The following is a 57,671-nucleotide window of genomic DNA, read 5'->3' as shown; positions in this document are numbered from 1 at the left end:
GAGTCCGTCCGGCTTGCACCGGGTGGACGCTATCTTGGCCACGAACTTGCTGGCCGCAATGCCGACGGACGCGGTGATGCCGAGTTCTTCCCGCACGCGCCGACGTATGATCCCGCCGATCTCGCGCGGACTCCCGAGCCTGCGGATGGCTCCGCCGACGTCAAGGAAGGCTTCGTCGACGCTCAGCGGCTCCACCAGGTCCGTGATCGAGCCGAAGATGGCCATTAGCTGCGCGGAAACCTCGTAGTAGAGCTTGTGCCTTGGCTCGATGATGATCGCCGACGGGCACATGCGCGCCGCTATGGCCATGGGCATCGCGGACTTGACGCCAAATTTCCGGGCCTCGTACGAAGCCGACAGCACCACCGAACGGTCCGCGGGATACCCGACGATGACCGGTTTTCCGACCAGTTCCGGGCGGCTCCGGAGTTCCACTGAGACGAAAAAAGCGTCCATGTCCACATGCATGATGCTGCTCCGACGGAGCTCCCGGAGGGTCGCTTCGAGCTGCTGTTTATCCTGTTCCGACCCCACGCCTTCAATCCTATGCCGTGGTACTGACTAAACTGGAGGCTGCATCCGGCAACAACACCAGGAGGACTGTCCCTGTGAAGGTAATTGGAAAGCTTAAGCCTGCGGGCCGCGCCGTGATTGTGGCTGGCGCGGTGCTTGCCCTGGCGGCGTGCACCCCCGCCGATCCCGGAGCCAAGGCCACCGGGACCGCCAGCGCTTCAGCTTCCGCCACCGGGCAGGTAACCACCACAGCCCCGGCCAGCCCTACCGCGTCGCCCGGGACCACCGCGGCCGTTGGCGCACTCGTCGCCGGCTTCCCGGAAAAGCTGCTGCCCGTGATGCCGGGCGCAAGGGTGGTCTCCAGCAGCTTTGACAAGACGTCTACTCCGGCCACCGCGGCCCTGGTGGGCAACATCGGCTCTCCCGCCGCCGCCGTCATGGCTTTCTATACAAAGGAGTTGGAGGCCCAGGGCTTCAAAGCGGTGCCGGGCGAGAACGTGGGCGCCGTCGCGTCAAAGGATTTCCTGCGCGGTGACAATGAAACAGTGAACATTGCGGTGGTGGAAACCGGCGGGGTCTCCACGTTCACCATCGGCGCCAACGTCGCAGCTGAGTCCGCGAAGTGACGGTCGCGGAGCAGCTGCGCCTTGAACAGACGGCCTTCGTAGCCGCCGTCGCCGGCAAGCTCAATGACTTCCTGGCCACACGCCAGTCTGTGATGTCCGCCATTTCGCAGGACATTGATCCGCTGATGGGCTCCATCTCCAACCTGGTCACCGGCGGCAAGCGGCTGCGTGCACTGATGTGCTACTGGGGTTGGCGCGGGGCCGGCGGAGAGCCCGCTGCCGCCGAGGTGGTCACCGCCGGATCCGCACTGGAGCTCTTCCAGGCGGCGGCGCTGATTCATGATGACATCATCGACCGTTCAGATACCCGGCGCGGCGGCCCCAGTGTGCACCGGCGGTTCAGCCAACTGCATGTGGACCAGGGCTGGGCCCTGGACAGCGAACGCTTTGGCCATGCCGCAGCCATACTGACCGGCGACCTCTGCCTTTCCTTCAGCGAGGAAACGTTCACGGACATTGGCCAGGCGGCGGCCTCGGGCAGCCAGGCCCGGCTGATCTTCAACCTGATGCGCGCCGAAGTAATGGCGGGCCAGTACCTTGACATCCTGGAAGAAGTCGCAGGCCCCATGCGCGACCGGGCGGGAGCCGTCAGCAGGGCCCAGTCCATCATCCGGTTCAAATCGGCGAAATACTCCACCGAGCACCCGCTCGCCCTCGGAGGTGCCCTGGCCGGCGCCTCCGATGAACTGCTTCGCGGTTATTCAGCGTTCGCCCTGCCGCTTGGTGAAGCCTTCCAGCTCCGGGACGACGTACTCGGCGTATTCGGTGATCCCGTTACCACCGGCAAGCCCGCCGGCGATGACCTCCGGGAAGGGAAACGCACGGTCCTCGTCGCCTTCGCCCTCGACCAGGCTTCCCCGGAGGAATCCCGTTTCCTCGATGCTAAACTCGGCAGCCCCGACCTGACCGACACTGATGTGGAGGAAATCCGCCGCATCATTGTGGACTGCGGCGCTCTCCAGGCCACTGAAGTGCTGATCGAGGAATTCGGCCGCGCCGCCTTTGCCGAACTTGACCTGCTGCCGCTGGAAGACCTCCCCAAGACCGCCTTGCGGAAACTCGCCGAGGCGACGGTCAGCCGCGCCGCCTGACGCCGGCGGCGCGGCCACGGCGCCCGCCATGCATCAACAGTGCTGCGGGACGCGGACTACCAGGCGAGGGACTGTGCCCGGCGGCGGATCTCGGTCTTCCGGCCTTCGCGCAGGGCATCAATCGGACGGCCCCGCAGTGATTCATCCGGAGTGAACAGCCACGTAATGAGTTCTTCATCGGAATAGCCCGCATCCGAGAGGACCACAATCGTCCCCTTCAGGCTCTCTACGGGATGGCCGTCCTGCATAAAGCCGGCGGGAACGCACCTGATCCGGCGTTCGCCGACCCTCAGGGCCACTAGCGCCTTTTCGTCCAGCAATCCGTGGACCTTAGTGATGGAAACGTTCATCATTTCTGCAACGTCGGGCAGCGGCAGCCATTCGCCTACAAGGCTTTCTACAGTACTCACGGATCAAGATTGCCACGGCGGGCGCTATTGCGCCTAGTCAGCGCGAAGCGGCGGCGTGATGGCCTAAATCGACACTCCGAAAAAAGGCATATATCCAATGCCAAGGATTTCTTGTGCTAACCGACAATTCGTGAGAGATTCACATAGATCACATTTGCATCAACACTAACTTTAGTAACACTAGTATCATTCGTAACAACGGCCTGACCGACAGCATTCGCCGCTGAGAAGAGGATCACTCCCATGACGACCCGATCGCCAAAGCAGCACCCCAGGCCGAGCCTGCCTATGATTGCGGCCACGACGGCCGCTCTCCCGGCAGTCGTCCTCTCCTCGCTGGCCATCGCCCAGCCGGCGGCGGCGGAAACCCGTCCGCGGACCGTGCCCGCAACGCTCGCTGCGGCAATCCAGGCCCAGGAAGCGGCACTGAAGTCCGGAGTCATTCCCGCAGCATCGGTCTCCACTGCCATCCCCGCATCCCTGCGCCCCGCCCAGCCCTCCGCGCCGGCCGAGTACACCATTGCGCGCGGTGACACCATCAGCGGGATAGCGGGTCGCTACGGCCTGGACACCAACGCCGTCCTGAAGCTCAACAACCTGCAGCCGAACACCATCATTTACCCGGGCCAGAAAATCAAGCTGACCGGTTCGGCTCCTGCCCCCTCCGCTCCCGCGTCCAAGCCGGCGGCTCCCGCCCTTGCCAGCACGGGCGGCAGCGTCTACACCGTCAAGTCCGGTGACACTTTGGGCGCCATCGCGGCACGGCACGGCGTCAAGTTGTCCGAGGTGCTGAGCTGGAACGGCCTCAACATGAGCTCCATCATCTACCCGGGCCAGAAGATCAAGATCGGCAGCGGCCAGGCCTCCGCACCGGCACCGGCCGCACCGGCTCCGGCACCGGCCGCACCGGCTCCGGCGGCTCCCGCTCCGGCACCGGCCCCCAGTTCCGGCTCCTACACCGTGAAGTCCGGCGATACGTTGTCCGCCATCGCCGCCAAGCACGGGGTCAAGCTCTCGGATATCCTGTCGGCGAACAAGCTGACCATGACCAGCGTTATCTACCCCGGCAACAAACTGGCCATCCCCGGCGGGTCGTCGATCCAGCCGGCCGGCAGCGTCACTCCCCTGGTGCCGGGTTCATTCCTGGGCTTCACGTACCCCGCTGCTGTGGTCTCGTCCGCAAACCAGAACAAGGCCCTGCTCAACGCTTCCCCCGTACCCACCCGGGAACAGATGAAGTCGATCGTCGCGGACACGGCACGCCGGATGGGCGTTGATCCCTCGCTTGCCCTGGCCTTCGCCTACCAGGAGTCCGGCTTCGACCAGCGCGCCGTCTCGCCCGCCAACGCCATCGGCACGATGCAGGTCATCCCGACATCGGGCCAATGGGCCTCCGACCTCGTGGGACGCAAGCTGAACCTGCTCGACCCGTACGACAACGCCACGGCAGGCGTGGCGATTATCCGCCAGCTGATCAACTCCAGCAAGGACCTGGACCACGCCATCGCAGGCTACTACCAGGGCCAGTACTCGGTCAGCAAGAACGGCATGTTCGACGACACGAAGGCATACGTGGCAGCGATCAAGGCGCACAAGAAGAACTTCGGCTAAACCGTGCCGGCACTGGTGAATCCGGTGCCGCGAGGGTAACGATACGGGTCCGGATCGCATGTCGATTCGGGCCCGTTTCCGTGTAGCACTTAGGATCGTAAGGTGCAGGATAAAGTGTCGGACCCCCTCGTTGGAACGCTGGTGGACAACCGTTACCGGGTGCAGTCCAGGCTGGCGCGAGGCGGAATGTCCACCGTTTACCTGGCAACGGACCAGCGACTGGAGCGCGATGTCGCACTGAAAGTCCTCCATCCGCACCTCGTTAACGACGGCAACTTCCTGGACAGGCTTGGCCGGGAAGCGAAGGCCGCCGCCAAGTTGTCGCACGCCCACGTGGTGGGCGTCCTTGACCAAGGCAGCGACGGGCACACCGCCTACCTGGTGATGGAGTACATCAAGGGCCACACGCTCAGGGACGTCATCAAGGAAAAAGGGGCGCTCTCACCGCGGCTTGCCCTGGCACTGATCGACCCCGTGGTTGAAGGGCTTGGCGCGGCACACGCGGCGGGGTTGATCCACCGGGATATCAAGCCCGAGAACGTCCTGATCGCGGACGACGGCCGAATCAAGGTGGGTGACTTCGGACTGGCCCGCGCGGTCACTGCTTCAACGAGCACCGGGGCGCTGATCGGCACCGTGGCGTACCTTTCACCGGAGCTCGTGCTCGGGCGGCAGGCGGATGCCCGCAGCGACATCTACTCGGTGGGCATCATGCTGTACGAAATGATCACCGGAAAGCAGCCTTTCGACGGTGAAGTCCCCATCCAGGTGGCCTATCAGCACGTGAATTCGACAGTGGAGGCCCCCTCTGCGGTGGTGCCGGGACTCGCTGCCGAAGTGGATGAGCTGGTGCAGTGGTGCACGGCAAGGGACCCTGAGCAGCGCCCGCTCGACGGCAATGCGCTCCTGTCGGAGCTCCGGCACATCCGGACCAACCTGACCGACGCGGAACTGGACCTCCAGCCCCCGGCCGCCATCGCCGCCGTCGCCCATTCGCCGGCGGGGCTCCGCCCGCCCGCGCACCCGCCGGGCAACCCGTCCGCGAATCCTCCCTCCGGGTCGCAGGCCCAGGTACGCCAGGACCACACGGAAATCCTCTCCGCCGGACAGCATCCAACGGAAATCATTTCCCGCCAGAGCAACCCCACCACGGTGCTGTCGGCGTCGCCCCGGCCGGGCCAGTTCGGCCCCCTGGCCGCCCCGGGCGGGCCGGAGCCCGCTTTCGGCGAGCCGGGTGATGATGAACCGGACACCGCGGTCCCCCTGAGTAAGCGGGCACAACGCAGGCAGGACCGCGACGCCGCCAAAGCACAGTCCAAAGCAGCCTCCACTCCGGTACGGTCCCTCCGCGAAGGCAACCCGCGTCGTCGCGGCCTTCTCTGGATCATCATCCTGGTAATCGCAGCACTGCTGGCAACGGGCGCCGGCTGGTTCTTCGGCATGGGACCCGGCTCCCCGGGGACCATTCCCAGGGTGGCCAACAAAACCGTAGCCGAGGCGCAGCAACTGCTTGGCACGGCGGGGTTCCAGTCCACCACCAAGGACGTTTTCGACGACGACATCCGGGCCGGGCTCGTCGTGGGCACCGAACCTGAGGCGGGGCGGGAGATCCGCAAGTTCCAGGTGGTTTCGTTGTTTGTTTCCAAGGGCCCCCAGCTTTTTCCAGTGCCCGGGATGAGCGGCAAATCGCTGGATGAGGCAAAGAATGAACTCAACGGCGCCGAAATGGCCCTGGGAACCGTCACGGAGACCTACAGCGAATCCGAGCCGGCTGGCACTGTCCTCGCCCAGGATCCGGCGGCGGGCACCCCGGCACGGCATGGTACGCCCGTCAGCCTCACTGTCTCCAAGGGGCCCGAACCCGTTCCGGTGCCGGACGTCCGCGGGCAGGAACAGGGAGCGGCAGTCAAGGCCCTTGAGGCCGCCGGTTTGAAGGCAGTGATTTCACCGCAAACGGTTAACGACAAGAAGGTCCCCAAGGGGGCCGTGGTGGCCCAGGACCCGTCCTCCGGCACGCTCACCCGGGGGCAAACGGTGACCCTCACGGTGTCCAAGGGGCCCAAACTCGTGGACGTGCCCAGTTATATCGGCAAGCAGGCAAATGATGCACGCAAGGCGTTGGAGAAACTCGGATTCGAAGTACGGGTCAACAATATCCTGGGCGGTTTCTTCGGCACCGTCCGTGACCAGGATCCGGTGAACACCCAGGTCCCTGAAGGCTCCGTCGTCACCCTCACCGTCGTCTGAGCACTGCCCGCAGGCCGCCCGGAGAAGGCTCCCGCAGAAAAAGCTCCGCCCGGCTGGTCCAGCCGGGCGGAGCTTTTGTTTAATCAGGGTGCGTTGGGTCAACCCCTGCAGCGGGTCAGCGCTTGGACAGCGCCCCTGCGACGAGGAAGGCCATTTCCAGGGACTGCATGTGGTTCAGGCGCGGATCGCAGACTGATTCGTACCGGTCCAGGAATGCCTCCTGGTCGATGGGGTCGGCGCCGCCGAGGCACTCCGCGACGTCGTCGCCGGTCATCTCGACATGCAGGCCGCCCGGAACGGTGCCCAGCGAGTGGTGCACCTCAAAGAAGCCGCGCACTTCGTCGATGACGTCATCGAAGTTACGGGTCTTGTAGCCGTTGGGTGACGTGACCGTGTTCCCGTGCATGGGATCGGTGACCCAGAGGACCTGCGCACCGGATGCCGTGACCTTTTCAACGATGGCGGGCAGCTTCTCGCGGATGTTGCCGGCGCCCATCCGGGTGATGAAGGTCAGGCGGCCGGGTTCGCGGTCCGGATCAAGCTTGTCGATGAGCCGCAGGGCATCGTCGCCGGAAGTGGAGGGGCCCAGCTTGACACCGATCGGGTTGCGGACGCGGGACAGGAAGTCCACGTGGGCGTGGTCCAGTTCGCGGGTGCGTTCGCCGATCCACAGGAAATGCGCCGAAGTGTCGTACGGCAGGCCGGTCCGCGAGTCGATGCGGGTCAGGGCGCGTTCGTAGTCCAGCAGCAGGGCCTCGTGGCTCGCGTAGAACTCCACGCGCTTGAGTGCCTCGAAGTCCGCCCCGCAGGAGGCCATGAACTTGATGGCCCGGTCGATGTCGCGCGCCAGCGACTCGTAGCGTGCGTGCGCCGGGTTCTCCGTGAAGCCCTTGTTCCACTGGTGGACGAGACGCAGGTCGGCGAAACCGCCCTGAGTGAAGGCACGGATCAGGTTCAAGGTGGACGCCGAGGTGTGGTAGGCCTTGAGCATCCGGCTGGCGTCATGGGCGCGGGACTCGGGCGTGAAGTCATAGCCGTTGACGATGTCGCCGCGGTAGGCCGGGAGCGTGAGGCCTTCGCGCGTTTCATCGTTGGAGGAGCGCGGCTTGGCGAACTGGCCCGCCATGCGGCCCATCTTGATCACGGGCATCGCCGCGCCGTAGGTCAGCACGACGGCCATCTGCAGGATCGTCTTGACCCTCGCACTGATCTTGTCCGCGGTTGCGGCTTCAAAGGTTTCGGCGCAGTCTCCGCCCTGGAGCAGGAACGCCTTGCCCTGTGCGGCAGCGGCGAGCCTCTCACGGAGGATGTCCACCTCACCGGCAAACACGAGCGGCGGAAGGACGGAAAGTTCCTTCACGGACGCGTCGAAGACCTCTTTGTTTTGCCAGCTGGGCTGCTGGGAAACCGGCAGCTCCCGCCAGTGGTCCAGTCCCGGATAGTTGGCGGCACCGCTCTGGGCGGTACTGGTCAGCAGGGAGGCAGGTTTTGCGGATAGCTCAGTCACACTCTAAGACTAGTTCCCGTATCCGGGTTTCCGCACCGCAACCGTCATTCGACCCAAACCGCCGTCACAGAACCGGCGTCAGGCCTGGCCCGGCCCTGCGGGACCGCTGCCGCCGCCGGAGCCGTTGGAGCCGTTGGAGCCGTTGGAGCCGTTGGAGCCGTTGGAGCCGTCCGCGGGCTTCCCAGCCAGGCGCAGTTTGACCACCGCCGCGTACTCGTCCACGTACTCCTGCCCGGACAGGCGCATGAGTTCGTACATGATTTCGTCGGTCACGGACCGCTGGATCAGCCGGTCCTCTTCCATGCCGTAGTAGCGGCTGAAGTCCAGCGGTTCACCGAAGATCATGCCGATGCGCCTGATGTTCGGCATCCGCTTTCCGATGGGCTGGACCTTGTCTGTTCCAATCATGGCAACCGGAATCACGGGAACCCTCGCCTGCAGGGCGAGTTTCGCGACACCGACTTTTCCGCGGTACAGCCGCGAATCGGGGCTGCGGGTCCCTTCGGGATAAATGCCCAGCAGCGAACCATGCGACAGGACGTCCATGCCGGCGTTCAGCGATGCCGCCGACGCCGCTCCCCCGGAACGGTCCATGGGCAGCTGGTTTGTCAGCCGAAAGAAGAGTGCAGTCAGCCTGCCTTTGAGGCCCGTGCCGGTGAAGTACTCCGATTTCGCCAGGAAGATCACGGGACGCGGCACCATCAGTGGCATAAAGATGGAGTCGGAGAACGACAAATGGTTGGACGCCAGGATGGCGGCGCCTTCCGCGGGGACGTTGTCGAGCCCCTTGACCCAGGGCCGGAACAGGAGCTTCAGCACCGGTCCCAGAACGAACGTCTTCATGAACCAATAAAACACGTGGTGTACCTCTCCGGAAGGCGTCCGGCCGGCCCTCCGTCGGCTCCGGCCAGCACTTCAATGCAACCCTACTCTAGTGAGATTTGCGGCGAATGGTGACACGATGGGCACATGAGAGAAAGCAGCAAACCGACTGTGCCTGCCGCTTTCAGCTACCCCGGCCATGGACCTAACGCGAGGATCGGCGTTGCCATTTGCCACGGCTTCACGGGCAGTCCGCTCAGCGTCATGCCGTGGGCACTGCACCTCGCCGAGCAGGGTTTCGCCGTCTCCGTCCCGCTCCTGCCCGGACACGGAACGGACTGGCGCGAACTGGCCCGTTCCGGCTGGCGCGAATGGGCCGGCGCGTTCGAGGCCGCCTACCTTGAGCTCGCGGGCCGGACGGACACCTGCTACGTCGCCGGCCTCTCCATGGGAGGCGCCGTCGCCCTGCGCACGGCGTCCCGCCATCCGGTTGCCGGCGTAGCCGTGGTCAATCCCGGGCTCAGCTTCTACGACCGCAGGGTGAGGATCATCGGCATCCTGAAGTACGTCCAGCGGACCACGGTACCGATCGTGGAAGCCAACCCCACCGCGGCCACGACGGAGGACGGCGACTATTCGCGGACGCCGCTCGCCGCTGTCCACCAGTTGAAGAAACTGTTTGCAGCTGCCAGCCGCGGACTGCCGCGGGTAACTGCGCCGGTTTTGGTTTTCAAGTCAGAGACCGACGAGGTGGTGCCGCCGTCGTCCCTTGAGCTGATCAGGCGACGGCTGGGGTCGGCGGAGCTTCGCGTGGTGCCGCTGCCCAGGAGCGGGCACGTGGCCACGCTGGACAACGATGCCCCTGCCATCTTCGAACATTCGGCCGCCTTCTTCCATGAGCACGCGCCCCACCACGTATCCTCGGAGACACCATGAGCATCGCCGCCGACCACAGCCCCTTGAGCAGTCCCTTTACCGGCGTCGGCCCCTCAATCGGCGTTGCCGTCTCACATGGCTTCACCGGAAGCCCGCACGGCGTGCGGGCTTGGGCGCAATCGCTGGCCGACGCCGGATTTGCCGTGCGCATGCCGCTCCTGCCGGGACACGGCACCAGCTGGCAGGAACTCGCCAGGACCCGTTGGCAGCAGTGGTATTCCGCCTACGACAAGGCCTACCTCGAGCTCGAGGCCGAATGCGACCACGTGTTCACGGCAGGACTGTCCATGGGAGGGGCCCTGGCCTTGAGGGTGGCGGCACTGCGTCCGGTGGCGGGCACGATTGTGGTCAATCCCGGCCTGGTCATCGATGATCCCCGCGCGCCGCTTGCCGGCATCCTGAAGCTGGTCCTGAAGAGCACTCCCGCCATTGCCAATGACATCCTCAAACCGGACACTGACGAGGGCGCGTACCCTCGGACACCGGTGGCGGCGGCCCACGAGCTCAACAAGATGTTCAAGGACACCCGGCGGCTGCTGCCCCGGATCACTGCACCCGTCCGCGTGTTCCGCTCCACAGTGGACCATGTGGTGTCCGACTCGAGCATCGTGGCGCTGCGCCGGGGCCTCACCAACGCCGGGCTCCACATGAGCGCCTTGGAAAACAGCTACCATGTAGCCACCTTGGACAACGACGCCGAGGAGATTTTCAGCGGGACCACGGACTTCATCCGCGCCGTGGTTTCGGGAAACGTGGACGCCTTCCCCGCTAGCCCTGAAGGACACGGCCGATGACCAGATCCGACTCCAATTCCTCGGACCAGAGCGCCAACCAGGACGACGCCGTCTGGCTCGACCTTGTCGCCCGCCTCGAGGGCACCGACACTCCGGCTCCCGGAGGGGACGGCATCGGGCCAAGCAAACGGCCGTTCCGTGACTTCGATCCCCTGGGCCTGGCGGGCACAGCTCCGACCGAGCCCCCGGCGTCCGAACGCGGGGCCGCCGTACACGGCCCGCAGCCCGGGACGGACCGCGCAGGCGTGGAAGGAACGGACGCCGGTAGCGGCCCGCGTGACTACGAGGCCGATGATGACGAGCCATTCGTTCCGGAGGAACCGCCGAGCCTGGCCGGTACGGATCCGCTGACCGTTCTGGCCTGGCTGGGAGCCGTGGGCGGGCCAGTCGCGCTGGTGCTGTCCGCAATGTTCTGGAGGTCCGCGCCGCTGATGGCGATTTTGGGTATCGTCGCCGCGTTCGTCGTGTCGGTGATCTACCTGATCATGCAGCTGCCGCAGGAAAAGGACGAGCACGACGACGGAGCCCGGGTTTAGCTTGTTGGGCCGAGGCCCGCTGAATCCGCTGTTAGCCGTGCATCCTGCTGCTGACACGCGACAGGTCTGCGGCCCCGATGAGCCCGGCGTTGGGCCCCAGCGCTGCCAGTGCGATCTCCGCCGCCGGCCGGAACCCGCGCCCGGTCAGGTTGCGGGCAAAGGCCTTCCGCGCCGGGGCAACCAGCAGTTCCCCCGCATCGCACAGGCCTCCGCCGATCACGAACTTTCCAGGGTCCAGCGCGGCAGCCAGGTTGGCCAGCCCCAGGCCCAGCCACTCCCCGACGTCCTCCAGCAGCTCCCGGGAGGTGGGGTCCCCCGCCTTGGCCAGTTCCGTCACAATGGCCCCGGTGATGCGGTCCACGTGACCGTCCACGGCCTTCAGGAGTTCCTGTGCCACGGGCGAATTGGCAGCGGCCAGTTCGCGGGCTTCGCGGCCCAGGGCGTTTCCGGACGCGTACTGTTCCCAGCAGCCGCGGTTTCCACATTCGCAGCGGTGGCCGCCGGGCATGATGATCTGGTGGCCGAATTCACCCGCGACGCCAAAGCGGCCGCGTTCCAGCCGGCCGTCCATCACCATGGCACCGCCGATCCCCGTACCGAGGGTGATGCAGACGAGCCTGCTCTGTCCCTGCCCGGCACCAAAGCGCCATTCCGCCCACGCGGCAGCATCGGCGTCGTTGGTCAGGAGCACCGGACGGCGGAGCAGGCGCTGGAGGTTGTCCCGGAGCGGCTCATTGCGCCAGGCGAGGTGCGGGCTGAACAGCACCGTCCCGCCGTCGAGGTCCATCCACCCGGCCGCGCCGATTCCCACCGACCAGATGCGGTGGCCGCGGCTCAACTCCTCCACGAGTTCCACAATCACCTGTTCGACCGCCCGCGGGTCGTTCCCGGGCGTGGAGCGCCTGGCCTGGCTGAGGATGCGGCCGTCGGCATCGACCACGCCGGCAGCAACCTTCGTGCCTCCGATGTCCACGCCGATCGCCAGCCCTTTGCGCCCCAGCCGGAGATGCTCACGGAAGCTCTGACTGGCGGCCAGCGCATCCTGCCCGGCGGGCTTCCTGCGGCGCCAGGCGGCGGTCCGTCGATAGGGTCTGGGCAGGTCGCCGGGCGAAGGTGTGTGCATGGTTCCCTAGTCTATTGCCCGGCCCCCGTTTTCCGACGGAGCCAGCCCTGCCAGGCAGGGCCCCGGAGACGCCACCGGGGACGGCTCCCGGCGGGCGGGAGTGGCGGGTTTCAGGCACTTAACCGTAAAGTTACTCGCCAGTAGGTGAAACAGGACACACCTCCGCAACGGGCGTACTAGTGTTATCAGTACCCCCTGCGGGTCTATGGATAACAAAGGAGCTATCGTGCGCGAATTCAGTGTTCCGCCCTTGGTGAACGTACCCCCGGAAACCAACATCACCGACCTGGTGTTGCGGCAGGCCGCCAAGGCCTCGAACCCTTCCCTGTTTTCGCGGCTCGATGCCGCCGGACAGTGGCAGGACATTTCTGCCACGGATTTCCTCGCCGACGTCCGCGTCCTGGCCAAGGGACTCATGGCAAGCGGCGTGGCCGCCGGAGACCGTGTCGGCATCATGTCCCGCACCCGCTACGAGTGGGCGCTGGTGGACTTTGCCATCTGGTTCGCGGGCGGCATCTCCGTTCCCATTTACGAAACGTCCTCCCCCAGCCAGGTTGCCTGGAACCTGGGCGACTCCGGTGCCGTCGCCGCCTTTGGCGAGTCGGCGCACCACGAGGACGTCATCCGGCAGGCAGCCACGTCCGAGGGACTTTCCTCCCTCGCCCACGTCTGGCAGCTTGAGGGTGCCGGGCTGGACGAGCTGCGCTCCGCGGGGACCGCGGTCAGCGACGAGGACTTGGAAGCCCGCCGGAGCCTGGCTTCCCTGGCCGACGTCGCGACGATCATCTACACCTCAGGCACCACCGGAAGGCCCAAGGGCTGCGAACTGACGCACGGCAACTTCGTGGAGCTGTCCGAGAACGCCCTCGCCACGTCGTTGTCAGGCATAGTCCACGAGCAGGCGCGGACCATCATGTTCCTGCCGCTGGCCCACGTGTTCGCACGGTTTATCTCCGTCCTGGCCGTGGCAGCCGGCGTCACCGTGGCGCACACCCCCGACATCAAGCACCTCCTGCCGGATCTGCAGAGCTACAAGCCCACGTTCATCCTCGCCGTGCCGCGCGTATTCGAAAAGGTCTACAACTCCGCGCTGACAAAGGCCGAGGACGGCGGCAAGGGTGCTATCTTCCACAAGGCCGCAGACACCGCCATCGCCTACTCGCGGGCCCGGCAGGCCGGTTCCATCGGGTTCGGCCTCAAAGTCCGCCACGCGCTGTTCGACAAGCTCGTCTACAGCAAGCTTCGCGCGGCCATGGGCGGCCAGGTGGCCCACGCAGTGTCCGGCGGCGGTCCGCTGGGAGAACGCCTGGGGCACTTCTTCCAGGGCATCGGCATGCAGATCCTCGAAGGCTACGGCCTGACCGAAACCACTGCGCCGATCACCGTCAATACTCCGTCGCTCATCAGGATCGGGACGGTGGGCGCTCCCCTGCCGGGAAATGCAGTGAAAATAGCAGACGACGGCGAGATCCTCGCCAAGGGCGTCTGCGTGATGCGCGGCTACTACAAGCGCGACGACCTCGCCGCCGACACCTTCGTGGACGGCTGGTTCCGCACAGGCGACATCGGTCAAATGGATGCAGACGGCTTCCTGACCATCACGGGCCGCAAGAAGGAAATCATCGTGACAGCCAGCGGCAAGAACGTGGTGCCCGCCCTGCTGGAAGACCAGATCCGTGCCGACGCCCTCGTCTCACAGGTCCTGGTGGTGGGAGACAACATGCCGTTCATCGGCGCCTTGGTCACCCTCGATGAGGAAGCCCTGCCGGGTTGGCTGCAGCGTCACGGCCTGCCGGCCGGCACCACCGTTGCGGAGGCGGCCGGCAATCCGGTGGTGAAGGCAGCCGTCCAGGACCTGATTACCCGCGCCAACCAGTCCGTGTCCCAGGCGGAGGCCATCAAGTCGTTCCGGATCGTGCCGTCCGATTTCACCGAGGCATCCGGTCACCTCACCCCGTCCATGAAGGTCAAGCGGGCCCAGGTGATGAAGGACTTCGAATCGGTCATCGGCGAAATGTATGCTGCACCGCGCCCGGCACGCACGGAGCCGTCCGGACAGCACTAGCGCTGGTCCGTCCCGGCGGTTGCCGGACTGGTTGATTTACGGCATTGATTGTTAAACGGAAGGGCCTCCCGGCGAATGCCGGGAGGCCCTTCCGTTGTGTCTGACTTGATGTGCGTGTTACTCGACGACGAGCAGCAGGTCTCCGCCCTGTACCTGTTCCACGGCGCCGACTGCGAGGCGCGAAACGGTGCCGGCCACCGGCGTCGTGATGGAGGCCTCCATCTTCATGGCCTCGATGGTGGCAACGGTGTCGCCTGCGTTGACGGCGTCGCCCACCTTGACCGTGAGGGTCACAGCACCGGCGAACGGTGCGGCAACGTGGCCCGGCTGGCTGGCATCCGCTTTTTCGGCTGCCTTGACATTGCTGACCACGGAGCGGTCGCGGACCACAACGGGCCTGGACTGTCCGTTGAGCGTGCACATGACGGTGCGCATGCCCTTCTCGTCCGGCTCCGATACGGCTTCGAGGGAGGCGATCAGCCGTACGCCCTTCTCGAGTTCGATCTCGTGCTCGGCTCCGCGCTGGAGGCCGAAGAGGTAGTCACGGGTGTCCAGGACGGAGAGGTTGCCGTAGGTCTCCACGCTCTTCTGGTAGTCCTTGGTGGGGCCCTCGAAAAGCAGGCGGTTGAGGGTCTGCTGGCGGGTCTTGGAGTCGCCCTTCAACGCTGCACTGTCCTCGGCGCTCAGCTCGGCGTCCCGTACCTTGATGCTGCGGCCCTGGAGGGCTTTGGTGCGGAACGGCTCCGGCCAGCCTCCGGGAGGGTCGCCCAGTTCGCCGGAGAGGAAGCCGATGACGGAGTCCGGAATGTCGTAATTCTGCGGGTTTTCGTTGAAGTCCGCAGGATCGGCATTGAGGCCAACGAGATGCAGGGCAAGGTCGCCCACCACCTTCGAGGACGGGGTGACTTTCACGAGCCGGCCCAGGATGCGGTCGGCTGCGGTGTACATGTCCTCGATGGCCTCGAACCGTTCGCCGAGGCCGAGGGCCATGGCCTGCTGCCGCAGGTTGGAGAGCTGGCCGCCCGGGATCTCGTGCTGGTAGACACGGCCGGTGGGGCCTGGCAGGCCTGACTCGAACGGAGCGTAGACGCGCCGCACGGCCTCCCAGTAGGGTTCCAGTGAGCTGACCTTGGCCAGGCCCAGGCCGGTGTCGCGCGGCGTGTGGGCCAGGGCGGCAACCAGGGCGGAGGCCGAGGGCTGGCTGGTGGTGCCGGCCAGCGAAGCCGACGCGACGTCCACTGCGTCCACTCCCGCGTCCACGGCTGCCAGGAGCGTGGCCAGCTGCCCGCCTGCGGTGTCGTGGGTGTGCAGGTGGACCGGGAGGTCAAAGCGTTCCCGCAAGGCCGCCACAAGCTTCGCAGCGGCGGCCGGACGCAGCAGCCCGGCCATGTCCTTGATGGCGAGGATGTGGGCGCCGGCGTCGACGATCTTCTGCGCCAGCTCGAGGTAGTAGTCCAGCGTGTAGAGCTTTTCGTCCGGATCGAGCATGTCGCCCGTGTAGCAGAGGGCAACTTCCGCGACGGCGGTGCCGGTGGCCCGGACAGCCCGGATGGCCGGAGCCATCTGGTTGACGTCGTTAAGGGCGTCGAAGATCCGGAAGATGTCGATGCCGGTTGCTGCGGCCTCGTTGACGAATGCCTCGGTGACTTCCTCGGGGTAAGGGGTGTAGCCCACGGTGTTGCGCCCGCGGAGCAGCATCTGCAGGCAGATGTTCGGCAGTGCTTTGCGCAGCGCGGCCAGCCTGTCCCACGGATCCTCGCCGAGGAACCTCAGGGCGACGTCGTACGTGGCACCGCCCCAGGCCTCCACGGACAGCAGTTCGGGAAGCAGTGAGGACACGGCAGGGCCGGCCGCCACGAGGTCGCGGGTACGGACCCGGGTGGCAAGCAGTGACTGGTGGGCGTCACGGAAGGTGGTGTCGGTGACGGCGACGGCCTGCTGCTCGCGCAGGGCCTTGGCAAATCCCTCGGGACCCAGCTCGACCAGGCGCTGGCGCGAACCCCTGGGGGCGGGGGTGTCCCCGACGGCGGGCAGCTTGGCTGCGGGGTCCGAGTGGACCGTGAGGTCGCCATTGGGCTTGTTGACGGTGACCTCTGCCAGCCAGGTCAGAAGCTTGGTGCCGCGGTCCGCGGAAACGCGGGCCTTGAGCAGCTCAGGGCGCTCATCGATGAAGCTGGTGGCCACATCGCCGGCAATGAAGTCCTTATCGTCCAGGACAGCCTGGAGGAAGGAGATGTTGGTGGATACGCCGCGGATGCGGAATTCAGCCAAGGCACGCCGCGCCCTGGCCACGGCTGCAGGGTAGTCGCGGCCGCGGCAGGTCAGCTTGACCAGCATGGAGTCGAAGTGCGGGCTGATCTCGGCACCCGAGTAGACGGTGCCGCCGTCGAGCCGTACGCCGGCACCGCCGGCGGAACGGTAACCGGTGATCTTCCCGACGTCGGGCCGGAAGCCGTTGGCCGGATCCTCGGTGGTGATGCGGCACTGCAGTGCGGCGCCCTTGAGCTGGACGGTGTCCTGCGACAGGCCAAGATCAGCGAGCGTCTCGCCGGACGCGATGCGCAGCTGGGCCTGGACCAGGTCCACGTCGGTGACTTCCTCGGTGACCGTGTGCTCCACCTGGATGCGCGGGTTCATCTCGATGAACACGTGCTGGCCGGCGCGTTCCCCGACGGTGTCCACGAGGAACTCCACGGTACCGGCGTTGACGTAATTGAGCGCCTTGGCGAACTTCACCGCATCGCGGTAGAGCGCCTGGCGGATCCCTTCATCCAGGTTCGGGGCCGGAGCGATCTCCACCACCTTCTGGTGGCGGCGCTGGATGGAGCAATCGCGTTCGAAGAGGTGCATGATGTTGCCCTCGGCATCGGCCAGGATCTGGACCTCAATGTGGCGGGGGCGGAGAACGGCCTGTTCCAGGAACATGGTGGGATCACCGAATGCGGCGTCGGCCTCGCGCATGGCAGCCTGCAGCGCCTCGGGAAGAGCCTCGCGGGTGTCCACGCGGCGCATGCCGCGACCTCCGCCGCCGGCTACGGCCTTGGCGAAAATGGGAAAGCCGATTTCATCCGCGGCCGCGATCAGCTCGTCCAGGTCCTTTGAAGGCTGGCTGGACTTAAGGACGGGAACGCCGGCGGCGCGCGCCGCTTCGAGGGCGGCGACCTTGTTTCCGGCCAGTTCAAGGACCTCCGCCGGCGGGCCGACAAAGGTGATACCGGCCTCTTTGGCAGCCCGGGCCAGCCGCGGGTTCTCGGAAAGGAAGCCATAGCCGGGGTAAATGGCGTCGGCGCCGGACTCCTTGGCCACGCGGACCACTTCGTCAACGTCCAGGTACGCGCGGACAGGGTGGCCCTCTTCACCGATCAGGTACGCTTCATCAGCCTTCTGGCGGTGGATGGAGTTACGGTCCTCGTTGGGGAACACGGCTACAGTCTTGGCGCCCAGCTCGTAGCCGGCACGGAAGGCGCGGATCGCGATTTCGCCGCGGTTAGCCACCAGAATTTTGGAAAACATACTTCTCCTGCATCATTGCGGGTGTATCGATAAGTGGTCACAGTGTGTAAGACGGGCGCGTGGAAACACAAATCATTGTGTCGACCATCACAAGATTATCCGTCATCTCAGCGGGATTAGGCAGGGCCAACCGGCGGGGACCCTGACGGCAGCGTGGGATGCGCCGCACACACGCCTGATGAAACGGGATCCGACACCGCGGCAACATATGATGGTTCGGGGGTGCTTACGCGCGCCCTCCGCTCCGGGGAGCCGGAGCCGGCACTACCCCACCACGGCAACCGGCGTTAGGTATTGGTTTTTCAAGTGCAAGTAGTCAGCATCAGCAGCCTCAAAGGCGGGGTCGGCAAAACTTCCGTCACCACCGGATTGGCATCTGCGGCCCTGGCCGCCGGCATCCCCACCCTCGTGGTGGACCTCGATCCGCATGCGGATGCCAGCACGGCACTCGGTGTCCAGCCGGACGACCAGCTGGACATCGGCCGGATGCTCAAGAGTCCGCGCCGCGCCAAGCTTGCGGAGAACGTGGTCACCAGCGGGTGGGTGGCCCGGGAAAACTACAACGGAGCCCGGCCCGCCGTGCTGGACGTTGCTGTGGGCTCCGCATATACCGGCATTTACGACCGACCGGACCTGGGCCGCAGGGATCTGCGCAGGCTCTCGACGGTTCTGGCCGGCACGGACAAGTACCAGCTGATCCTTGTTGACTGCCCGCCCTCGCTGAACGGGTTGACCCGGATGGCATGGTCCGCAAGCGACAAAGTGGCCCTCGTTGCCGAGCCCGGGTTGTTTTCAGTGGCCGGAACGGAGCGCACCATGCGCGCCATCCAGCTGTTCCGCCAGGAGTTCGCACCCAGCCTCTCCCCTGCAGGCATTATTGCCAACCGCGTACGCTCGGGTTCGTCCGAGCACGCCTTCCGCCTCGCCGAGATGCAGTCGATGTTCGGCGAACTGCTGCTGACCCCGCACATCCCGGAACAGGCAAACTGGCAGCAAATCCAGGGTGCGGCGCATTCCGTGCACCACTGGCCGGGCGATTCCGCCAAGAACGCGGCCAGCCTCTTCAACACGCTCCTCGACAACCTCCTGGCCTCCAACGGCGCGGATTCCGCCGGGGCCCTCCGCGAACGCAGCCTTCGGTAGCGGATACCCCAGGGACGCCGTCGAAGGCAGCACCCGGACTCACCCGGTACAAGAACTCAACAGAAAGGCCGCCTTCCATCCGGAAGGCGGCCTTTCTGTTGCTTGCGGGTCCGCTAAGGCACGGTGTCAGGCGCACTTGCGGTTTTAGCCGGTCTTGCGGGCGGCCCTGCGCTTGCTGAGCTCGTCATCCGGAAAGGACTGCTCGACGGCGTGCTCGCTGGGAAGCGCCGCGAGGCTCCCTTCCACTTCGCGCCATACCCGGCCGACTGCAATGCCGAAAACGCCCTGGCCGCCCTGGACCAGGTCAATGACCTCATCCGCAGACGTGCACTCGTAGACGCTCGCGCCGTCACTCATGAGGGTAATCTGCGCCAGGTCCTCGACGCCGCGTTCGCGCAAGTGCTCCACGGCGGACCGGATCTGCTGCAGTGAGACTCCTGTATCCAGCAGTCGCTTGACTACCTTCAGCACCAGGATGTCGCGGAAGCCGTAGAGACGCTGGGAACCGGAACCTGCAGCGCCCCGGACGGCGGGCTCAACCAGGCCGGTGCGTGCCCAGTAGTCCAGCTGGCGGTAGGTGATCCCTGCGGCCTTGCAGGCGGTCGGTCCGCGGTAACCCGCGTCTTCGTCCAGGACGGGGAGGTCTTCCGTGAAGAGGAGGCCCTGAGCACCGCTCGCGGGCAGGGCAACGCCTGTCGTTGAAGCCTGCTTTAGCTCGCCCGCTTCGCCTTTCGGACTCACGTGGACCCTCCTCGTCTTATGCTCCCCTAAGGAAGTCGCAGCAACAGCGATCGCGGATCTGAAATTCATCCGTGTAATTCAGCCGTGGCTGCACATTCCAGTGTGACTTGCGCGGCTGTTGTATGCAATGGGAACTTGATAACTTCGACGTTAGGCCCGCCACGCCCCAAGGTCAAAGACGTTGGCCCCATTTCAGGGGCGTGTCGAAACTTTCAGCCTCAACTTTAACCTTAACGTGATCTCAGCCGTCGAAGTCTTCCGGTTCCACGTCGTCCAGGAACTCCCTGAACCGCCGCAGTTCGCGCTCTTCGTCCACGGTGGGACCAGGCTCGGTGTCTTCACCCTCGTCATGCTCCGTGATCCTGACCCCGGCCTCATCCATGACGGAGTCGGCGCACCAGATGCGGCACTTGGCCCGCAACGCCAGGGCAAGGGCATCCGAGGCCCTGGAACTGACGGTGGTGCCGTTTTCGAACTGAAGCTGTCCGTAGAAGATATTGTCTTCGACGGCGACGATGTTCACACTGACAATGGAGTGGCCCAGCGACTCGACAACATCGATCAGGAGATCGTGCGTCATGGGCCGCGGTGGCACCACACCCTGCTGGGCCAACGCAATGGCGCTGGCTTCCGGGGTGCCAATCCAGATAGGCACGTGCCTTTCCCCGTGGATCTCCCGCAGCAGCACCAGCGGCTGGTTAGAAGGCAGTTCGATCCTCACACCCACGATCTCGACTTCAATCATCAGATATCCATTCGCGATATACGGTCCTGCACCAGGGCACGGTGCAGCGTCAGGCAGAGATCACTGATTTCCCGGGCTGCCTCGGCAGCACGGGCATGGGAAGCTGCGTCCTTGCGGGAGGTCAGCGGCGCAACGGCACGCTCCACCAGCCCGAACTCCCGCTCCGCGGCGGCCTGGAACGGCCGCAGGTGCCGGGGTTCGAGGCCGTGGCTTTCCAGCTGCACGCAGGCGCGGGCCACCTGCAGGGCGTGTTCATCGAACTTCCCGTTGACGTGGCCGATCAGGCCGAATTCGAGGAGGGACCGCAGCAGCGGCACGCTGGCGCCGGACTCGGCGCGCAGCTGGTCCTCGCTCAGCCTGCGTACTTTGTTCTGCAGCTCGGTGGCGAGTTCGTCAGACACGATCCGAGGAGACACTGTGACGCCGGGCGGCAGGTTCTCCGGGCGTTCACCACGGTCAATGGCGTCGAGGTAATCCTTGATGACCTTCAGCGGGAGATACTGGTCCCGCTGAAGGGCCAGCACAAACCGGAGCCGCTCAACGTCCGTGTCTGCATACTGCCGGTAGCCGGCGGGGGTGCGTTGCGGGTTGATCAGGCCTTTTTCTTCAAGGAACCTGATTTTGGACGCGGTCATGCCGGGAAAGTCGTCGCTCAGCTGCGCGAGTACTTCCCCGATGTTCAGGACCTGGGGTCCGCGCCGTTCCGGTTGTGCCAGTGCCACAGGCAACTACCCCGGGATCAGACGTTGCCTGCTGCGCGGGCAGGGCTGAGGTAGAAAGTGAGCCGGAACTTGCCGATCTGGACTTCATTTCCTGATTTGAGTTCCACGCTGTCCACGCGGTCATGGTTGACGTAGGTGCCGTTGAGGCTGCCCGTATCAACCACTTCGAAGCTTCGTGCCGTGCGGCGGAATTCGACGTGGCGGCGGGACACCGTGACGTCGTCAAGGAAGATGTCCGCGTCCGGGTGCCGCCCGGCAGTGGTGACGTCGGAGTCCAGCAGGAAGCGGGCACCGGTGTTGGGGCCGCTATGGGCGACCAGGAGCGCTGAGCCGTAAGGAAGGGCTTCCACTGCGACCCGCTCCTCCGGAGAGAGCTTGGGCGCGATGATCGGCTCGTCACGGATTGGCGTGAGGTGGATCGAGGTGGTCTCCGAAGCCTTCACTCCGCCCGTGCCGTAATCACCACCGCTGTGGCTATTTTCGTGACCAACCATGGATTCCTCCTCTTCCGTTGCAGATGTCCCCCTGCAAACAACGCGTGCCCTCCGGAAAAGCCTGGCAGATCCGGTCCTACGGCGTGTTGTCCGGCTGTTAATCCCTCAACAGCCGGACCTCCATGCCGGTTATCTTTAGCCTACCTGTTGTTCGTACTCCGATGCACTGAGCAGGGACTCCACCGCGTCGGCCTCAGCCAGCTTGACCTCAATCAGCCAGCCCTCGCCGTAAGGATCGCTGTTGATTAGCGCGGAGTCGGTGTCCAGGGCCTCGTTCCTGGCGACGACTTCCCCGCTCACGGGAGCATAGATGTCGCTGACGCTCTTGGTGGACTCAACCTCGCCCACAACTTCGTTGGCCGTCACTTTGGTGCCGACTTCGGGCATCTGCGCGTACACGACGTCACCCAGTGCGTCCTGGGCAAAATCAGTGATGCCCACCCGCACCACGCCGTCAGCGCTCGGGGCGGAAACCCACTCGTGTTCGGCAGTGTAGGACAGGTCTTCGGGAATGTTGCTCATCAGGGGCCTTTCATCGGGTCAACCAGGAATGTTGGTCAATCAGCAATGTCAACGGAGGTCTGCAGAACAAGCCGCCGCTGAAAGTATATGCATATCAACTGCCCCGGCAGGGAGGCCTCCGTCGGGCCCTTGTGGCACAGTAGTGGCATGCCAGAACTTCCCGAAGTGGCCGGGCTGAGCGCTTTCCTGGGCGCCCGGCTTCGTGGAGCCGTGCTGACGAAAATCCAGATCGTGTCCTTCGCCGCCCTCAAGACCGCGGACCCGCCGTATACAGCGCTGGAAGGCCGCACCATTTCCGATGTCCAGCGCCGGGGAAAGTTCATCATCCTGGATGCGGACGGAATCTATCTCGCCTTCCACCTGGCCAAGGCGGGGTGGCTGCGGTACACCGAATCGCCGTCGAACGCCGTCCTGGCGCGGGGCAAGGGGTATATTGCCGCGAGGCTGGAGTTTGCCAGGAGCGGACCCGAACCCGACGGCGGAGAATCCCATCTGGGGATCGACCTCACCGAGGCAGGTACCAGGAAAAGCCTGGCCCTCTACGTGGTCCGGGATCCGGAGCAGATCCCCGGCGTCGCGACGTTGGGCCCTGATCCGTTGAGCGACACGTTCGGACTTAATGAGTTCGCCGGAATTCTTTCCTCAAGCAGCCAGCAAATTAAGGGACTGTTACGGAACCAGGGGGTGATCGCCGGGATCGGCAACGCCTACAGCGACGAAATCCTCCACGCGGCCCGGATTTCACCCTTCGCCATCGCAAAGTCGTTGGACGCGGAGGCAGTCCGCGTCCTTTACGACTCTGTCCACGACATTCTAGGTGCCGCCGTGGCAGAGGCCGTGGGAAAGGCGCCGAATGAGCTGAAGGACGCGAAACGGAGCACCATGCGCGTCCACGGCCGGACCGGCCAGGCCTGCCCCGTCTGCGGAGACACGGTCCGGGAAGTGTCGTTTGCCGACAGGGCGCTGCAATACTGCCCGCGCTGCCAGACAGGCGGCAAGATCCTCGCGGACCGGAGGACGTCCAAGTTCCTCAAGTAGGGCGCAGGGAACAGTGCACCCGGCCGCGGCCCGAAGGAATGAAAAACAAAAAACCGCGCCGCTCCGGGATAACTCCCGGAGCGGCGCGGTTTTGTTGCTGGTCGGGCTGACAGGATTTGAACCTGCGACCCCTTGACCCCCAGTCAAGTGCGCTACCAAGCTGCGCTACAGCCCGTTAGTTCCGCCGTTCTCCGCCTCGGTTTTCCTCCTGGGTTGCCCCGGGATTTTTACCTCAGCAGTCCGGCCGAACCACCTCCAAAAGCTTACACGATTCCGGAGGGTGCCTGTGACACTTTGCGGGTGACACGGGCGAGGTGTGTCGTAATTAACGCTTCTTGCCACGCTTTTCGCGGACACGCATGTTGACCTCGATCGGCGTTCCCTCGAAACCGAAGGTCTCGCGAAGACGCCGGGTGATAAAGCGGCGGTATCCCGGATCCAGGAAACCGGTGGTGAACAGGACGAACTTCGGCGGACGGCTGGACGCCTGGGTGCCGAAAAGGATGCGGGGCTGCTTGCCGCCGCGGACCGGGTGCGGGTGCGCAGCCACCAGTTCGCCGAGGAAGGCGTTCAGGCGTCCGGTGGGGATTCGCTTGTCCCAGCTTTCCAGTGCAGTGTCCAGTGCAGGAACCAGTCGGTCCTTGTGCCAGCCGGTCAGGGCCGAAATGTTGACCCGCGGCGCCCAGGCGACGTGGGCCAGGTCCTGCTCGATTTCGCGCTCAAGGTAGGTGCGGCGTTCGTCGTCCAGCAGGTCCCATTTGTTGAACGCAAGGACAAGTGCCCGGCCGGATTCGATGGCCAGCTGCAGGATGCGGACATCCTGTTCACTGAGCACCTCGTCCACGGCGAGGAGCACGACGGCGACCTCCGCCTTTTCGAGGGCGCTCTGCGTACGCAGTGAGGCGTAGAAGTCTGCGCCCTGCGCCATGTGCTGGCGTCGGCGGATGCCGGCGGTATCGACGAAGCGCCACGTGCGTCCGCCGAGTTCGATGAACTCATCGACGGGGTCGCGCGTGGTGCCGGCGGTGTTGTCCACGACAACGCGTTCGGAACCGGCGAGCTTGTTCAGCAGCGAGGACTTGCCCACGTTGGGTCGCCCGATCAGGGCGATGCGGCGCGGGCCGCCGGAGCGCTCCAGTCCTTCGATGGTCGAGTACTCGGGCAGAGTGTCCATGACGTGGTCGAGGAGGTCGGCGACACCCCGGCCGTGCAGTGCCGATACCGGGTACGGTTCGCCGAAGCCGAGGCCCCAGAGCGTTGCCGAGTCGGCTTCCTGCGCAAAGTCATCCACTTTGTTGGCCACCATGATGACCGGCTTCTTGGATTTCCGGAGCATCTTCACGACGGCTTCGTCCGTGGCGGTCGCGCCTACGGCGGAGTCCACGACGAACAGCACGGCGTCGGCGAGTTCCACAGCCATCTCGGCCTGTTCGGCCACGCGGGCGTGGATGCCGCGGGCATCGTGCTCCCAGCCGCCGGTGTCGACAACCGTGAAGTTCCGGCCGTTCCAGGTGGCCGAGTACATCACACGGTCACGCGTGACACCCGGAGTGTCCTCCACCACGGCTTCGCGGCGGCCCAGGATACGGTTCACCAGCGTGGACTTGCCCACGTTCGGCCGGCCGATGATGGCCAGGACCGGATCGAGCTTGACCGGACCGTCGAAGTCCTGGTCGTCGTAATGACCGCTCAGGAGGGCGGCGTCTTCTTCGTCGAGTTCGTAATCGTCCAGGCCGGCCCGGAGGGAGGCGGCGCGAAGCTCGGCCTCGTCATCGTCCAGGGCAGCAAGATGCTCCGCCACCTGGTCCGTGCCGGTGGGCGTGTATTCGTCTTCGCCGGCGCCAAATTTGCCGGAGGTTTGAGTCGTATCGCTCATTGCACTTTCCTTAGTGGTGATCTGCCGGCGTCCCGGCTACTTCTTCATGACGTTCTTGCGGGGAATCCGCGCCGGGCAAAGGCTGCCCGCTGAGTTGAATCGCTTGCTGGACATGCCGTGCCAGTGCAGCGCGGATCTCGTTTCCCGCCCTGTCCATTGAAACACGCCCTGTGTCGCCGGGCCTGCGCCCTACAGCCAGGGGCTTGCCGAAGCTGACGTGCAGCCTCCGGCCCGGCCGCGGAACGGCGTCGACGTGTTCGCCGCCGATCCTGGTGCCCAGGATGGCGACGGGAACCACGGACGCGCCGGAGTTCAGCGCGAGCCAGGCCACCCCGTTATTTATGCTGGAGGCTTCGCCGCTCCCCCGGGTTCCTTCAGGAAGGATGCCCACGCACCTGCCTGCGTCGAGCGCGCTCTTGCTTAGCTGCAGCGCAGCACGGTCGCCTGAACGGTCCACCGGAAGCTGGCCCGAGGCCGTGAGGACGCGCCCGAGGAACCCCTTGAACATTTCCTTCTTGACGAGGATGTGCATGGGGCGCGGTGATGCGCCGAACATCACGGGCCCGTCCAGGAAACTGATGTGGTTGCCGGCGAAGATCACAGGCCCAACTGCCGGAACGTTGTCCCGTCCGTGGACTGTTGTCCGGTAGACGACGTGGTCCAGCATCCAGCCGACCGGGCGGCTCCAGGCCATGGTCCACGCACCGGGCAGGGCGCCGCCCGCTGCGGGCGGGCCCGGACGCCGGCCGCCGGCGTCAGTCACGGTTGAGGACCTTGTTGACGATGCCCAGGGCCGCGTCAACGGTGCCGTCGAAGTCCAGATCCGAGGAATCCAGGGTGACAACGCCGTCGGCCGCCGTGGTGAAATTGACCACCGTGGAGTCCTTGGCGTCGCGCTGGGTGACCTGGGCCGCCAGCTGTTCGGCACTCTGCGTGCCGCCCAGTTGGACGCCCCGGCGGCGAAGCCGGGCCTCCTCGCTGGCGGTCAGCAGCATGCGGACTTCGGCGCCGGGCGCCACAACGGTGGTGATGTCCCGTCCTTCCACCACGATGCGGCGGTGGTGGACCTCGATCAGCTCACGTTGCCGGCGGACCAGTTCCTTCCGTGCGCCGAGGGTGGTGGCGATGGCACTGACGGCCGAGGAGATGGCCGGTTCCCGGATGGCCTGGGTGACGTCGACGCCGCCGACCCGTACGTATTCTTCGTTCGGGGTGGTGCTGACGACCAGCGGCAGGTCCTCGGAGGCCTGCTCGATGGCGGCGGCGTCGCCCAGGTCGATACCCCTGTCCAGGCAGTACCAGGTGAGCGCCCGGTACATGGCGCCGGTGTCCAGGTAGGCCAGGCGGAGGCGTCGCGCCACTTCCCTGCTCACACTGGATTTTCCGGATCCCGAAGGGCCGTCGATGGCCACCACCAGCGGCCTGCCCTGGCGAAGCATGGGCACGGTTTCGATGAGTTCCTGTGTCATTACTGCAGTACCCGCCATCCACGGTCGTTGAGAGCTTCGATGAGCAGATCATGTTTGTTGGGCAAAACGGACAGTTCCACCATTCCTACATTCTGCCCGGAGGAGTGATCCAGCCGCAGGTCTTCAAGGTTGACCCCGATTTCGCCGATCTCCGTCAGGAGGCGGGCAATCTGGCCCGGCCGGTCGTCCACCAGGACGGTCAACCAGGAATAGGCCTGCGGAGGTCCGCCGTGCTTGCCCGGAATACGGGCCTGCCCGGCGTTGCCCTCGCTGATCAGCTGTGCCAGGTCGAGGCGGGCGCCGGGGGCCGTAGGATCTTCGAGGGTACCGATCAGCCGGTTGAGGTCCTCCCGGACCCCGTGCAGGATTTCGACCACTGGGCCGGCATTCGCGCCGAGGATCTGAACCCACAGCGTGGGGTCGCTGGCAGCAATGCGGGTGACGTCGCGCAGGCCGTTTCCGGCCAGGGACAGGGCGTGGAGGGGCGTGCCCTGCAGCCGGCTGGCCACCAGCGAAGACATCACCTGGGGAAGATGCGACACAAGCGCCACGGCGTGGTCATGTTCTTCGGCACCGAACTGCACCACCACTGCGCCGAGGTCGGTTGCCAGGGCACGGGCGGCCTGCAATGCACCGGGCGAGGTTTCCCCGGAAGGGCAAACCACCCACGGCATGGAGGTAAACAGCTCACCGCGGGCCGCCACCGGCCCGGACTTCTCCCGGCCGGCCATCGGATGCGTCCCCACGTAGCGGGATAGATCCACACCCCGCCCGCGGAGGTCGGCCAGGATGCCCGCCTTCACACTGGCGATGTCCACCACTGTTGCGCCGGGGTAATCAGCCAGTGAGCGTTCCACCACGTCCGCCGTGACATCCGGCGGCGCGGCCACCACAACGAGTTCGGGCTGCTCGTCGCCAAGGCGCGACAACGGAAGGCCTGCCCCGATATCGACAGCGACTGCCTGGTTGGTGGGCGACGGGTCGGACAGGAACACGGATACTCCGCGGCCACGGAGCCCCAGGCCGATGCTGGTTCCCAGCAGCCCCGTGCCAATAACCACCACAGGTCCGTTCAGGTGCCCGCGGCCGTGGGTGCGGAAGGCAGACATGCGCTACAGCCCTACGGATGCCAGCAGGTGGCCGACTTCCTGCTTGCCGAGGTTGCGGATACTGCCCTGGCGCTGGTCTCCCAGGCCAATGGGACCCACCTTGACGCGCACGAGCCGGAGCACGGGGAAGCCGACGGCGTCAAAGAGACGGCGCACGATGCGGTTCTTGCCGGAGTGCAGCACGACCTCGATCAGCACGTGGCCCGGAGTGGAGTCCACCAGCTTGAACGAGTCCACCGACGCGAACCCGTCCTCGAGTTCAACGCCGGCCTTCAGCTGCGCGCCGATTCCCTGCGGGAAGGGGCCCCGGACCTGGACCAGGTACGTCTTGGGTACCTCGTAGGACGGGTGCGTCAAACGGTTGGCGAGTTCGCCGTCGTTGGTCAACAGCAGCAGCCCCTCGGTGGCGACGTCGAGCCGTCCCACGTGGAAGAGGCGTTCGCCGTGGGTGTTGCGGACGAAGTCGCTGATGCACGGACGGCCGTCCGGGTCCTCCATGGTGGACACAACGCCCTTGGGCTTGTTGAACACCATGTAGACCATGTTTTCGTCCAGCTGGATGCGCAGGCCGTCGACGTGGATCACTGCCGTTTTCGGGTCGACGCGGACGCCGAGTTCAGTGACCACCTTGCCGTCCACTTCGACGCGGCCTTCGGAGATCATTTCCTCGCACACGCGCCGTGAAGCGACGCCGGCGGAGGCCATGACTTTCTGCAGGCGGACGCCGTCGGCGTCGTGCATTTCGGACTGCGGAACATCGCCGCGGGGTCCGCGCTTGCGCGAAGGCTTGCGGACGGCGCCGAGGTTCTGTCCGAACCGTTCGCCGCCGAAGGCGCGCGTGCCGAATGTCTTGGCTGCAGCGGACCGCGGCTTGGGCTTCAGTGCGCCGGGAGTGCCGGGCACCTTGCCGGCGCCGGGCTTGCGCGAACCGGGCTTCCGGGCGGCAGGTTTGCCCTGTTTCCAGTCGCCGGCCGCCGGGCGGTCTGCCGGTGCGCCGGCCGGACCCTGCAGGTCCGGATCGACGAATGCCTCTTCGCGGGGCTTGGGGCGCTTGAAGGGGCGGTCGCCGCCTCCCTTGTAGCCTGCGCCGCCGGCACGGCCGGCACCGCCCTGCACCGGATTGCGTCCGGCCCTTTTCTGTCCCGCTTTGCTCTGTTCGGCGCTGTTGCGTCCCGAACTGTTACGTGGTGAACCCTGGCGTCCCGCCTGTGTCATGACCCGTCCTTCGTTATGTTGGCCGGCGATGGTTGTCTCCCGACAACACTAGCCAGCCGGGCGAATTTAGTCCGCCCTGGTGGATACTCGTGCGCAGGCATGGATACTGCCTACATTCTTCCGGCGTCGTAGAACTCTTCGATGCCTTCAAGCCCTGGAAGATGGGGTGAAAGCTGCGGCAACTCAGCCACCGAGCCGATTCCCATGCGTTCCAGGAAATACGACGTCGTGCGGTAGAGGACGGCTCCGGATTCGGGATCGGTCCCCGAGTCTTCAATCAGTCCCCGCTGCATCAGCGTCCGCACGACAGAGTCAACATTAACTCCTCGAATTGCAGACACCCTGGCCCTTGAGACGGGCTGGCGGTAAGCGATGACGGCGAGCGTTTCCAGCGCCGCCTGCGTCAGCCTGGCTGTCTGTCCTTCCAGAACGAACCCGCCTACGACGTCGGCGAAATCCGCACGGGAATAGATGCGCCAGCCTCCGGCGATATTCCGCAATTCAAAACCCCGGGGTCTGGATTTGTGGCCAACAGTGTTGATAACAGTGGCAACGTCCGAGTCCGGGGCATTAACAGTATAGCCGTTATACTCACGCTGAAGTTCCGCGAGGAGCTGCTCCACGGCGTCAACCGTGAGATTGAGCCCGGCGGCCAGTTCGACGGCGGTGGCCGGCTGGTCAATGACCATCAGCACCGCCTCGATGGCGGCACGTGCGCCGCCGGGAAGTTCGGCGACGTTCAAGCCGCTGTCAGCTTCCCCGGCGGTTGCGGGATCCGGGGCGTTGGCGCTCACGGCTGCTCCTCGTATTCCTCGGTGAGATTTTCGCTGCTCCAGTCATCGCGTCCCGCCGTCCAGTGGACCGTCAGGTCGCCCAGCGGGAGGAGCTGGTCGAACGCTACCGCCTTGTCCCTGAACATTTCCAGGAGTGCCAGGAACCGGGCCACCACAACCAGCGTCGACTCGGCGTCCGCGATCAGTGCCCGGAAGGACAACGGCCGTCCTGCCTGGAGCATCAGTCCCAGGATTTCAGCCTGTTCCTTCACGCTGACGGCACTCCCGTGCAGGTGCGCCAGTCCAACCTCGCTCGGGGCTGCTTCCTTGGGCTTCAGCGCGGCTTCCGCCAGGGCGGCGAACTGCCCGGGCGTGTGCCGCCACACGAGTTCCGGAAGCAGCGCCGCGAAGTGCTCTTCAAGGGCAACCTGGCGGGGAAAACTGCGGGCTTCGAGTTCAAGCGTGGAGTTGATCAGTCCGGCCACCTGTTTGAAGGCCTTGTACTGGAGCAGGCGGGCGAAGAGGAGGTCACGTGCTTCGAGCAAGGCGACATCTTCGTCGTCCTCGACTTCCCCTGCCGGCAGGAGCCGGGCGGCCTTGAGGTCGAGGAGCGTAGCTGCGATGACCAGGAACTCACTGGCCTCGTCAAGCGCCCACTCCTCGCCCAGCTGCTGGAGGTTCCTGATGTACTTGATGAATTCGTCGGTCACCGTGGCCAGGGCCACCTCGGTGATGTCCAGCTGGTGTTTGCTGATCAGGCCGAGCAGCAGGTCAAAGGGGCCGGTGAAGTTGACGAGCCGGACTTCGAAGCCGGGTTTTTTCCCGGACCCGGCCAGCGGGTCGGCTGCCGGGAGTTCCGCCGGGTCCGCGTGCGGGCCCGCGGGTGCGAGCGGGGTGCCTGCCAGTGCCACGACCTTGGCTAGGGCGCGCCGCCGCGCGAAATCAGTTCCTTGGCCAGGCGCCGGTACGCGTCGGCACCGATGTGGTTGGCGGCGTAGCTGGTGATTGGTTCCGCGGCCACTGTGGCATCGGCAAACTTGATGGAGCGCTTGATGACAGTCTCGAAGACCTTGTCCCCGAAGGCTTCCACCAACCTGCTGATGACTTCCCGGCTGTGCAGCGTGCGGGCATCGTACATCGTGGCCAGCACGCCGTCCACCTGGAGCCTGGGGTTCAGCCGGTCCTGGACCTTGTCGATGGTTTCCACCAGCAGCGCCACGGCACGGAGTGCAAAGAATTCGCAGATCAGCGGGATGATGACGCCGTGCGCCGCGGTGAGGGCGTTGACCGTCAGCAGGCCAAGCGACGGCTGGCAGTCAATCAGGACGACGTCGTATTCGTCCTCAACCTTCTTCAGGGCGCGGTCCAGCACTTGTTCACGCGCCACTTCATTGACAAGCTGCACTTCCGCGGCAGAAAGGTCGATGTTCGCGGGCAGCAGGTCGACGTTTTCGACGCCGGTGTGCTGGATGGCGTCCCGGATGTCCACTTTGCGGTCCATCAGGACGTTGTAGACCGTCAGGTCCAGTTCGTGCGGATTGGTCCCAAGGCCTGCGGACAGCGCGCCTTGGGGGTCGAAGTCCACCAGCAGGACACGGCGGCCGTATTCGGCGAGCGCGGCGGCCAGATTAATGGTGGAGGTCGTCTTGCCGACGCCGCCCTTCTGGTTCACCATGGCGATCACACGGGCGGGGCCATGGGACGAGAGCGGCGCAGGCTCGGGAAATTCGCGGTAGGGGCGACCGGTAGGACCCATGACGGCGTCTTCCAGGTCGAGTTCGGTGCCTTCCAGAGTTGCTGAACCCTGTTCGCTGCTCACGTATCTATCCACACTTTCGATGACGTTGATGTCCTGCCGCTGAGTGTTCAGCGCCTATGGTTCTTCCCACCAAGGTTACAGCGCCGCATCCGCGATTCAACGGAACTTGACACGCGCCCTTGCCTGAGCCTTGACCTTCTGGTAAAGGTCGAAGGTTGGTGGGCCCGGCGCAAAAAGACCGCCCGTGCAGGATGATCCTGCACGGGCGGTTCAGTTGTTGGCTTGGGCCGTTGGTTCGGTCCGGCCGTTCAGGGGGCAGTTCAGGCGCGGGCCGGAGCCGGTGCCGCAACTTCCTGTTCGGTGTGGTGGCCGGCGATCATGGTCTGCTCGTCGAAGGGCTCTTCGCCGGACAGGACACGCTCCACCTGGCCGCCGTCGATTTCCTTGACCCAGGTGCCGATCAGGACCGTGGCCACGGCGTTCCCCGTGAAGTTGGTCAGGGCGCGGGCCTCGGACATAAACCGGTCGATGCCGACGATCATGCCGACGCCGCCAAGCAGCTCGGGCTTGTGGGCCTGCAGGCCTGCAGCCAGGGTGGCCAGGCCGGCGCCGGTGACGCCTGCTGCACCCTTGGAAGCGATGATCATGAAGATCAGCAGGGAAATCTGCGCGCCAAGGTCCAGCGGGGTGCCCATGGCGTTCGCCACGAACAGGGATGCCATGGTCAGGTAGATGGCGGTGCCGTCAAGGTTGAAGGAGTATCCGGTGGGAACCGTCACGCCCACGACCGGCTTGGACACACCGAGGTGTTCCATCTTGGCGATGAGGCGCGGCAGGGCGGCTTCGGAGGAGGACGTGGAGAAGATCAGCAGGTATTCCCGGGCCAGGTACTTCATGAGGCGGAAGATGTTGACGCCGGCCACGACCTGCAGGAGGCCGCCGAGGATGACGACGATGAACAGTGCGCAGGTGATGTAGAACGCCAGCATCAGGGTGAACATGCTCACGATCGCCTGGAAGCCGGTGGCGCCGACAACTGCGGCGATGGCACCGAAGGCACCAACCGGCGCCAGCCACATGACCATGATGAGGATGCGGAAGACAAGCGCCTGGCCGTGGCCGATGGCCTTGAGGATGGGGGCACCCTGGGGGCCCATTTTCTGCAGTGCGAAGCCGACGAGGATCGCGGCCAGCAGGGTGGGCAGCACCGGAATGTCGCCCGGGATGATGCCCAGCAGGAAGTCAACCGTGCTGTCGGTGGCGGCCTTCTTATTGGGATCGTACGGCGTCAGCTTGAGGCCTTCGCCGGGGTGGATGAGGTTGCCCACCACGAGGCCGATGGCCAGCGCGAAGGTGGACATGACGATGAAGTAGCCCAGCGCCAGGCCGCCCACCTTGCCGACAGTGGCAGCCTTCGCTATGGAGCCGATGCCCAGGACGATGGTGCAGAAGATCACCGGAGCGATCATCATCTTGATCAGCTTGATGAAGCCGTCGCCCAGCGGTTTGAGTGATTTGCCGACTTCCGGGAACATGAGGCCGATCACTGCGCCGAGGATCACGGCAACGATGACGGCAATGTAGAGGTAGTGCGACTTGTCGAGTCCTTTGCGCTTTGCCTTGACAGGCGCAGCTGACTCTCCTCGTTGAGAAGCCATGATGTGTCTCCTTATGGATAATCTGGAAGACGTTGCGGCACAGTCTCTGGGCTCTGCACGTCCGTCCGGTGTGATATCCATCATTGGGCATGGCGTGACCTGGCTCACCGTTGCGTTCATATTGGTCGTGGAAGGTTGGAATGAGGCATAAGTGGAGCATCGCGCGCCGGCTGTTCGTGGCGCATTTGCTGTTCATGCTGGCGCTGACCGCGATAGTCGGGACGGCCACCTTTATCGACGCCCGCGACCATGCCTACGACGAAGCCGGCCGGCGGATGTCCGGCATCGCCACGGCCATTGCGGACAACCCCCTGGTCCTGCAGGCAGCGGGGTCCGCCGACCCGTCCGCGGTGCTGCAGCCCTACGCCCTGCACGTGATGAGCGACGCCGACGCGGATTTCATTACCATCATGGCTCCGGACCGGACCCGTTGGACGCATCCGCGCGACGAGGAACTCGGCAAGCCGTATATCGGATCCATCGACGCCGCCCTGAACGGACAGGTGTTCACCGAAATCACGGCCGGGACATTGGGCCCCTCGGTACGGACCATAGCGCCGGTCAAGGACGCGTCGGGAAACGTCAAGGCCCTGGTGGCAGCGGGGGTGACGGTGCGGACGGTGGACGTTGCCGTCTCCGGCCGCCTGCCGGCGCTGCTGGCCATAGCCTTTGCCCTCCTGGTGGGCGGCTCGGTGGCGTCCTGGCTGCTGGGCCGGTATCTGCGCAATGTCACGCGGGGCTGGGGACCCGAGCAGCTCGCCCAGCTGTTCGCGTACTACGAGTCCGTCCTGCATTCCGTTCGCGAGGGGGTGATCCTCATCGATCCCAAGGGCCGGGTGGTGATGTACAACGACCAGGCGGCCGAGCTGCTGGGGCTCGCACCGCGGCCGTCCGGGGGCGATCCGGGCGACGCAGCCCTGCTCGGCAGTCTCCCGCTGGCACCCAGCTTGAAGGACCTGTTCGAGTCCGGCCGGGCAGCCCAGGACGAAATCCACCTGGCCGGCCCGCGTGTCCTGGTGGTCAACCAGGGACCAGCGGTGGGGCCGGTCTCATCGGCCGGACGGCAGCGCCCGGCCGTATTCGGGACCGTGGCAACCATCCGCGACCGCACGGAGATCGAGTCGCTGGGCAGCGAACTGGAAACCATGCGTACCCTGTCGGACGCACTGCGCGCCCAAACCCATGAGCACGCCAACCGCCTCCACACGATCGTTTCGCTGATGGAGCTGGGACGGGCGGACGAGGCACTGGATTTCGCCACCAAGGACCTGGAGCTCAGCCAGCAGCTCACGGATGAGATGGTGGGTGCCATGGAAGAGCCCGTGCTGAGCGCACTCCTCATGGGCAAGGCGGCCGAGGCACACGAACGCGGCGTTGAACTGGGCCTGCAGGCAAACAGCACTGCCGGTACGGCCGGTGTGGCCGTCCAGGACCTGGTGACCATTCTTGGCAACCTCCTTGACAACGCCATCGACGCAGCGGCCGACGCTCCGGCCCCCAAATGGGTGGAGTTGTCGGTGGAGTCCGGGGTCCGGGGCGTGGAGATCACGGTGGAGGACTCCGGACACGGAATCGACCCCGATGCCGTGGACGACGTGTTCCGGCACGGGTTCAGCACCAAGGCGACCGGCACGTACGGCCGGGGGCTGGGCCTGGCGCTGGTCCGTCAGGCCGTCCACCGGCTGGGCGGCACCGTGGCCATCACCAACCCGCGCGGCGCCCATTTCCATATCTTCCTTCCCGCAGCAGGCACCACCAAGGAGACTTCATGAGCGATATCCGGGTCCTCGTCGTTGAGGACGAACCGGTAGCCGCGGCAGCGCACGGTGCCTACGTGGGGAGGCTCGAAGGCTTTTCCCTGGCGGGCACGGCCCCTGACGGCCAATCGGCGCTGCGTCTCCTGACGGAATTTGCTGCCGCTGGCAATCCCGTGGAACTGGTGCTGCTGGACATGAACCTTCCCGACCTCCATGGCCTGGACATCGCCCGGCGGATGCGGGCATCAGGACTGTTGCCGGACATCATTGCGATCACCGCCGTGCGTGAACTGAATATCGTGCGCAGTGCCGTGTCCATCGGAGTGGTGCAGTACCTCATCAAGCCGTTCACCTATGCCACTTTTGCGGACAAGCTGGCCAGCTACCGGCAGTTCCGGGACCAGCTTGCGGCCGGTGCGGGCGGGGCCAGGTCCGGAGCATCGCAAAGCGACGTAGACCAGGCTTTCGCGAGCCTGCGGGCGCCGAGTGAGCTGCCGCTTCCCAAGGGCCTGTCGACCTCGACCCTGGACGCTGTGCAGGAGTTCATGAAGCGGCAGGCGGACGCTGTCTCGGCCACCGAGGTCATGGATGCACTGGGGATGTCCCGCGTGACGGCCCGGCGGTACCTCGAATACCTCGCGGACGCCGGAACAGTCTCCCGGACTGCCCGCTACGGTGCGCCGGGCAGGCCGGAGAACGAATACCGCTGGAACCGGGCCTGAAGTTCAGCGCCGGCGAGCGCGCGGCTGATGCCTCTGACTGCTAGTTCCCGGGTCCGGCCGGGCGAAGGGTCCCGATCAGCTGGTCGATCACCCCGGCATCCTCAATCGTGGACGGCACGACGTACTCCTCGCCGTCGGCGATCTGCCGCATGGTCTTGCGGAGGATCTTGCCGGAACGGGTCTTGGGCAGGGCTTCCACCACCGCCACGTGCTTGAAGTCCGCCACGGCTCCGATGTCCCGGCGGACCATAGCGATCAGGTCCTTGACCAGGATGTCCTCCGGCACGTCAACTCCCGATTTCAGCACCACGTAGCCGCTGGGCCGCTGGCCCTTCAGCGGGTCAGCCAGGCCGATCACCGCGCACTCGGCCACCGCCGGGTGCTGCCCGATGACCTGCTCCATGGCACCCGTGGACAACCGGTGCCCGGCCACGTTGATGATGTCGTCGGTGCGGCCCATCACGAAGACGTAGCCGTCCGCGTCCCGGTAGCCGGAGTCACCGGTGGCATAGGAACCCTCGAATGCCTGGAGGTACGAGGAGATGTAGCGTTCGTCGTCGCCCCACAGAGTGGTCAGCGTGCCGGGCGGCAGCGGCAGGCCGAGCACGATGTTCCCTTCCGTCCCGGCTTCGACGTCCTCCCCGAGGCCGTCCACGATGTTGAGCTTGAAGCCCGGCATCGGAACGCTGGGAGAGCCTGCCTTGATGGGGAGCTCTTCCAGCCCCCGCGGGTTGGCGCAGATGGCCCAGCCGGTCTCGGTCTGCCACCAGTGGTCCACCACGGGGACGCCCAGGGTCTGCGCGGCCCAGTGGAAGGTATCAGTGTCCAGCCGCTCCCCCGCGGCGAAAAGCGTTCGCAGGCTGGAGACGTCGTAGTCCCGCAGCAGTTTCGCTTCGGGATCCGCCTTGCGGATGGCGCGCAGCGCGGTGGGAGCGGTGAACAGGACGTTGACCTTGTGGTCCTGGATCACGCGCCAGAAGGCACCCGCATCCGGGGTCCCTACCGGTTTTCCCTCATAGAGGACGGTGGTTGCGCCGGCCAGCAGCGGGCCGTAGACGATGTAGGAGTGCCCTACCACCCAGCCGACGTCGGAGGCGGTCCACATGACGTTCCCCGGGCCGATGCCGTAGACGTTTTCCATGGTCCAGCTAAGCGCCACAGCATGGCCGCCGTTGTCCCGCACCACCCCCTTGGGTGCACCCGTGGTTCCGGAGGTGTAGAGGATGTAGAGCGGATCGGTGGCTTTGACCTCCACCGGCGCCGCCGGTTCCGCGGCGGCCATCTCGGTGTCCCAGTCCAGCCACCCCGGGTGGTCAGACGCTGAGGACGCAAACCCCTCCCTGGCCGCGACGATCACGGGGAGTCCCGGGGTCCCGGCGAGGCGGAGGGCTTCATCGACGGCGGGAAGGTACTCGATCCGGCGCGATGGCTCAATTCCGCCGGACGCCGTAACCACCACAGCGGGAGCGGCGTCCCGGATCCGGGCCGCAAGCTCCTTCGGCGCAAACCCTCCGAAGACCACCGAATGGACCGCCCCGAGCCGCGCGGTTGCCAGCATTGCGATGGCGGCTTCCGGGATCATGGGCATGTAGATGACAACCCTGTCCCCCTTGCCCACGCCGCGCCGCCGGAGAACCCCGGCAAAGCGGGCCACAAGCTCCGTGAGTTCCGCATAGCTGAAGCGCCGCCGGGTTCCGAGCATGGCGGAATCATAGATCAAGGCATCCTGCGCGCCCCGGCCCGCCTCCACATGGCGGTCCAGTGCGTTGTAGGAGGTGTTGAGGGCGCCGTCCGGAAACCACCTGTAAAGCGGCGCCCGGCTCGAGTCCAGGGCCTGCGTCGGCGGCGCTGACCAGGAGATCTTTCCGGCGGCCTCCAACCAGAAGTCTTCGGGCTTCGCCAGGCTCTGTGCGTAGCTGTCCTGATAACTCTTGGTACCCATGAAATGCATCCCGTCCACGACATTGTGATGAGGGCCATGCTAGTCCGGGCCGGGAAGCGGGCACAAGTGTCCGTGTATACAAATCTAAAGAATATTCGCCAAAATGGAGCAATTGCTGGGCAGAATACTCTTCTGTGTATACACTGAAGATCGTCAACCAATGAAGGAGGCAGAGATTGCGCGCCAGCGACAGGGCCTACGCGGCATTACGCGATGACATCATCGAATGGCGTCTCCTCCCCGGAACTGTCCTCGCGGAAGTGGAGCAGTCCGAGCGCCTCGGCATCTCCCGCACGCCGCTGCGGGAAGCCCTGAGCCGGCTCACCGCGGAGGGCCTGACGACGACGGCGGGCGGCCGCGGCGTCGTCGTCACCGACATCTCGCTGGAAGACATCGACGAACTTTTCGAACTGCGCGAAACCCTGGAAGGCAAGGCGGCCGCCCTGGCCGCCGAGCGCGGCGACTCCGCAACCTTCGAGAAGCTCCGGCTCGAGCTGCTCCAGGCCCCGGCACTCATCAACGGCAGCGATCCGGGCCGCCACGCCTACTACGAGCTGGCGGGCCGTCTTGACGCGGCCATCGACGCGGCCATTTCCAACTCCTATCTGGCGCAGGCCATGCGCAGCCTGCGCGTGCACCTGGTCCGGGTCCGCCGCCTGGCGGCCGACGACACGCAGCGGCTTACCGCGGCAGCCGCCGAGCACGCCGCCATTGCCGAAGCGATCGCAGCAGGCAATCCCCGGTTGGCCGAAGCCGCCACCACCCTTCACCTCCACCGCAGTCTTTCCCACGTCAAAGTCACGCATACCCCTCACTAGAAGGAGCACCATGGTTAAGGAACACCACGTCCGCGTTTACAAAAGCGAGGAAAACCTGCCCCGCGAGGACCAGCTCGCCTACAAGATCGCCAAGGTCGCCACCGATCCCGTCGCCGTCACGGACGAGGTCACGGACATGGTGATCAACCGCGTGATCGACAACGCTTCGGTGGCCATCGCGTCCCTGAACCGGGCCCCCATCGTTGCGGCCCGGGCACAGGCTCTCACCCACGGACCCACCACCGGCGGCAAAGGATCCAAGGTCTTCGGCATCGACGAGCGCGTGGCACCGGAATGGGCCGCCTGGGCCAACGGGGTCGCTGTCCGTGAGCTCGACTACCACGACACGTTCCTGGCAGCGGACTACTCCCACCCGGGCGACAACATCCCGCCGATCCTTGCCGTCGCCCAGCACGTCGGCTCCAGCGGACAGGACCTGATCCGGGGCATCGCCACCGGTTACGAAATCCAGGTGAACCTGGTCAAGGCCATCTGCCTGCACAAGCACAAGATCGACCACGTGGCCCACCTCGGCCCCTCCGCCGCCGCCGGCATCGGCACCCTGCTGGGGCTCGACGTCGAGACCATCTTCCAGTCCGTGGGCCAGGCCCTGCACACCACCACCGCCACGCGCCAGTCGCGCAAGGGCGAGATTTCCACGTGGAAGGCCCATGCACCGGCCTTCGCCGGGAAGATGGCCGTCGAAGCGGCGGACCGTTCCATGCGCGGCCAGACGTCGCCGGTACCGATCTACGAAGGGGAAGACGGAGTCATCGCCTGGATGCTGGACGGACCGGACGCCTCCTACATGGTGCCGCTGCCCACTCCCGGCGAAGCCAAGCGCGCCATCCTGGACACGTACACCAAGGAACACTCCGCCGAATACCAGGCACAGGCCTGGATCGACCTCGCCCGGAAGCTTCACGGCGAGCGCCCCGAGGTCACCGACCCGGCCAACGTGAAGTCGGTGCTGATCAAGACCAGCCACCACACCCACTACGTGATCGGCTCGGGCGCCAACGACCCGCAGAAGTACAGCCCCACGGCCAGCCGCGAAACGCTGGACCACTCGATCCCGTACATCTTCACGGTCGCGTTGCAGGACGGCGCCTGGCACCATGTGGACTCCTACGCGCCGGAGCGGGCTGCCCGGCCCGACACCGTGGAGCTATGGCACAAGGTCACCACTGTCGAGGACCCGGAATGGACCCGCCGCTACCACTCCCTCGACATCGCAGAGAAGGCCTTCGGCGGATCCGTGGAGATCACGCTCAACGACGGCACGGTCATCACGGATGGGATCGCCGTCGCCGATGCCCACCCGCTCGGCGCCCGGCCATTCGCCCGGGAGCAGTACGTCAACAAGTTCCGCACCCTCGCGGCCGGCGTCGTAGCCGAAGAGGAGATCGAACGCTTCCTCGCCGCCGCGGCCCGGCTCCCGGAACTGGCCGCCGGTGAACTCGACCAGCTGAACATCAAGGCTGCCGACGGCGTGATCGACCTGGCGGCTGCCCCGAAGGGACTCTTCTAATGCTGTATTCGAAGGTCACACCGGAGCAGAAGCGGATCCGGTTCCGCGAGCTCCTGGCGTCGGGGACCATCCAGCAGTTCCCCGGCGCGTTCAACCCGCTCTCGGCCAGGCTCATCGAAGAGAAGGGCTTCGCCGGGGTCTACATTTCCGGCGCAGTGCTGGCGAACGACCTCGGCCTGCCGGACATCGGCCTGACCACGCTCACCGAGGTGGCGACGCGCGCCGGCCAGATTGCCCGCATGACCGACCTGCCCAGCATCGTCGACGCCGACACGGGCTTCGGGGAGCCCATGAACGTGGCCCGCTCGGTGCAGGAAATCGAGAACGCAGGCCTCGCCGGCCTGCACATCGAGGACCAGTTCAACCCCAAGAGGTGCGGACACCTGGACGGCAAGAACGTGGTGGACCTGGATACGGCCACCAAACGCATCCGTGCAGCAGCGGACGCCCGCAGGGATCCGAACTTCCTGATCATGGCCAGGACAGACATCCGGGCCACGGACGGGCTCCAGGCCGCCCAGGACCGGGCCAAGGCCCTCGTGGAGGCCGGGGCGGACGCCATCTTCCCGGAGGCCATGAAGGACCTCAGCGAATTCCAGGCGATCCGCGACGCCGTCGAGGTCCCGATCCTGGCCAACATGACCGAATTCGGCCAGAGCGCCCTGTTCACAGTGGAGCAACTCCAGGGCGTGGGCGTCAACATGGTCATCTACCCGGTCACCCTTCTCCGTAGTGCCATGGGGGCAGCTGAGCGTACTCTGGAATCGATCAGGTCCGACGGCACCCAGGAGGCACAGGTAAAGAGCATGCTGACCCGTGCGCGGCTGTACGACCTTGTGGACTACGAGGCCTACAACCGCTTCGACACCGGAGTCTTCAACTTCAGGATTCCCGGTACCAACTGACCCCCATCCATCCCGGACTTCCGGCTTCGGCCGGCACACAGCATCAGGAACGAAGGAGTTTCAGCATGGCTGAAAATGAGATCAAAAAGGGCCTCGCCGGCGTCGTGGTGGACTACACCGCGGTGTCCAAGGTCAACCCCGACACCAACTCGCTGCTGTACCGCGGCTACCCGGTCCAGGAACTTGCAGCCAAGTGCAGCTTCGAAGAAGTGGCCTACCTGCTCTGGAACGGTGAACTGCCCACGCCGGAGCAGCTGGCCGAGTTCACCGCCAAGGAGCGTGCCGGCCGGGCACTGGATCCGGTGGTCAAGCAGGTCATCGATGCGCTCCCCACGACCTCCCACCCGATGGATGTCTGCCGGACGGCGGCATCCGTCATGGGCGCCCGGCATCCGCTCGCCGAGGATTCTTCGCGCGAATCCAACATGAAGAAGGCCATCGACCTGTTCGCCGCGATGCCGGCCGTGGTGGCCTACGACCAGCGCCGCCGCCATGGCCTGGAACTGGTGGAGCCCCGGGACGATCTGGGATACGACGCCAACTTCCTCTGGATGACGTTCGGTGAAGAGCAGGTGCCCGAGGTGGTGGACGCATTCAACGTGTCCATGATCCTGTACGCGGAGCACTCCTTCAACGCGTCCACGTTCACGGCCCGGGTGATCACGTCCACGCTGTCGGACCTGCACTCGGCCGTGACCGGAGCCATCGGAGCCCTCAAGGGTGCGCTCCACGGCGGCGCCAACGAAGCAGTCATGCACACCTTCGATGAGATCGGCATCCGCTCGGAAGAATCCCTGGAGGAGGCCGCCGCCCGGGCCAAGGCCTGGATGGAGGATGCCCTGGCCCAGAAGAAGAAGGTCATGGGCTTCGGCCACCGCGTCTACAAGCACGGCGATTCCCGTGTCCCCACCATGAAGGCCGCGCTGGACAAAATGATTGCCCACTACGGCCGGCCCGAACTCCTGGGACTCTACAACGGGCTGGAAACTGCCATGGACGAGGCCAAGGGCATCAAGCCCAACCTGGACTATCCCACCGGCCCCACGTACCACCTCATGGGCTTCGACACGGATACCTTCACTCCCCTGTTTGTTGCCAGCCGCATCACTGGCTGGACAGCGCACATCATGGAACAGCTGGAATCCAACTCCCTGATCCGTCCGTTGAGCGAGTACAACGGCGTGGAGGAACGACACCTTTCGTAAACGCTGAACATTGGGATCGCACGACGCTGGCCCGGTCACCCTTCCGAGGTGACCGGGCCGGCGTCGTTCTTCACTGTGAGAGGTTCCGCAGGACGCTCACGGAAGAAGCCACCGTTTCGTTGTCGGCGTTGAGGGTGACCACAATATCCACCGTCCGGCCTTCCAGCACCACCGGGAGCCAGTGGTCCGCATCCTGCCACATGCGGTCCACCGGCAGCGAGAGCGCATCAAACCATTCGGGCGCAATCTCGCGGCTTTCCGCCGGCTCGCCCTGCCACCGGCGGGTGGTAAACAGGGTGGTGTACATGTTCCATTCCGGGCGGCCAGGGAAAACAAACTCCACGACGCCGGCCGGGCGCAGGTCACGCTCGAGCACGGTGACGCCGGCTTCTTCGAAGACCTCCCGGCACACCGCTTCGGCGTCGCTCTCCCCCGGCTCCACGTGACCGCCCAGTCCCACGATCTTGCCTCTGCCGAAGCCGGTCTTCTTGAGGCCGAGGAGCACCTCAGTTCCGCCGCCAGGTCGATCCCGAAGCAGGAAACACAGGGTCACGGGGGCGGAGGTCATGGTCAACAGCGTAACCCGGCCCGGCTCAGCCTGCGGTGATCTTCAGCGAGGTGATCATACGTTTGGCGTCAAGGTAACCGGACGACTGCATGTAGGCCCGCGCCTCGGCAATAGTGCTAAACGTTTTAACACCCGTTGCTCCGTCCGGCGAAGGAGCGGAGTTCACCTGAAGCGAGTCCGCGAACATGTAGACAGGTGAATCCTGGGGACCGTTCACCACGTTGTAGAACATGCACGACTGCCCATCGGCGCCGGCCTTGCGGGTGGTAATACCGAAGGATGCATTTACGCCGGATCCGTTTTCGAGGGCCCTAAAGGTGAACCGCGGCGTGACGTCGCTAGCCGCTGAGTCGTACGGCAACTGCATCTCCACGGTATCCAGGACGGTGTAGGGGCGGGGTTCGCTGCTGCAGGCTCCACCCAGGCCGCCGCCGATGTCCCCGTAGGTAAGGTCAGCGACGTGCTTTCCGGCACTGTCGGTGACTTGGAGTTTCACTATGTTGCCAACGCCCTCTCCCGGAAGCGGAACCACGTTCCAGCCGGCGGGGTAGTCGAAGGAGACGCTGCCGTTTGCGCTAGTAAACGTCTGCCACGCAGCTACCGGCACGGACGCCGGTCCCGAGGATGCCGCCGTGGACGGTACTGCCGAAGCTGACGCTGAGGCCGGAGTTGTTCCCGTAGTCCCACTCTGGCTAGCGGATGCACTAGGCGAAGGCCCTGTCTCGGGGGCTGTGTTGCTGGCTGCCGGTCCCGGTGCCGGAGAGCTCAGGCCGCCCATGTTGCCGGCCACCACAGCAAGGGTCACCACGGCTGCCGCTGCCAGTCCTGCGACGCCCGCACGGATGGCAGTGCGGCGTTTTGACTGCCGCGCGCCGTTCAGTGCAGTGATCTTGGAGCTGTCCGTGAAGGTCCCGGAGAACGTGGGGGCTGCCTGCGCCGCGGGTTCCGCGGAGATCGCGTCGGGGTTCGCCGGAACGGCGTGCTGCCGCGGACCGGGAATCTGCGGTTTTGCGTTTTTCATGAGCTGTTCAATCCGATCCATGGCTAGGCCGTCCTTTCGTTCATAAGGTGTGCCGGGACCATGCCGGCGAATGCCTTCCGTGCCCGGTGCAGGCGGACGCCCGCAGCGGAAACGGAGCAGCCGAGGCTTTCGGCGAGTTCAACAGTGGTCAGCCCGTCCCAGTAGGCGAGCATCAGGACCTCGCGATGTTTGTCGCTAAGCTTCGCGAGGACGGCCGCCACGGCATCGCTTTCATTGTCGTTGGTAGCCGCTGCGGTCTTTACCCGTTCCTGCAGCTCTTCGCGCAGAAGCTGCTGGCGGTGGCGACCCTTGTACTCGTTGGCCACTATGTTCCGGGCGACGGCAACGAGCCAGCCGATCCCTGGTTCTTCCGGGAGGTCCTTCTCCCAGGCGATCCTGAAAACGTCTCCGGCGAGTTCCTCGGCCCGGTCCACGTCGTTGATGCGATACGCGATGTACCGGTAGATACGTTCGAAGTTTTGCGAATGCAGCGCCGTGAATGAGCGCTCCCTTGCCACCAACATTCCTCCCCCTAAAAGCAGTGTTCCTGCGTGCTAACTGTTAAGTTTCTGACGGGGGCACAGTTATTACATTCGACAGAAAAATACTTTTGAGAGAGTGCCCTTGACATGCGCCCGGCGAGTTAGCCCAGCGCCCGGGGGTGGGCGGCGGCGTAGATTTCCCGCAACGTGTCAGCCGTTACCAGCGTGTAGACCTGCGTGGTGGTCACGGAGGCATGTCCCAGGAGCTCCTGGACCACGCGGACATCCGCCCCGCCTTCCAGGAGGTGCGTTGCAAAGGAATGGCGGAGGGTGTGCGGCGAAACATCCTTGGTGATGTTGGCCTTGTCCGCAGCAGCCTTGAGGATGGTCCACGCGCTCTGCCGGCTGATCCGGCCGCCGCGGGCATTCAGGAACAGCGCCGGCGTGCCCTTGCCCTTGGCTGCCAGCAACGGCCGGCCGCGCACCAGGTAGGCGTCCAGGGCGCGGGCACCGTAGGACCCCAACGGCACCAATCGTTCCTTGGATCCCTTGCCGAACAGCCTGACAATTGCCGGGCCGTCCTGCTCCGTTTGTAGGGATATGTCGTCGACGTCGAGTCCCACGGCCTCACTGATGCGGGCACCGGTGGAATAGAGGAATTCCAGCAGGGCCCTGTCCCGCAGTCCAGTTGCCGTGTCCGTGCCGGCCGCTTCGAGGATCCGGGTGACCTCGTCCACGCTTATGGCCTTGGGCAGCCGCTTGCCGGGCATGGGCGGGTGGACATCGCTGGCGGGATCCGCCGTCGTCATTCCTTCGAGTGCCCAGAACTTATGGAGGCCGCGGACCGCCACGACGGTCCTCGCGGCGGACCTGACGCCGAGCGCAGTCCCGCCGTCGGAACCGTCGGACAATGCCTGCACAAACCCGGTAACGTGCCGCCGGGTGACGTCGCCCGGGCGGACCGGGCCGCAAGCGGCGAGGTAGTTTGCATAACGGGCAAGGTCGCGGCGGTAGGCCGACAGGGTGTTCGCAGCCAGCCCCCGCTCCACTCCCATGTGCTGGAGGTAATCGTTCACGGCGCGGTCTATGGCGTTGCGGGGCCGCGCCTCTTCCGCCTGTGTTTGTTCGGCACGGACTGGCTCAGCACGCATTGGTTCAGCACCGGCACGTTCCGGTGCGGGAGTGACGGTGCTGCCCATCAACGCTGGCTGGGATGGGCGGGCCAGGGGGCGTTTGCCGGACGCAGATGCTCGAACCCGTCCGCGCGTGCCGCCGCGGCGGCAAGAATTCCGACGACGGCGGACGGGTTGTGCAGCCGGCCCTCCAGAACGGCCGCCACCGCTTCCTCCAACGGCGTCCAGTGCAGTTCGATCTCCGCTTCCTCATCCGTGCGGACGTGGAGTTCATGATCCGGCACGTCACTCAAATCCCGGGCGAGGTAAATGCGGATCGCCTCGCTCGAGGATCCCGGAGAGTTGAAGAAGTCAGCCAGCACGTTCCAGGTTCCGGCCACCAGGTCTGCTTCCTCGGCGAGCTCGCGTGCGGCGCCCGCCACGAAGTCCTCGCCCTCAATATCCAGCAGTCCGGCGGGGATCTCCCACAGGTCCATGCCCACGGGATGCCGGTACTGCTTCATCAGCAGAACTTCGCCGGCCTCGTTCATGGGCAGGACCGCTACCGCACCGGGGTGGTCGATGTAGTCGCGCACCAGCTCGTCGCCGTCTTCGCTGAGCTGGAAACTGTCGCTGACAACGTCCCAGATACGGCCTTCGTATACCTTCCGGGAAGACAAAAGACGGCGCGGGCTCGGCGCATCCGAAACCTGCCGTGCAGCATGGGGGGTTTCAGGCTTACCGGGCATCGCGCCGTCCTTTGATTTAGTTGTTGCTACTTGGCCGAGACCTTGCGGGCGGAACCGCTGGCCTCAGCCGGTGCTTCCGCACTGTTGACGGCGGGGAGGATGTCCCCGCCTTTCTGGTGATCCAGGGCCGCCTTGACGAGGCCCGCGAACAAAGGGTGCGGCCGCGTGGGGCGGGAGCTGAGTTCGGGGTGCGCCTGGGTGGCCACGTAGTACGGGTGGACTTCGCGGGGAAGCTCCACGTACTCCACCAGCTTGCCGTCCGGGGACGTTCCGGAGAACACGAGCCCCTTCGCTGCAATCTGGTCGCGGTACTTGTTGTTGACTTCGTAGCGGTGGCGGTGCCGTTCGCTGACCTTGGTGGTGCCGTAGGTTTCGGCGACGACGGAGCCTTCGTCCAGCTTGGCTTCGTAGAGGCCAAGGCGCATGGTGCCGCCAAGGTCGCCCTTGCCGTCGACGATGTCCAGCTGCTCTTCCATCGTGGCGATGACCGGGTACTTGGAATCCGGTTCGAATTCGCTGGATGATGCGCCCTCGAGGCCCACCACGTTCCGGGCGTATTCGATGACCATGCACTGGAGGCCCAGGCACAGGCCGAGGACCGGCAGCTTGGTTTCGCGGGCAAACTTGAGCGCGCCGAGCTTGCCTTCGAGGCCGCGGATGCCGAATCCGCCGGGTACGCAGATGGCGTCCACGCCGGAGAGCGAGTTGACTGCGCCCTCGTGGGTTTCGCATTCGTCCGAGGGGACCCAGCGGATCTTGACCTTGGTGTCGTTGGCGAAGCCGCCCGCACGCAGGGCCTCCGTGACGGAAAGGTAGGCGTCCGGCAGGTCGATGTACTTGCCGACCAGCGCGATTTCCACCTCGTGCTTGGGGTTGTGGACCGCTTCGAGCAGCTTGTCCCAGCTGGTCCAGTCAACATCCTTGAACGGCAGGTCCAGTGCACGGACGATGTAGGAGTCCAGGCCCTGGGAGTGGAGGGTCTTGGGGATGTCGTAAATACTCGGCGCATCCGGGCAGCCGATGACGGCGTCAATGTCGACGTCGCACATGCGGCCGATCTTGTCGCGCATGGCCTGCGGGACTTCGCGGTCCGAACGGATCACGATCGCTTCGGGCTGAATGCCGATGGAGCGCAGCGCGGCAACGGAGTGCTGCGTCGGCTTGGTCTTCAGTTCCTGGGACGGTCCGATGTACGGGACCAGGGACACGTGCAGGAAGAAGACGTTGTTGCGGCCGATGTCCTGGCGCACCTGGCGGGCAGACTCGAGGAAGGGCTGCGACTCGATATCGCCAACGGTGCCGCCGATCTCGGTGATGATGACGTCCGGAGCGTTCTTGCCTTCGGCAGGAAGCCGCATCCGGCGCTTGATCTCATCCGTGATGTGCGGGATGACCTGGACGGTGTCGCCGAGGTACTCGCCGCGGCGTTCCTTGGCGATGACCGTGGAGTAGACCTGGCCGGTCGTGACGTTGGCCGAGCCTTCAAGGTTTTCATCGAGGAAGCGCTCGTAGTGGCCGACATCCAGGTCCGTCTCGGCGCCGTCGTCAGTCACGAAGACTTCGCCGTGCTGGAAGGGGTTCATCGTGCCCGGATCCACGTTCAGGTAGGGATCGAGCTTCTGCATAGTTACAGACAAACCGCGTGCCCGCAGCAGGTGGCCGAGGCTTGAAGCCGTCAGTCCCTTGCCTAGCGAGGACGCCACACCGCCGGTGACGAAGATGTGTTTGGTCGTCTTGGACGAGCCCGGGAACCGGGAATTTACACGGGAATTTGATCGCTGCACCACGGAATTCGAGCCTATCATCAATTGAGCCTTCCACGGGTCGAAAATCGGATTCCCCAAATGACTCAGTCTCCCCCGCCGCCGGACACTGATCAAGGTTTACCTGTAAAACGCGGGCGGCGGGCCAGCGGATGTGATGGTTCTCGCAGTGCCGTTCAGGCCCGCTGCGGCAGCAGCTTGGCGTCGTCCAGCAACTCCTGGGCGTGGGCCTGGGCTGTTTCTGAATCTTCCTGGCCGGCCAGCATCCGGGCCAGCTCCTTGACCCGTTCAAGGCCATCGAGGAGCCGCACATCGCTGGAGGTGAACCCGGTGGCGGTGCCGCCGTCGGCCCCTCTGACGGATGTTTTGGTGACGGTGATGTGCTGGTCCGCGAACGCGGCCACCTGAGGAAGGTGCGTGACCACCAGGACCTGCACATGCTGCGCCAGCATGGCCAGCCGCCGGCCGATCTCGACGGCTGCCCGTCCGCCCACGCCGGCATCCACTTCGTCGAACACAAAGGTGGGCACCGGATCCACTGCGGCGAGGACCACCTCGATGGCCAGCATCACGCGGGAAAGCTCGCCCCCGGAGGCACCCTTGCCCAGCGGACGGGCCGGCGCGCCGGAGTGGGGCTGGAGCAGGAACGAGATCTCGTCCGCGCCGTACGGCATCAGCTGCGCGGCGGGCTCGATGGTGATCACCAGGGTCGCGTCGGCCATGGCCAGGGCCTTCAATTCGGCGCTGACCCGTGCCGACAGCTCCTTGGCGGCCTTGCCGCGGATTTTGCTGATCGCGGTGGCCTGCTTCTTCAGCTCAGCCTCGGTCCGGGCGACCTCTGCGTCCAGCGCCTCGATCCGGGTGGAGTCGTCCTGCAGTTCATCGAAACGGACACGCGCGTTCTCCGCCCACACCAGGACCTCGTCGATGCTGGGGGCATACTTGCGGACCAGCTTTGCCAGGGCAGCCCGCCGGTCCTCGATTTCCGCGAGCCGCTCCGGCCCCTCCGAATCCAGCCCGGCCTGGTAGCTCGCCAGTTCCGTGGCGATGTCGTTCAGCAGGAAGCCGACTTCGGCCAGGCGTGCGGCGGCTGCGCCAAGTTCGGCGTCGTGCTCGGCCACATGTTCCAGGGTCCGTTTCGCCGCGTCCACCAACGTGGTGGCGTCGCCCTCGTCGCCGTAGTCCTCCGCGATGAGCGCCTGGTGCGCGGTGTTTGCCGCAATCCTGAGTTCCTCGACATTGGCGAGTTTCACGGCCTCCGCCTTGAGGGACTCGTCCTCCCCCGGCTGCGGATCCACGTCATCGATCTCTGCCAGGGCAATCTGCAGCGATTCCGCTTCCCGAAGCCTGTCCCGTGCGGCACCACGCAGCGTGTCCAGCTCCGCCTGGCTGGCCTTCCAGTGGCTGTACAGCGACTGATACGTACCGAGCGGGCCCGCCAGGGCGTCGCCGGCAAACTTGTCCAAGGCACCGCGCTGGGCTAGCGCCCCCTTCAGCCGGATCTGGTCCGACTGGCCATGGACCACCACCAGGCTTTCGCCGATCTCCGCGAGGACCCCCACGGGGGCGGCGCGGCCGCCAAGGTAGGCACGGCTGCGTCCGTCCGCACCCAGGCGACGGGCAAGGATCAGTTCGGCGCCGCCGTCGAACTCTTCAACGTCAGCGCCGGCTTCCAACGCGCGTACGACGGCTGCGTGGCCGGCGTCCAGCTTCAGGACGGCCTCCGCCGAGGCGCTCTTCGCGCCGCTGCGTACGGCACCCGCATCCGAGCGGGCACCCAGGAGGAGCCCGACGGCGGTGACCACCATGGTCTTGCCGGCGCCGGTCTCGCCGGTCACCACGCTGAGGCCCGGGCCGAGCGGAAGGGTTGCGTCGGTGATGACGCCGAGGTCGCGGATTCTCAGTTCTTCAAGCATGATTCACTTCGCAGTCGTCGGATCTGTCTCGGACGTCCCGGCGTGCCGGGGACCCGGCGGCGTCGCCATGGGCCTGGGGGTTCGGATGATGGGCACGGGTCCGGTGTGGACGGACTCGGCCTGGGGCATGGGGCCGCGCCAGCCATGGATGGGCAGCTGGAACTTACGGACCAGCCTTGCGGAGAAGGGTGTCTGGTGCGTCCGCGCGAGCCGCACCGGCGTGGCCGATCGGGTCACTTCCACGCGGGCGCCCGGCGGCAGGTCCACAGAACGGCGGCCGTCACACCACAGCACACCCTGGGCGTCGGTCCGGTTCAGGACCTCCACAGCCAGCCTGGACCGGGGCGAGACCACCAACGGCTTGGCGAACAGCGCGTGGGCACTGATGGGAACAATCACCAGGGCTTCCACCTCGGGCCACACCACAGGACCGCCCGCCGAGAAGGCATAGGCCGTTGAGCCGGTGGGCGTTGCCATGACCACTCCGTCGCAGCCGAACGATGTCAGCGGGCGCTCATCCACTTCCGTGACCACCTCAAGCATCCGTTCCCGGTTGCCTTTCTCGATGGCGGCCTCGTTCAGTGCCCACGTGTGCCAGATCTTCTGACCGCGGACCCAGACCTGGACGTCGATGGTCATTCGTTCTTCCACCGTATAGTCGCGGCTCGCAATCCATTCCACCGTCTGCGCAAGGTCTGCCCGCTCGCTCTCGGCGAGGAAGCCCACATGGCCCAGGTTGACGCCCAGGAGCGGCACGTCCACTTCCCGGACGAGTTCGGCGGCGCGGAGGATGGTGCCGTCCCCGCCGAGCACCATGACCAGCTCGACGTCGGGGAGCTGGATGTGGTCGTGAAGGATCTCAACGGGGTCTTCGAGCCGGCCGAAAAACCCCTCCATGTCTTTGAGTTCGGATTTTTGCATCACCGGAACAATGCCTGAGGCGTGCAGCTGGATGCACGCCTCCCAGGCAGCCTTCAGTGATTCCTCGCGGCCGGTGTGGGCAAGGACCAGTACACGCCTGCTCATCGGGTTCCGCTTTCTAGTGGTTCGGCCAGATTGTTCCGAGCAACGCAGCAACGGCTGCGTCCCGCTCTTCGATCTTAGGCAAGTCTGAAGTGATCCTGCGCCTTATCCACAGGAAGTATTCGACGTTTCCGTCCTGGCCGGGCAGCGGGCTTGCCGCGAGGCCGCGTAGTTCGAGCCCAGCGTCCAGCGCCGCATTGGCGACTTTCTCTACCGCCATCCGGCGTTCACGCTCGGAGTTCACCACTCCGGTGCGGCCCAGCCGGTCCTTGCCGATTTCGAACTGGGGTTTGACCATCAGGACCAGGTCACCGCCGGGATGCGTGCACGCCGCCAGCGGTTCCAGCACCAGGGTCAGCGAGATGAAGGACAGGTCGGCGACCGTCAGCGCGGCGGGGCCGCCGATCCCTTCCGGCGTCATGTAGCGCACGTTGAGGCCCTCGTGCACGGATACGCGGGGGTCGTCCCGGAGCTGGGGCACCAGCTGCCCGTGTCCGACGTCGACAGCCACCACATGGTCCGCGCCGCGCCGCAGGAGCACCTCCGTGAAGCCGCCGGTGGAGGCGCCGGCGTCCAGGCAACGCTTTCCTTCGGCGGTGACGTCCGGGAAGGCATCCAGTGCACCGGCCAGCTTGTGGCCGGCCCTGCTGACGTAGGTGTCCCGCCCGTCATCGGCAACGTCCAGGGGCGTGAGGTCGTCCACCTGCACCGAGGCTTTCGCGAGAACCGTGCCGTCCGAGCTGACTTTGCCTTCGGCAATCAGGCGCGCGGCGTGGGTGCGGGACCTCGCCAGCCCCCGGGTGACGAGCATTTGATCAAGCCTCGCCATACTCAGGCGTCACCCTCAGCCGACGGGTCGTCGTCATTGAGCGCATCCAGCAGCGCATCATGAAGAGCTGAGTAGGCCTCCGCATGCCCGTCAACGGGAAGTCCCTGGATGTCCGTCAAACGGTTGAGGGCAGCGTCAACAGACGCGTCTCCCACCCGGCTTACGCTGCGGCCGGCTTCCGACAAGTTGTTCAGCTCGGTCATGTTCCCAGTCTAGTGAGTCGGCCTAGTGCGTCAGCCACTCGACGGACGGTGCCAGCGGAGCGTCTGCCTGCGGATTCGCCGTCCACCACGCCGAGCAGGCCGCCCGCCACGAATCCAGGTCACCGGGAACTCCGCTGATGTGCACTGCTTCTCCCCGCACGACGGCGGAAGCCGCACCGCAGCGGAACGTGCCGCCGTCGTGCTCCTCCACAGTGGGGTACGGGCGGTACAGATCGCTGAGGTCGTTGATGAGGTAGTCCGGGCGCTCCGCCGTGCGGGCGGCGAGGATGGATTCCCGGGTGTCGACGCCGGTGAGCACCGCCACGGTGGCGAAGCCGGCGTTGTTCCCGCCGAGGATGTCCGTGTCCAGCCTGTCGCCCACGACCAGCGGCCGGTCGGAGGTTAGCCGTTTGGCTGCGGTGCGGAACAGCGGCGCCTCCGGCTTTCCCGCCACGAGCGGCCGCTGTCCGGTGGCCGCCGCCACGGCCGCCACCAGGGTTCCGTTGCCCGGAGCGATGCCTCGGGCCTGCGGGATGGACATGTCCGTGTTGGTGGCAACCCAGAGGGCGCCGCCTGCTATGACATACGAGGCCTCGGCGAGGTCCTTCCAGCCAATCTCGGGATTGAACCCTTGGACCACGGCCACCGGATTGTCCTTGGCGCTGTGGACTGGCGTCAGTCCCACCAGCTCCACTTCATGCGCCAGGGCCGGGCTCCCTGTCACCAGGACCCGTGCACCCGCCGGAAGGAGGCCCGCCAGCAGCTCGCCGGCAGCCTGCGAGGAACTGACCACCTGCTCGTCCTCCGCGGGCGCGCCAAGCTCGCGCAGATGGGCCGCCACCTGCGCGGGGGTCCGGGACGCGTTGTTGGTCACGTAGCCAAGTGCGACGTCGATTCCGGCCAGCTGGCGGAGCGCCTCAATGGCGCCCGGAATGGCGTGGGGACCGGCATAGACAACTCCGTCAAGGTCCGACAGCAGGGCGTCGAAGCTCGAGATCAGTGAGGCGCCGCTCATGCGCAGTTATTCCCTTTCGTGGTCCGGCTGCGCGGCATCCGCATCGCGGGCATCGTCGGCGGAATCCTCTGTGGTGCCGGCTTCGAGTTCGTCCTCTTCAACGGAGTCTTCATCCGATTCAGCGTCGTCGGATTCGAAGAAGTCCGCTTCGGCGTCGTCGGAGCCTTCGTCAATGGCAGCTGCGTCGGAGGCGGCAGCCTCGACGACGGCCGACTGGCTGTCGTCGCGGACACCCGGCGAAGCGGCAGGCGCGCTCTCAGCCTGCTGCTGGGCGAGCAGGCGGCGGCGTGCTTCCTCTTCGCGGGCTTCCTCTTCCTCGTCCCAGCCGAGGTCGATGATGTCCGGTTCCTCGTCCGCGCCGAGGCCGAGCGCATTCTCCGCGACCACTGCCTGACGCTGCCACTTTGCGGCTTCCTCGGTCCGGCCTACTGCCGCGAGGGCGTCTGCGTAGGCGCGGAAGAGGCGGGGGCTGTATGAGAACGCGCGGTTCATGTCCAACTGGGCGATTTCCAGTTCGGCCACTGCCGCGTCCAACTGGCCAAGGTCCGTGCGGGCCCCGGCGGCCACGATGGCCAGTTCAACCTTGCCGGGTGCGTCGAGGTCGTTGGCTTCCTCGGAGCGTGCGACGTCCAGGGCCCGGTCCGGACGCCCCAGTCCGCGTTCGCAGTCGGCCATGACGGGCAGGTGCACGTTAGAGCCGCTGATCCGCCGGTAGGTGCGGAACTCGCGCAGCGCTTCGCCGTAGTGTCCTGCGGCGTAGGCGGTCAGGCCTACTGCCTCGCGCACAGCAGAGAGACGTCCGCCGCGGCGGCTGGCGGCCAGGGCATGCTGGAAGGCAAGTTCCGGTTCTTCGTCAATGAGGCGGCCTGCCATCACCAGGTGGCGTGCAACCCACTCCGCGCTCTTGGGTTCGAGGGTCTTGATCTCGTGCTTGGTGGCGCGGTCCAGTTCCTGGCCTGTGACATCCTCATCAATCTGGGGAGAGCGCTCACGGTCCGGGCGGTTGGCGCTGCGCAGGTCGCGGGCGTTGGGTACGCGGGCTGGCCGGTCCTCGGGGCGGTCGCGTCCGAAGTCGCGGGGGCCGGATTCGCCACGGTCAAAGCTCCTGGGCGCGCGCTCCTGGCGGTCACCAAAGGGCTTCCGGTTATCGCCGCCACCAAAGCTGCGACGTTCGCCGTCGCCCTCGCGGCGCGGACGATCACCAAACGGCTTACGGTCACGGTCACCGGCACCGAAGCTGCGACGTTCCCCGCCCTCACGGGACGGATGATCACCAAACGGCTTACGGTCACGGTCACCGGCGCCGAAGGGCTTCCGGTCACGGTCACCGGCGCCGAAGCTGCGACGTTCGCCGTCGCCCTCGCGGCGCGGACGATCACCAAACGGCTTACGGTCGCGGTCGCCGCCACCACCAAAGCTCCGACGTTCCCCGCCCTCACGAGACGGACGATCACCAAACGGCTTACGCTCCCCGCCCTCACGCGACGGACGATCGCTGCGATCATCCTTGGAGCGGAATCCGCGGGGATCGCCGCCGGAATTATTCGATGCCCGGAACGGTCCCCCGCCCGAAGGCCGGCCGCCCCCGTAGCCGCCGCGGTCTTTACCGTTTCGATTTCCGCCGTTGTGCTCAGCCATGTTGGCTACCTCCCGTTATGAGCTGACCACTGGCGCGATTGCAGCCGCTCTATTCGTGTTTCGTTCTGTCACGCAACCCGAAATCAAGCGCTTCGAAGTCCGTACATCTCACCCAATTCTAGGCGAGGCAGGGCCGGGCGGGCACCGGCCCGAAGACACGAGGCGGCAACAGTGACCATGATCATAGGCGGGTCTGTTAGAAGCCGGCCTTCTTCGCAAGTGCCACCAGCATCTCCTTCGCATTCGTGCCCTCTGGTACTGCTGTGCCGGACGGCACGGAGACGAGCAGCTTGGATGAGGTCTTGTCGAGTACCGAGACGACGACGTACTCGGTACTCCCCGTCAGCGTGTTCACGCCGTACTTGGCGTCCCCGCGCAAGCCCGATATTGCCTCCGCCTTCATCAACAGGCCGAATGGAGCGCTGGCAGCCAAGTCTTGCGGGGTCTTGAACTCCCTTTGCTCGATGACAGCGCTGTGATCCGTCCCGGCTCCCGACTCCAGTGCGTAGACGCAGGAGTCTATCGCCGTCCCATCTCGGTCCGTTGATACTTCTCCCTGCCCAGGCTGGAGCCCGGTTGCCCATGAGGACAAAGCACTTTTGATGTCTGATTCCGTCAGCAGCGTGCAGGATCCAGCCTTGGCTGCGGGGTCAACAGTCCGCCCGTCCCTTCCCACTTGGGCCGTGTTCGAGGGGCTCGGGCTGGCCGACGATCCCGAGGAGCCCGACTTCTCGCCAGACGATGATGTTGCCCCGCCCGACGCAGGTCCCGCGGGAGTGCACGCAACAAGCGTGGCACTGCCGGCGACAAGGGCTGCCAGGACCGTCAGGACAGTCCTCCGGATTCTGCGCCTATTCAAAGACATCGTTACTGACTCCCATGATGAGCCGGTCCCCGTAGTTGGCGGATTGAAGATACCTGACGACATTGGCCTCGCTGAGAGAAATACATCCCCAGGTGGGAACCGGATTTGCGTGAAGGAAAATTGCGAATCCGGCATCCATCACAATGTTGGAATCCGGCGGGCGGTTGTAATTGATGACAGCACCTTGACGGTAATCTCCGGACGGCCGGGTGGCGTAGTACCACATGTTTTCGTCCGGGAAGACATCTGCACTGGATTCAAAATACTTGTTGTAGTTTGTGTTGAGGCGTCCGCCCCAGCGGGAATAGGGATTGAGTGTCTGATACGGGAGGGACGTTCCCGGATTCGAGAGACCGAATGCCAGCGTGATGGAATACGATCCGGTCGGAGAGTACTTCCCCGTTGTCGGTCCTGTTGCCACCCCTGGCCGGGCGAATCCGCTTTCCCCGGCGTATCCGCCGACTGTCCAGTCGTGAACATATTTTCCATCGCGCTTCACGCAGTTGGTGAAGGTCACGGGAGTGGTGCCATAGCCCTGGGATATCGCGAACGACACCCGGGCAGCGCCCCCGCCCGAGTATTTGGCAGCCCCAACGTTCAGCGCCCGGCAGTATCCCCATTCCGAATAACGAAGCGCAGTTCCTTGGCCCGCTGTCCATTGAATGGCCCCGCCCTCGAAACGCTGGACACAGGTACTCACCTGGCAGGACTCCTCTGACACTGGGTAGCCCAAGGCTCCGTTTTGGGCTCTTTTTGCGCCCCACAATTGGCCGTAAACACCATATACGGAATGGAATCCAATCCCCGCGGCCCAATATACGTAACCGCCTTGGAACGACTGGACGCACCCCGGACCTGTAAGTCCACACTGCTCACCGGACACCGGATAGCCTAATCGGCCGGCTTCCTTGCCGTACTGGCTCCAGATCTGCGCATAGCCTCCGTACACCGCGTACGCACCGTTGCCGGCGTTCCAGTAGATCGACCCGCCACTAAATCTCTGGAAGCATCCGCTATTTACCAGCCCGCAGGCTTCCGACGCTATCGGAAGGCCCAGGCGGCCGGACTCACTACCGTTATTGGTCCACACTGAGGAGTAGATCCCGGTGACCAGCGTCGTGCCGATGCCAGGGACCCACGCCACATAGCCACGTTGAAACTGTTGCACACAGCCGGAACCACTGGCGGTGCAGCGTTCGTTGGAGACCGGGTAGCCGAGTCTTCCGGCTCCCATCCCGTTTGCGGCCCAAACACTGTAGTAGGGATCGTAGAGGGCAACGGTGCCGCTGCCTGCCGCCCAGACGATCGAGCCGCGCTGGAACCTCTGTGAACAGCCTGCGCCGCCAGCGTCGCATTTTTCTGCTGCGACGGGGACGCCAAGTCTCCCGGCCGCGGCACCGTACGCGGTCCAAGCCGCCGAGTACGGGGAGTACACGGCGAAAGTCCCGACGCCGCCGGTCGAAACGATGAACCCTCGCTGGAAACTCTGCTGGCAGATGGAGGGGCTCGGCTGGCAGGCCACCGACCCTACCGGGTAGCCGATTCGACCGGCTTCCTCCTGGTGGGCAGCCCAGACTGCACCGATGTCCCCCGCAGTAGCGAATGCACCCGTGCCGGCCGTCCAATGAATCTTTCCATTCTGGAACTGGCGACGGCATCCGTCCTGGCTCAGTCCGCACTCTGTTGCGCTGACGGCATTACCCAGCGCGCCCGCCGCGCCGCCTAGGCGTTGCCATTCTGCCTCGATGGCATCCTGTCCGGGTGTTGAGACCGTGGCCTCCGGAACAGTGGTTCGGGAGGCGCTGCCGGGAGCCTCCGTATTTGTTGCTGTGGCGCTCGGAGATGAAATGGTTTCAGGGGCGGCGTTCGGCGGCGAAAGGGTCGGGTCCCCCGTCGGCTGCGTCGAGGACGGAGTTGATGTCGCCGACGGAGCCACCGTGGTCGGCTCCGCCGTCAGCGTCGGCGACGGCGGGTCAACTATGGCCGAAGCGGCCGGCGGAACCGCCATCGCAAAACAGAGCGCAAGCATTGCCGCCGTAGACCAGATACCCCGATGCTTCATCGAACCACATCCCCCAAAGTTGTAGTCAGGAACGCCGCCGCAGCCACAGTGGAGCCGGTCAGCAGTCCGAACCCGAGGATATCTTAAAGGTCCTTGATAAAGGGCAAAATTCTAACCTTGTTATTCATTCGCGATACAGCCGCCGCTATGCACATACAGGGGTGAAAGTTTTGGTGTGGTGGTTAAAGTGGGAGAGCCCCAACCGTGTGGTTGGGGCTCTCGACCTGAATGATGTTCCGGCGGTGACCTACTCTCCCACACCCTCCCGGGTGCAGTACCATCGGCGCTGTGGGTCTTAGCTTCCGGGTTCGGAATGGGACCGGGCGTTTCCCCCACGCTATGACCGCCGTAACCCTTGCTCCACAACCCCTGGTTAGGGGTCGGGAAATCTGGTGGTTACAACATGCTCTGCCTGTTAGGGCAGTTGTGGTGTTGTTATGTAGTTTTTTGGTTCCTTGCAACGTTTCGTCTGGCGACGGGTTTGTTG

The 57,671-nt window shown here is 65.3% G+C and carries 52 protein-coding genes, 1 tRNA gene and 1 rRNA gene (1 of these 54 running past the window's edge); 17 read left to right on the top strand and 37 right to left on the bottom strand.

Translation table 11 applies throughout. From position 1 onward, the window contains the following. Positions 1-468, bottom strand: partial view of a DNA polymerase IV gene (dinB, locus tag TV39_RS08010; protein ID WP_200890984.1) — the beginning only. The gene continues 693 nt to the left of window position 1, outside the view; the window shows 468 of its 1,161 coding nt (coding positions 1-468); the start codon lies at positions 466-468; its stop codon lies off the left edge, out of view. A gap of 140 nt (positions 469-608) precedes the next feature. Between dinB and TV39_RS08005 the strand changes: the two genes are divergently transcribed. Beyond that, a complete protein-coding gene (locus tag TV39_RS08005) occupies positions 609-1,139 on the top strand; it encodes a hypothetical protein (RefSeq protein ID WP_043480424.1) in 531 nt (176 codons plus the stop codon). Then, positions 1,136-2,230: a polyprenyl synthetase family protein gene (locus TV39_RS08000; RefSeq protein WP_043480422.1), complete on the top strand. Its 1,095-nt coding sequence runs from the start codon at positions 1,136-1,138 to the stop codon at positions 2,228-2,230. Before TV39_RS08005 ends, TV39_RS08000 begins: the two co-directional genes overlap by 4 nt. A gap of 56 nt (positions 2,231-2,286) precedes the next feature. Here the strand turns inward: TV39_RS08000 and TV39_RS07995 are convergent, their stop codons facing one another. Then, entirely contained in the window at positions 2,287-2,640 is a 354-nt protein-coding gene (locus TV39_RS07995) for an Rv2175c family DNA-binding protein (protein WP_043480419.1), read from the bottom strand. Positions 2,641-2,883: 243 nt separating this feature from the next. On the opposite strand from TV39_RS07995, the gene TV39_RS07990 reads away from it, so the two are divergent. Continuing rightward, positions 2,884-4,251, top strand: a complete 1,368-nt coding sequence (locus TV39_RS07990; RefSeq protein WP_043480416.1) for a lytic transglycosylase domain-containing protein — start codon at positions 2,884-2,886, stop codon at positions 4,249-4,251. A gap of 102 nt (positions 4,252-4,353) precedes the next feature. Then, entirely contained in the window at positions 4,354-6,498 is a 2,145-nt protein-coding gene (locus tag TV39_RS07985) for a Stk1 family PASTA domain-containing Ser/Thr kinase (RefSeq protein WP_043480414.1), read from the top strand. Between the two features lie 115 nt (positions 6,499-6,613). Here TV39_RS07985 and TV39_RS07980 read toward each other — a convergent pair whose 3' ends face one another. Continuing rightward, positions 6,614-8,005, bottom strand: a complete 1,392-nt coding sequence (locus TV39_RS07980; protein WP_043480411.1) for a class II 3-deoxy-7-phosphoheptulonate synthase — start codon at positions 8,003-8,005, stop codon at positions 6,614-6,616. A 78-nt stretch (positions 8,006-8,083) separates the two neighbouring features. Beyond that, positions 8,084-8,863 carry a lysophospholipid acyltransferase family protein gene (locus TV39_RS07975; protein ID WP_043480408.1) on the bottom strand — a complete coding sequence of 260 codons (780 nt, stop codon included), beginning with the start codon at positions 8,861-8,863 and terminating at the stop codon, positions 8,084-8,086. Positions 8,864-8,974: 111 nt separating this feature from the next. On the opposite strand from TV39_RS07975, the gene TV39_RS07970 reads away from it, so the two are divergent. Genes TV39_RS07970 through TV39_RS07960 form a run of 3 tightly spaced genes read left to right on the top strand, consistent with a single transcriptional unit; the run spans position 8,975 to position 11,093 of the window. Next, positions 8,975-9,763, top strand: coding sequence for an alpha/beta hydrolase (locus tag TV39_RS07970; protein ID WP_043480406.1), 789 nt, complete (start codon positions 8,975-8,977; stop codon positions 9,761-9,763). Continuing rightward, positions 9,760-10,557 (top strand): alpha/beta hydrolase, encoded by a 798-nt coding sequence (locus tag TV39_RS07965; RefSeq protein WP_043480404.1) that lies wholly within the window; start codon positions 9,760-9,762, stop codon positions 10,555-10,557. Before TV39_RS07970 ends, TV39_RS07965 begins: the two co-directional genes overlap by 4 nt. Then, the gene (locus TV39_RS07960) at positions 10,554-11,093 is read left to right on the top strand and encodes a hypothetical protein (RefSeq protein ID WP_043480402.1); all 540 of its coding nucleotides are present in this window, start codon (positions 10,554-10,556) and stop codon (positions 11,091-11,093) included. The genes TV39_RS07965 and TV39_RS07960 overlap by 4 nt, the downstream gene beginning before the upstream one ends. Positions 11,094-11,124: 31 nt before the next feature. Here TV39_RS07960 and TV39_RS07955 read toward each other — a convergent pair whose 3' ends face one another. Beyond that, positions 11,125-12,216, bottom strand: a complete 1,092-nt coding sequence (locus TV39_RS07955) for an ROK family glucokinase (protein WP_043480400.1) — start codon at positions 12,214-12,216, stop codon at positions 11,125-11,127. 226 nt (positions 12,217-12,442) lie between these two features. Between TV39_RS07955 and TV39_RS07950 the strand changes: the two genes are divergently transcribed. Next, positions 12,443-14,281, top strand: a complete 1,839-nt coding sequence (locus tag TV39_RS07950) for an AMP-dependent synthetase/ligase (RefSeq protein WP_043480397.1) — start codon at positions 12,443-12,445, stop codon at positions 14,279-14,281. Positions 14,282-14,398: 117 nt separating this feature from the next. Here the strand turns inward: TV39_RS07950 and TV39_RS07945 are convergent, their stop codons facing one another. Beyond that, on the bottom strand, positions 14,399-17,794 hold the full coding sequence (locus tag TV39_RS07945; RefSeq protein ID WP_043480394.1) for a pyruvate carboxylase: 3,396 nt from the start codon (positions 17,792-17,794) through the stop codon (positions 14,399-14,401). A gap of 306 nt (positions 17,795-18,100) precedes the next feature. On the opposite strand from TV39_RS07945, the gene TV39_RS07940 reads away from it, so the two are divergent. After that, entirely contained in the window at positions 18,101-18,937 is an 837-nt protein-coding gene (locus TV39_RS07940; protein WP_043480390.1) for a ParA family protein, read from the top strand. A 144-nt stretch (positions 18,938-19,081) separates the two neighbouring features. On the opposite strand, the gene TV39_RS07935 is transcribed toward TV39_RS07940, so the two are convergent. From TV39_RS07935 to gcvH, 5 genes are all read right to left on the bottom strand, one after another. Further along, the gene (locus TV39_RS07935) at positions 19,082-19,678 is read right to left on the bottom strand and encodes a MerR family transcriptional regulator (protein ID WP_043480387.1); all 597 of its coding nucleotides are present in this window, start codon (positions 19,676-19,678) and stop codon (positions 19,082-19,084) included. A gap of 241 nt (positions 19,679-19,919) precedes the next feature. Next, entirely contained in the window at positions 19,920-20,423 is a 504-nt protein-coding gene (locus TV39_RS07930; RefSeq protein WP_043480385.1) for a bifunctional nuclease family protein, read from the bottom strand. Beyond that, the gene (gene ftsR, locus TV39_RS07925; RefSeq protein WP_043430536.1) at positions 20,423-21,139 is read right to left on the bottom strand and encodes a transcriptional regulator FtsR; all 717 of its coding nucleotides are present in this window, start codon (positions 21,137-21,139) and stop codon (positions 20,423-20,425) included. The genes TV39_RS07930 and ftsR overlap by 1 nt, the downstream gene beginning before the upstream one ends. A gap of 23 nt (positions 21,140-21,162) precedes the next feature. Then, positions 21,163-21,639 (bottom strand): FHA domain-containing protein, encoded by a 477-nt coding sequence (locus TV39_RS07920; RefSeq protein WP_011691401.1) that lies wholly within the window; start codon positions 21,637-21,639, stop codon positions 21,163-21,165. 135 nt (positions 21,640-21,774) lie between these two features. Then, positions 21,775-22,161, bottom strand: a complete 387-nt coding sequence (gene gcvH / locus TV39_RS07915) for a glycine cleavage system protein GcvH (RefSeq protein ID WP_043480382.1) — start codon at positions 22,159-22,161, stop codon at positions 21,775-21,777. A 147-nt stretch (positions 22,162-22,308) separates the two neighbouring features. Between gcvH and TV39_RS07910 the strand changes: the two genes are divergently transcribed. Continuing rightward, positions 22,309-23,199 carry an Fpg/Nei family DNA glycosylase gene (locus TV39_RS07910; protein WP_043480380.1) on the top strand — a complete coding sequence of 297 codons (891 nt, stop codon included), beginning with the start codon at positions 22,309-22,311 and terminating at the stop codon, positions 23,197-23,199. A gap of 98 nt (positions 23,200-23,297) precedes the next feature. Here the strand turns inward: TV39_RS07910 and TV39_RS07905 are convergent. The 10 genes from TV39_RS07905 to TV39_RS07860 form a co-directional block, all read right to left on the bottom strand. After that, positions 23,298-23,374: transfer RNA gene (locus tag TV39_RS07905), tRNA-Pro, on the bottom strand. A 150-nt stretch (positions 23,375-23,524) separates the two neighbouring features. Further along, a complete protein-coding gene (der, locus tag TV39_RS07900) occupies positions 23,525-25,075 on the bottom strand; it encodes a ribosome biogenesis GTPase Der (RefSeq protein ID WP_043480377.1) in 1,551 nt (516 codons plus the stop codon). A gap of 10 nt (positions 25,076-25,085) precedes the next feature. Further along, positions 25,086-25,769 (bottom strand): lysophospholipid acyltransferase family protein, encoded by a 684-nt coding sequence (locus tag TV39_RS07895; protein WP_043480836.1) that lies wholly within the window; start codon positions 25,767-25,769, stop codon positions 25,086-25,088. A 61-nt stretch (positions 25,770-25,830) separates the two neighbouring features. Beyond that, positions 25,831-26,544 carry a (d)CMP kinase gene (cmk, locus tag TV39_RS07890; protein ID WP_043480374.1) on the bottom strand — a complete coding sequence of 238 codons (714 nt, stop codon included), beginning with the start codon at positions 26,542-26,544 and terminating at the stop codon, positions 25,831-25,833. Continuing rightward, positions 26,544-27,653 carry a prephenate dehydrogenase gene (locus TV39_RS07885; protein WP_043480372.1) on the bottom strand — a complete coding sequence of 370 codons (1,110 nt, stop codon included), beginning with the start codon at positions 27,651-27,653 and terminating at the stop codon, positions 26,544-26,546. Before TV39_RS07885 ends, cmk begins: the two co-directional genes overlap by 1 nt. A gap of 3 nt (positions 27,654-27,656) precedes the next feature. Further along, complete coding sequence (locus TV39_RS07880; protein ID WP_043480369.1) at positions 27,657-28,868, bottom strand: pseudouridine synthase; 1,212 nt, start codon at positions 28,866-28,868, stop codon at positions 27,657-27,659. Between the two features lie 110 nt (positions 28,869-28,978). Continuing rightward, the gene (gene scpB / locus TV39_RS07875; RefSeq protein WP_043480834.1) at positions 28,979-29,611 is read right to left on the bottom strand and encodes an SMC-Scp complex subunit ScpB; all 633 of its coding nucleotides are present in this window, start codon (positions 29,609-29,611) and stop codon (positions 28,979-28,981) included. Between the two features lie 47 nt (positions 29,612-29,658). Beyond that, positions 29,659-30,477 carry a segregation and condensation protein A gene (locus tag TV39_RS07870; RefSeq protein WP_235347324.1) on the bottom strand — a complete coding sequence of 273 codons (819 nt, stop codon included), beginning with the start codon at positions 30,475-30,477 and terminating at the stop codon, positions 29,659-29,661. An 83-nt stretch (positions 30,478-30,560) separates the two neighbouring features. Then, complete coding sequence (locus TV39_RS07865) at positions 30,561-31,460, bottom strand: ParA family protein (RefSeq protein ID WP_043480364.1); 900 nt, start codon at positions 31,458-31,460, stop codon at positions 30,561-30,563. A 260-nt stretch (positions 31,461-31,720) separates the two neighbouring features. Beyond that, positions 31,721-33,058: a cation:dicarboxylate symporter family transporter gene (locus tag TV39_RS07860; RefSeq protein WP_043480362.1), complete on the bottom strand. Its 1,338-nt coding sequence runs from the start codon at positions 33,056-33,058 to the stop codon at positions 31,721-31,723. A gap of 140 nt (positions 33,059-33,198) precedes the next feature. On the opposite strand from TV39_RS07860, the gene TV39_RS07855 reads away from it, so the two are divergent. Both TV39_RS07855 and TV39_RS07850 read left to right on the top strand, forming a co-directional pair. Continuing rightward, positions 33,199-34,830, top strand: a complete 1,632-nt coding sequence (locus TV39_RS07855; RefSeq protein ID WP_043480359.1) for a sensor histidine kinase — start codon at positions 33,199-33,201, stop codon at positions 34,828-34,830. Beyond that, positions 34,827-35,537 (top strand): response regulator, encoded by a 711-nt coding sequence (locus TV39_RS07850; RefSeq protein ID WP_043480356.1) that lies wholly within the window; start codon positions 34,827-34,829, stop codon positions 35,535-35,537. Before TV39_RS07855 ends, TV39_RS07850 begins: the two co-directional genes overlap by 4 nt. Before the next feature lie 40 nt (positions 35,538-35,577). On the opposite strand, the gene TV39_RS07845 is transcribed toward TV39_RS07850, so the two are convergent. Next, on the bottom strand, positions 35,578-37,479 hold the full coding sequence (locus TV39_RS07845) for an acetate--CoA ligase (protein WP_043480832.1): 1,902 nt from the start codon (positions 37,477-37,479) through the stop codon (positions 35,578-35,580). A gap of 176 nt (positions 37,480-37,655) precedes the next feature. On the opposite strand from TV39_RS07845, the gene TV39_RS07840 reads away from it, so the two are divergent. From TV39_RS07840 to TV39_RS07825, 4 genes are all read left to right on the top strand, one after another. Then, a complete protein-coding gene (locus tag TV39_RS07840) occupies positions 37,656-38,297 on the top strand; it encodes a GntR family transcriptional regulator (RefSeq protein WP_043480354.1) in 642 nt (213 codons plus the stop codon). 10 nt (positions 38,298-38,307) lie between these two features. Next, entirely contained in the window at positions 38,308-39,828 is a 1,521-nt protein-coding gene (locus TV39_RS07835) for an MmgE/PrpD family protein (protein WP_043480352.1), read from the top strand. Further along, on the top strand, positions 39,828-40,733 hold the full coding sequence (gene prpB, locus TV39_RS07830) for a methylisocitrate lyase (protein ID WP_043480350.1): 906 nt from the start codon (positions 39,828-39,830) through the stop codon (positions 40,731-40,733). The genes TV39_RS07835 and prpB overlap by 1 nt, the downstream gene beginning before the upstream one ends. 65 nt (positions 40,734-40,798) lie before the next feature. Continuing rightward, a complete protein-coding gene (locus tag TV39_RS07825; protein ID WP_043480348.1) occupies positions 40,799-41,938 on the top strand; it encodes a bifunctional 2-methylcitrate synthase/citrate synthase in 1,140 nt (379 codons plus the stop codon). Positions 41,939-42,008: 70 nt separating this feature from the next. Here the strand turns inward: TV39_RS07825 and TV39_RS07820 are convergent, their stop codons facing one another. The 12 genes from TV39_RS07820 to TV39_RS22515 form a co-directional block, all read right to left on the bottom strand. Beyond that, positions 42,009-42,506 (bottom strand): 8-oxo-dGTP diphosphatase, encoded by a 498-nt coding sequence (locus TV39_RS07820; protein ID WP_043480830.1) that lies wholly within the window; start codon positions 42,504-42,506, stop codon positions 42,009-42,011. A 25-nt stretch (positions 42,507-42,531) separates the two neighbouring features. Then, entirely contained in the window at positions 42,532-43,548 is a 1,017-nt protein-coding gene (locus tag TV39_RS07815; protein WP_043480346.1) for a hypothetical protein, read from the bottom strand. A 2-nt stretch (positions 43,549-43,550) separates the two neighbouring features. Beyond that, positions 43,551-44,051, bottom strand: a complete 501-nt coding sequence (locus tag TV39_RS07810; protein ID WP_043480344.1) for an RNA polymerase sigma factor — start codon at positions 44,049-44,051, stop codon at positions 43,551-43,553. Positions 44,052-44,170: 119 nt separating this feature from the next. Continuing rightward, positions 44,171-45,160, bottom strand: coding sequence for a site-specific tyrosine recombinase XerD (gene xerD / locus TV39_RS07805; protein ID WP_043480342.1), 990 nt, complete (start codon positions 45,158-45,160; stop codon positions 44,171-44,173). A 47-nt stretch (positions 45,161-45,207) separates the two neighbouring features. Then, complete coding sequence (locus TV39_RS07800) at positions 45,208-45,870, bottom strand: NUDIX domain-containing protein (RefSeq protein WP_043480340.1); 663 nt, start codon at positions 45,868-45,870, stop codon at positions 45,208-45,210. 26 nt (positions 45,871-45,896) lie between these two features. Further along, on the bottom strand, positions 45,897-47,675 hold the full coding sequence (locus TV39_RS07795; RefSeq protein ID WP_043480337.1) for a CTP synthase: 1,779 nt from the start codon (positions 47,673-47,675) through the stop codon (positions 45,897-45,899). A gap of 134 nt (positions 47,676-47,809) precedes the next feature. Then, positions 47,810-49,549: a DNA repair protein RecN gene (gene recN, locus TV39_RS07790; RefSeq protein WP_043480334.1), complete on the bottom strand. Its 1,740-nt coding sequence runs from the start codon at positions 49,547-49,549 to the stop codon at positions 47,810-47,812. Between the two features lie 3 nt (positions 49,550-49,552). Then, a complete protein-coding gene (locus TV39_RS07785) occupies positions 49,553-50,575 on the bottom strand; it encodes an NAD kinase (RefSeq protein WP_043480331.1) in 1,023 nt (340 codons plus the stop codon). A 13-nt stretch (positions 50,576-50,588) separates the two neighbouring features. After that, complete coding sequence (locus TV39_RS07780; protein WP_043480328.1) at positions 50,589-51,401, bottom strand: TlyA family RNA methyltransferase; 813 nt, start codon at positions 51,399-51,401, stop codon at positions 50,589-50,591. 2 nt (positions 51,402-51,403) lie between these two features. Beyond that, positions 51,404-51,604: a hypothetical protein gene (locus tag TV39_RS07775; protein WP_043480326.1), complete on the bottom strand. Its 201-nt coding sequence runs from the start codon at positions 51,602-51,604 to the stop codon at positions 51,404-51,406. A 22-nt stretch (positions 51,605-51,626) separates the two neighbouring features. Further along, positions 51,627-52,619 (bottom strand): HAD-IIA family hydrolase, encoded by a 993-nt coding sequence (locus TV39_RS07770; protein WP_043480323.1) that lies wholly within the window; start codon positions 52,617-52,619, stop codon positions 51,627-51,629. Between the two features lie 6 nt (positions 52,620-52,625). After that, positions 52,626-53,492 carry a hypothetical protein gene (locus tag TV39_RS22515; protein ID WP_235347307.1) on the bottom strand — a complete coding sequence of 289 codons (867 nt, stop codon included), beginning with the start codon at positions 53,490-53,492 and terminating at the stop codon, positions 52,626-52,628. Between the two features lie 6 nt (positions 53,493-53,498). Here TV39_RS22515 and TV39_RS22510 point away from each other — a divergent pair, with 6 nt between their 5' ends. Beyond that, entirely contained in the window at positions 53,499-54,278 is a 780-nt protein-coding gene (locus TV39_RS22510; RefSeq protein ID WP_235347306.1) for a hypothetical protein, read from the top strand. A gap of 175 nt (positions 54,279-54,453) precedes the next feature. Here TV39_RS22510 and TV39_RS22005 read toward each other — a convergent pair whose 3' ends face one another. From TV39_RS22005 to rrf, 3 genes are all read right to left on the bottom strand, one after another. Beyond that, positions 54,454-54,660, bottom strand: coding sequence for a hypothetical protein (locus tag TV39_RS22005; RefSeq protein WP_144406351.1), 207 nt, complete (start codon positions 54,658-54,660; stop codon positions 54,454-54,456). A gap of 448 nt (positions 54,661-55,108) precedes the next feature. Then, positions 55,109-57,184 (bottom strand): hypothetical protein, encoded by a 2,076-nt coding sequence (locus TV39_RS21610; RefSeq protein ID WP_082049568.1) that lies wholly within the window; start codon positions 57,182-57,184, stop codon positions 55,109-55,111. A 234-nt stretch (positions 57,185-57,418) separates the two neighbouring features. Beyond that, positions 57,419-57,535, bottom strand: a 5S ribosomal RNA gene (gene rrf / locus TV39_RS07745). Between the last annotated feature and the right edge of the window lie 136 nt (positions 57,536-57,671).

The sequence above is a fragment of the Arthrobacter sp. SPG23 genome (assembly GCF_000876655.1).
Classification (GTDB): Bacteria; Actinomycetota; Actinomycetes; order Actinomycetales; family Micrococcaceae; genus Arthrobacter.
This window is presented reverse-complemented; position numbering and strand designations above follow the sequence as displayed.

Excerpts from the sequence above, each read along its gene's own strand:
- TV39_RS07930 (WP_043480385.1), bottom strand. The coding sequence starts at position 20,423 with ATGATTGAAGTCGAGATCGTGGGTGTGAGGATCGAACTGCCTTCTAAC.
- TV39_RS07835 (WP_043480352.1), top strand. The coding sequence starts at position 38,308 with ATGGTTAAGGAACACCACGTCCGCGTTTACAAAAGCGAGGAAAACCTG.
- TV39_RS07860 (WP_043480362.1), bottom strand. The coding sequence starts at position 33,058 with ATGGCTTCTCAACGAGGAGAGTCAGCTGCGCCTGTCAAGGCAAAGCGC.
- TV39_RS07770 (WP_043480323.1), bottom strand. The coding sequence starts at position 52,619 with ATGAGCGGCGCCTCACTGATCTCGAGCTTCGACGCCCTGCTGTCGGAC.
- der (WP_043480377.1), bottom strand. The coding sequence starts at position 25,075 with ATGAGCGATACGACTCAAACCTCCGGCAAATTTGGCGCCGGCGAAGAC.
- TV39_RS07780 (WP_043480328.1), bottom strand. The coding sequence starts at position 51,401 with ATGGCGAGGCTTGATCAAATGCTCGTCACCCGGGGGCTGGCGAGGTCC.
- TV39_RS22515 (WP_235347307.1), bottom strand. The coding sequence starts at position 53,492 with ATGGCAGGCCGCCTCATTGACGAAGAACCGGAACTTGCCTTCCAGCAT.
- TV39_RS07815 (WP_043480346.1), bottom strand. The coding sequence starts at position 43,548 with ATGGATCGGATTGAACAGCTCATGAAAAACGCAAAACCGCAGATTCCC.
- TV39_RS07960 (WP_043480402.1), top strand. The coding sequence starts at position 10,554 with ATGACCAGATCCGACTCCAATTCCTCGGACCAGAGCGCCAACCAGGAC.
- TV39_RS07785 (WP_043480331.1), bottom strand. The coding sequence starts at position 50,575 with ATGAGCAGGCGTGTACTGGTCCTTGCCCACACCGGCCGCGAGGAATCA.
- TV39_RS07775 (WP_043480326.1), bottom strand. The coding sequence starts at position 51,604 with ATGACCGAGCTGAACAACTTGTCGGAAGCCGGCCGCAGCGTAAGCCGG.
- TV39_RS21610 (WP_082049568.1), bottom strand. The coding sequence starts at position 57,184 with ATGAAGCATCGGGGTATCTGGTCTACGGCGGCAATGCTTGCGCTCTGT.
- TV39_RS07990 (WP_043480416.1), top strand. The coding sequence starts at position 2,884 with ATGACGACCCGATCGCCAAAGCAGCACCCCAGGCCGAGCCTGCCTATG.
- TV39_RS07810 (WP_043480344.1), bottom strand. The coding sequence starts at position 44,051 with ATGTTGGTGGCAAGGGAGCGCTCATTCACGGCGCTGCATTCGCAAAAC.
- TV39_RS07850 (WP_043480356.1), top strand. The coding sequence starts at position 34,827 with ATGAGCGATATCCGGGTCCTCGTCGTTGAGGACGAACCGGTAGCCGCG.
- TV39_RS07945 (WP_043480394.1), bottom strand. The coding sequence starts at position 17,794 with ATGTTTTCCAAAATTCTGGTGGCTAACCGCGGCGAAATCGCGATCCGC.
- recN (WP_043480334.1), bottom strand. The coding sequence starts at position 49,549 with ATGCTTGAAGAACTGAGAATCCGCGACCTCGGCGTCATCACCGACGCA.
- TV39_RS07885 (WP_043480372.1), bottom strand. The coding sequence starts at position 27,653 with ATGTCTGCCTTCCGCACCCACGGCCGCGGGCACCTGAACGGACCTGTG.
- gcvH (WP_043480382.1), bottom strand. The coding sequence starts at position 22,161 with ATGAGCAACATTCCCGAAGACCTGTCCTACACTGCCGAACACGAGTGG.
- TV39_RS07795 (WP_043480337.1), bottom strand. The coding sequence starts at position 47,675 with ATGATAGGCTCGAATTCCGTGGTGCAGCGATCAAATTCCCGTGTAAAT.
- xerD (WP_043480342.1), bottom strand. The coding sequence starts at position 45,160 with ATGCGTGCTGAGCCAGTCCGTGCCGAACAAACACAGGCGGAAGAGGCG.
- prpB (WP_043480350.1), top strand. The coding sequence starts at position 39,828 with ATGCTGTATTCGAAGGTCACACCGGAGCAGAAGCGGATCCGGTTCCGC.
- TV39_RS07880 (WP_043480369.1), bottom strand. The coding sequence starts at position 28,868 with ATGACACAGGCGGGACGCCAGGGTTCACCACGTAACAGTTCGGGACGC.
- TV39_RS07955 (WP_043480400.1), bottom strand. The coding sequence starts at position 12,216 with ATGCACACACCTTCGCCCGGCGACCTGCCCAGACCCTATCGACGGACC.
- TV39_RS22005 (WP_144406351.1), bottom strand. The coding sequence starts at position 54,660 with ATGAAGGCGGAGGCAATATCGGGCTTGCGCGGGGACGCCAAGTACGGC.
- TV39_RS07855 (WP_043480359.1), top strand. The coding sequence starts at position 33,199 with ATGAGGCATAAGTGGAGCATCGCGCGCCGGCTGTTCGTGGCGCATTTG.
- TV39_RS07965 (WP_043480404.1), top strand. The coding sequence starts at position 9,760 with ATGAGCATCGCCGCCGACCACAGCCCCTTGAGCAGTCCCTTTACCGGC.
- TV39_RS07920 (WP_011691401.1), bottom strand. The coding sequence starts at position 21,639 with ATGGTTGGTCACGAAAATAGCCACAGCGGTGGTGATTACGGCACGGGC.
- TV39_RS07895 (WP_043480836.1), bottom strand. The coding sequence starts at position 25,769 with ATGGCCTGGAGCCGCCCGGTCGGCTGGATGCTGGACCACGTCGTCTAC.
- TV39_RS07825 (WP_043480348.1), top strand. The coding sequence starts at position 40,799 with ATGGCTGAAAATGAGATCAAAAAGGGCCTCGCCGGCGTCGTGGTGGAC.
- TV39_RS07800 (WP_043480340.1), bottom strand. The coding sequence starts at position 45,870 with ATGCCCGGTAAGCCTGAAACCCCCCATGCTGCACGGCAGGTTTCGGAT.
- TV39_RS07970 (WP_043480406.1), top strand. The coding sequence starts at position 8,975 with ATGAGAGAAAGCAGCAAACCGACTGTGCCTGCCGCTTTCAGCTACCCC.
- TV39_RS07910 (WP_043480380.1), top strand. The coding sequence starts at position 22,309 with ATGCCAGAACTTCCCGAAGTGGCCGGGCTGAGCGCTTTCCTGGGCGCC.
- TV39_RS07820 (WP_043480830.1), bottom strand. The coding sequence starts at position 42,506 with ATGACCTCCGCCCCCGTGACCCTGTGTTTCCTGCTTCGGGATCGACCT.
- cmk (WP_043480374.1), bottom strand. The coding sequence starts at position 26,544 with ATGACACAGGAACTCATCGAAACCGTGCCCATGCTTCGCCAGGGCAGG.
- TV39_RS07845 (WP_043480832.1), bottom strand. The coding sequence starts at position 37,479 with ATGGGTACCAAGAGTTATCAGGACAGCTACGCACAGAGCCTGGCGAAG.